This window comes from Streptomyces sp. NPDC005004 (genome assembly GCF_053600675.1).
Genome location: NZ_JBSGAH010000001.1, coordinates 226509 through 282430, shown reverse-complemented (window position 1 = coordinate 282430; position 55922 = coordinate 226509). Strand labels below are relative to the sequence as shown.

Genomic DNA, 55922 nt, shown 5'->3' with positions numbered 1-55922 from the left:
GCAGCGCGGACGCCGAGGAGGTGCAGCGGCGGCTGATGTCCGCGATGCGGGCGCCGGGGCGGCAGGTGCACGAGTTCGCGCTGGTCACCAAGGACGGGGGACGGGTGCTCGTCCGGACCCAGTCCGCCGCCGTGCGCGGTCCCGACGGCAGTCCGGCCGGGCTGTACTGCGCCTTCAGCGAGGTGCACGCGCAGATCGACCTGGAGCGGTCGATCGCGCTCAGCGAGGCGCTGTTCGAGGACGCGTCCTGGGGTGTCGTGCTGGTCGACGCCGATCTGCGGCCCGCCGTCGTCAACGCGCACGCGGCCCGCGCACTCGGGGTGGGCCGTACGTCCGCGCTCGGGCGCCCGTTCGGCGAGCTGCTGGCCCAGGGTGTCGAGGAGCTGGAGAGCGCGCTGACCCATGTGCTGGCCGAGGGCGCGCCGCCCGGCCCCGCCGAGATGTGGGTGAGTGTGCGGACCGCCGAGGGCGAGCGGCGGCGCTGCTGGCGCAGCGGCTTCGTACGGCTGTCCTCGCCGCTGGCCGAGGAGCCCGTACCGCTCGGGGTCGGCTGGCTCTTCCAGGACGTCACCGAGGCCCGGCAGGGCGAGCGTGAGGCGTCCCAGTTGCGCTTCCGCTCCAACCAGTTGCACCGCGCCGCCCGCGCCGCCGCCGAGTGCGAGGACCCGGCGGAGGCGGCCGTGGTCCACCTGGAGTTCGCCCTCGCGGGCTTCGCCGACCACGCCCTGCTGGACCGGGTCGGGCCGGTGCCGCCCGGCTCGGAGGAGGGATCTGTACGGCTCGTACGGCTCGCCGCCACCCCCGCCGGTACGCCCGGCCCCGACACCCCGCCCGGCACCTCCGGGCTGCCCGTGCGGTACGGCGCCGGGCACCCCGCGCTCCAGTGCGGCGAGCGGAACGGGACGGTGCGCGTGGACGCCGGCTCGGGCCCCGCCGAGCGGCCGCGCGAGTGGGCGCGGGCCCGGCTGTGGCCCGCCGACACCGCGCACGCGCTGTGCGCCGTCCTGCGCAGCCGGGGTCGCACGCTGGGCGTGCTCACCTTCCTGCGCGGGCCGGGGCGCGGGCGCTTCGACCGGTCCGACGTGGCGTACGCGGAGGAGGTGGCGGCGCGGATCGGGGCGGCGCTGGATCTGGCGGCGGCGGTGCGGGGCTAGGCCGTGTCCCCCCTGGGACCGGTGTCCGCGGCTAGTGCCGGTAGAAGATCCGGTCGCCGTACTTCTCCATGATCCGCGCGTTCCAGTCGTGGCCGCCGTCGACGTTGCCGGAGCGCAGCAGCGGGGGCTCGATGCCGCGCGCGGCCAGCTCGGCGGCGGCGGTGGCCATCACGGCCTGCATCAGCGCCGAGGTGACGACCGTGGAGGCGGGGGCGAACGGGGCGGGTACGGAGTCCAGGCTCAGCTCCGCGTCGCCGACCGCGATCTTGGAGTCGAGCACGACGTCGCAGTGGTCCTTGAGGAAGGTGCCGGAGGCGTGCCGCGAGGCGGTCCCGGTGGCGTAGGCGACGGAGGTGACGCCGATGACCTTGAGCCCGCGTTCCCGGGCGCCGCGCGCCATCTCGACGGGCAGGGAGTTGCGGCCCGACAGCGAGATGATCACCAGGGCGTCCCCGGCGCGGGCCGGTGAGCTGTCCAGTACGGCGGTCGCGAGCCCGTCGACCCGCTCCAGGGCGGAGCCGAGGGTGGCCGGGGTGACGTCCACGCCGACGACGCCGGGTACGGCGAGCAGGTTCATCAGGGCGAGGCCGCCGGCCCGGTAGACCACGTCCTGCGCGGCCAGCGAGGAGTGTCCGGCCCCGAACGCGAACAGCCGCCCCCCGTCCGTCACCGTGTCCGCCAGCAGGACCCCCGCCTCCGCGATGGCCCCACCCTCCTCCTCCCGCACCCGCCGCAACAGCTCCGCGGCGGCGTCGAAGAACAGTTCGGCAGGCGTGCCGTCGCTCATACGGGGCCCCTTCGCGCTCGGTGTCGCGGATCACGGTGCGGTCTGGACCATCACCCTGTCAATACGGGGCGCCTCCGGTGGCTCGGCGGCTGTCCTGTGCGGGAGTTGACCGCGGGACGAGAGGGCTCGGCGTGCGGGACCTGGCGGCGATTCCGTGTACGACACCCCCGCCGCGCCGATCCCCCCGCGCCGCCACCCCGGCGCACTCCGGTTTCGTAGGGGCGGCACGGTTGTCGGTGGTATCCGGCAGAATTGAGGTCTGGGCCAGCGCACGCGCCGGGCAGCGGTGAGCTTCCGGCAGAGGTAATCGAGGGGCACGTATGTCCGGACTGATCGACACCACGGAGATGTATCTCCGCACCATCCTCGAACTGGAAGAGGAAGGCGTCGTCCCCATGCGCGCCCGTATCGCGGAGCGGCTCGACCAGAGCGGGCCGACCGTGAGCCAGACGGTGGCGCGCATGGAGCGGGACGGGCTCGTGTCCGTGGCCAGCGACCGTCATCTGGAGCTGACCGACGAGGGCCGCCGGCTGGCCATCCGGGTGATGCGCAAGCACCGCCTCGCGGAGTGCCTGCTGGTGGACGTCATCGGCCTGGAGTGGGAGCAGGTGCACGCAGAGGCGTGTCGCTGGGAGCACGTGATGAGCGAGGCGGTCGAGCGCCGCGTGCTCGAACTGCTGCGCCACCCCACCGAGTCGCCGTACGGCAACCCCATCCCCGGCCTCGAAGAGCTGGGGGAGAAGGACGGCGCCGACCCGTTCCTGGACGAGGGCATGGTCTCGCTGGCCGACCTCGACCCGGGCCAGGACGGCAAGACGGTCGTCGTCCGCCGGATCGGGGAGCCGATCCAGACGGACGCGCAGCTCATGTACACGCTGCGGCGCGCGGGTGTGCAGCCCGGCTCCGTGGTGAGCGTGACCGAGTCGGCGGGTGGCGTCCTGGTCGGCAGCGGCGGCGAGGCCGCCGAGCTGGCCTCGGAGGTCGCCTCGCACGTCTTCGTCGCCAAGCGCTGAGACGACGCCGGGACGAAAGAGAACCCCGGCGCCGCCGCGGCGCCGGGGTCTCACCTCCCCGGACGGTGACCCGGAGCCCCGAGCTCCCAGGGTCACCCTCGGACCGTTTTTCCCCGAGCGGTCCGCCCCCCTCGCCAGAAAAGATCCCCTCGGCGGTGGCGATCATTCCTCTTCTGGTGTCACTCGAACGAGGGGTGTTCCTCGCACAGACCCGATGTTCGAATAACAGTTCGATAGTCTGCGACAGCAGCACCACGAACCACGGCAACAGGACGACGGCAGGGCAGTACACCGGTACGAGGCAGGCAACGCTGGGGGGTGCCAGGCGATGGCACGACGCATCGACGTGACAGGAGCGGGCGGCGTACGGCTGGCCGCCTGGGAGTTCGCGGACCCGCCCAAGGAAGGGGCCGACTCCGCCCTCCCCGGCGTGCTGCTGCTCCACGGGCTGATGGGCCGTGCCTCCCACTGGGCGGCCACCGCCCGCTGGCTCGCGGAGCGCTACCGCGCCGTGGCGCTCGACCAGCGCGGCCACGGCCGCAGCGAACACCCCCCGGCGGCCGCCTGCACCCGCGAGGACTACGTCGCGGACGCCGAGTCCGCCCTCGCACAGCTCGGTCTGGCCCCCGCCGTCCTCATCGGCCACGCCATGGGCGCCCTGACGGCCTGGCAGCTCGCCGCCCGCCGCCCCGACCTCGTGCGCGGACTCGTCATCTGCGACATGCGCGCCTCCGCGCTCGGCGCCGCCTCGCAGCGCGAGTGGGACGAGTGGTTCCGCTCCTGGCCGGTCCCCTTCGCCACGCTCGCGGACGTCCGCAAGTGGTTCGGCGAGGACGACCCCCGCCTGGAGCGCCCGAGCCCGACCCGCGGCGAGTTCTACGCCGAGGTGATGCACGAGTGCGCGGACGGCTGGCGCCCCGTCTTCGAGCCCGAGCGGATGCTCCGCACCCGCGAGACCTGGGTCCACGACGCCCACTGGGAGGAACTGGCCCAGGTCGCCTGCCCCACCCTCGTCGTCCGCGGCCTCGACGGCGAACTCGGCCGCGCCGAAGCCCAGGAAATGGTCCGCGTCCTCCCCCGGGGCGAGTACGCCGAGATCACCGATGCGGGCCACCTGATCCACTACGACCAGCCGGAGGCATGGCGCAGAGCGGTGGAGCCGTTCCTCAGCCACCTGGTCTGAGAGTGTTCGGCAGGGGCACCGGTGCCCTCAAGGGCGCGGGGACCTGCGCGACCAGCCCCGACGGCGCCGCACCCGAGCAGCGAGAGCCGCCACCCCTCACCCCCGACTGACCGCCACCAGAATCTCCGGCAACCGCCCCGCCGTCCGCGGCGCGGCCAACCGCAGCCCCGCCACGGTCAGCCCCGCCCCGTACACCACCCCGAGCGGCAGCAGCACCCACGTCCACCGCGACCCCCCGTCCACGACGTTCAGCCAGATCACCGCCGCGATCACCGGCGCACACAGCAGCGCCGCCGACACCATGCCCCCGAAGATCGCCGCGAAGGCGAGCCCCGCCTGCCCCGGCGCCACGTTCCGGTGCCCCTCCTGCGGGATCGAGTACGGGAACCGCGCCGACGTCCACGCCCCCGTCGCCAGCATCGCGCCGAGCAGCGCCAGGGACAGCCCCAGCACCTCGGGCAGCCGGTCCCAGTCACCGAGGAGCGCCGTCGTCACCACCGTGACCACCAGCGCGTACGGCAGGGTGATCAGCAGCAGCGCCAGCGCGCGTCCGCGCAGCTCGGCGTAGGCGTCGCGGGGCGAGGAGATGGTCATGGCGACCATCCAGAACGCGGAGGCGTCCTGCCCGAACTGGTTGTACATCTGCATCCCGAGCATCCCCGAGGCGAAGCACGCGAAGTAGACCGAACCGGTGCCCTGCACGGCGTTGAACACCGGCACGATGAGTCCGATCGCCAGCGAGGTCACCCACGCGGCCTTGGTCTTGGGGTCGCGCCAGATGTAGCGCAGGGTGCGTTCCATCACGGCGCCGGTGCGGCCGCCCGGCAGCACGCGGCCCAGCAGGCTCGCCGAGGCGTGGTCGGGCGCGTTCGTCTGGGCACCCTGGAGCGTGGAGCCGTCCGGCGCGGTCATCAGCCGGGTCAGACTGCGCGCCCAGGCGGCGATCAGCAGCACCAACGCAGCCACGGACAGAGCCAGCTGAGCCAGCGCCACACCGTACGACCCGGTGCCCGCCGTGTGCACCGCGGCCAGCGCCGAGGCGGGCGGCACCCAGGACAGCACGTCGGCCACCGCCCCGAGCTGTCCGAGCCCGGTGGACGAACCAAGGCGCTGCAGACCGAAGTTGAGCACCTGCGCCCCGATGGCGATCACCAGCCCGCTCAGTACCGCGAGGTCCCGGCCCCGGCGGCTGGTCAGCAGCCGTACGTTGGCCGCCGCGACCGTACGCGCCAGCGCCACGCACACCAGCAGCGCGAGCGGGAGGGCGACGACGGCGGTCACCCATCCGGCGGGGCCGTGCGCGAGCGCCACCGCGCAGCCGGTGAGGACCAGCAGCGTGTACAGCGGGCCGATGCCGACCAGGGAGGCGGCGAGCAGCGCGCGCACCAGCGGCCGGGGCCGCAGCGGGAGCATCACCAGCCGGGTCGGGTCGAGCGTCTCGTCGCCGCTCGGGAAGAACAGCGGCATCACGGTCCAGCCGAGCGCGAGCACGGCCGCGCCGATCACCGCGACGTTCTCGACGTGCGCGAATCCGCCGAGCGCGATCAGGCCCGTCATCTGGAGCAGGCCGATCAGCAGCGCGGCGATCGCCGAGCAGACGAACGCGGCCCGGCGGCCCGCCGACTGGCGCAGCCCGCCGCGCAGCAACGACAGCTTCAGCCGGACGAGGGTGGGGGTCAGGGCCGTCATCGCGGGGCACCGCCGCCCAGCCAGTCGAGGTCGGACCCGGCGGCGCGGTCGTGGGCGCCGACGAGTTCGAGGAAGGCGGCCTGGAGCGTGGGGTGTTCGCCGCGCACCTCGGCCAGCGGCCCGGTCGCGCGGATGCGTCCGGCGGCCAGCACGGCCACCCAGTCGCACAGGGACTCCACCAGCTCCATCACGTGCGAGGAGAAGACGACGGTGGCGCCGGAGGCGGTGTAGCGCTCCAGGACGCCCCGGATGGTCTGCGCGGACACCGGGTCGACGCCCTCGAACGGCTCGTCCAGGAAGAGCACTTCGGGGTTGTGCAGCAGGGCGGCGGCGAGGCCGATCTTCTTGCGCATACCGGTGGAGTAGTCGACGACCAGCTTGTGCTGGGCCCCGGCAAGGTCGAGCACGTCGAGCAACTGGGTGGCCCGCTTGTCGACCTCGGCGCCGGGCAGCCCGCGCATCCGCCCGGAGTAACCGAGCAGTTCCCGTCCCGACAGCCGTTCGAAGAGCCGCAGTCCCTCCGGCAGCACCCCGATGCGGGCCTTGACGGCCACCGGGTCGCGCCAGACGTCCTGCCCGGCGATCTCCACGCTGCCCTGGTCGGGCCGGAGCAGCCCGGTCACCATGGACAGGGTGGTGGTCTTGCCCGCCCCGTTGGGACCGACCAGTCCGATGAACTTCCCGGCGGGCAGATCGAGATCGATCCCCCCGACCGCGACATGCTGCCCGAACTGCTTCCAGAGTCCTCGTATCCGCACTGCCGCCTCGGTCATGGCGAAACCCTACGGGGACATCGGTGGTCCTGTTGAGGGCCCCGGGCCACTCGGTGATCAGCGGTCCCGCGCGCACGCGTACGCCAGCGCCGGGACCACCTCCTCCGCGTCCGGCAGCCAGCGGTTGGCCAGGGTCGGCGGGGAGGCCCACTGGGCGGCGCCCCGGGTGCCGACGCGGGAGGGCGGGGCGGCGACGTAGCGGCCCTCGCCGAGGAAGGCCAGGTCCAGGGAGGGCGGGTACCAGCCGAGCCGGCGCAGCAGGTCGGGCGTCTTGCCGCCGCCGCCGGGCAGGACGAAGAACTGGGTCCGGGCGTCGGCGGTGCGGATCACCGGACCCGGGATCAGCCCCATCCGCTTCATGCGGGCCAGCGCGAGCAGGCCCGCGCTCTCGGGGACGGACAGCGCGTCGAAGGTGCGTCCCGTCGGCAGCAGGATCGACGCGGTGGGCCGCCGCTGCCACATCGCGCGCACCGCCCGCACGCTGCGGGTGGCCAGGGACGCCCAGTCGGGCCGGGTCGGATGCGCCCCCGGCGCGGGGCACTCCTCGTCGCCGCACGAGCAGAACACCATGCCGTCGACCGTCTCCAGCCAGCTCCCCGCGACCACGTCCCAGCGCCGCTCGTCGGCGTAGCGTACGGCGGTCTCCAGCAGGGGCTCCGCGCGCTGGTGCGGGATCTGGGCGGCTGCGGGGCCCGCGCTCGTGTCGGTCACGCTCCACTCAACTCTCCCGCCGTACGTCGGTTACGGCCCGGCCGTGCGCGGGGGAGGAGCATTGGCCCGGCATTTGGGGCGCACGGGGGCATGTTCGGGGGCGCGCGGGAGGGCCGGGGGTGTGGCGCGGGTAGCCACCTCCGAGGGGGCCGGAAGCAGGCGCGGTGGGCGCCGCCGGACCGCCGGAGGGGCGAGGCCGCCGCCTTTACCCCGGCAAACCGCACATGTCACGCATTGACGTTATGTCGACTGGGCAGTGATCTGAATCGACCGGATCGTCCGGCCGGATCTTCACGCTCCAGGGTTTCGCAGGGGGTAGCGGATGGCCGCGAGGCCGCTAGTGGCGAGGCAGCCGAACGAAAGGCTGCAAGCACTGATCCAGGAAGCGGGGTGCTCGAACGCGGGGCTGGCCCGGCGCGTCAACATGTGCGGCGCCGAGCACGGTCTCGACCTGCGCTACGACAAGACGTCCGTGGCCCGCTGGCTGCGCGGCCAGCAGCCGCGCGGGCGCGCCCCGGCCGTCATCGCCGAGGCGCTCGGCCGCAAGCTCGGCCGCACGGTCACGATCGACGAGATCGGCATGGCCAACGGCAAGAACCTCGCCTCGGGCGTGGGTCTCCAGTTCTCGCCGACCGTCCTGGGGGCCATCGAGCAGGTCTGCGAGCTGTGGCGCAGCGACGTGGGCAGGCGGGACTTCCTGTCCGGCTCCTCCGTCGCCGCCTCCGCGCTCGTCGAGCCCAGCCGCGACTGGCTGATCTCCGCGCCGGACGCGGCGGTGGCCCGGCAGGCGGGCCCGCGCGTGGGCCGCTCCGACGTGGCGGCCGTGCGCTCCATGACCGAGGCGCTGGTGGGTCTGGACCACACCTACGGCAGCGGACATGTGCGCCCGGTCGTCGTGCACTACCTGAACAGCGTGGTCTCGGGGCTGCTCGCCGGCTCCTACCGGGAGGCGGTCGGGCGCGAACTCTTCTCCGCCGTCGCCCGGTTGACCGAGCTGGCCGGGTACATGGCCGTGGACACCGGCCAACCGGGCCTGGCCCAGCGGTACTACATCCAGTCGCTGCGCCTGGCGCAGGCGGCCGGTGACCGCGGCTACGGCGGCTATGTGCTCGCCGCCTCCATGAGCCATCTCGCCGCCCAGCTCGGAAACCCGCGCGAGATCGCCCAGTTGGCGCGCGCCGCGCAGGAGGGCGCCCGGGGCCGGGTGACCCCGCGCGCGGAGTCGATGTTCCACGCGGCCGAGGCGCGCGGGCACGCCCTGCTCGGCGACGCCCGCTCCGCCGAGGCCGCCTCCGGGAAGGCGATCGCGGCGCTGGAGCGCGCGGAGACGGCCGGCGGCGACGACCCGGCGTGGATCGCGCACTTCGACGAGGCGTATCTGGCCGACGAGTTGGCACACTGCCACCGCGACCTCGGCCAGCCGGAGGTGTCCGCCCGCTACGCCGAGCAGTCGCTCGCCGGACACCCGCCGTCGCGCGCCCGGCGCCGTGCCATCGGCTATGTCCTGCTCGCCACCGCCCAGGTGCAGCGCCGCGAGATCGAGCAGGCGTGCCAGACCGGCATGAAGGCGGTCGAACTCCTGGAGACCCTGCGCTCGGACCGGGGCGCCGAATACCTGACGGACCTTCAGCAACGTCTCGAACCGTTCGGGGAGGAGGCGGTCGTCAGGGAGTTCGGGGCGCGGCTCGACGTGCGCCAGGCGGCCTGAACGCGCGGGCATCCGGGTGTGAAGGGACGGTGAACGGCACCCGCGCCGCTCGCGGGTGCCGAATACAGCGTGGTGGGGGCGGGTTTTGTTACGGCTGTCACAGGGAAGCGGCTGGGGCCCTGAGCTGCGTGGCACCGGGCTCGACAGACCCGGTAGCGTGAGCCGACGATTCCGAAGGTCCCCCATTCACAGGAGTCCCGGTGACGCAGAGTGGACAGGGCGAGGAGCCCTCGGCGCGGCCCGCGCACGAAGGCATCGTGCTGCCCTCCGACGGAGGAGAGCCCCTGCTGCCGGGCACGACGGGCGCACCCGCGCCCTCCGCGCCGCCCGGCGGTCAGACCTGGGGCGGTGAGTGGGGCCCCGGGCAGGATGCTCCGCAGCCGGGCCAGGGCTGGCCCCCCGCGACGCAACAGTGGCCCCTCCCCGAGCAGCAGGCCGGTCCCGGCCCCATGCCGCCCGAGGGTGCCCCGGCACCGTCGTACGGCGGCGAGACGTACCCGCAGTACGCGGACAACGGCGGGTCGTACGCGGACAACGGCGGGTCGTACCCCGGCAACGGCGGTTCGTACCCCGGCAACGGCGGTTCGTACCCGGGCGACGGCGGCGGCCAGGGCTACCCGGCCGCCGGGGCGCCCATGCCCCCGATGCACGAGGCCGCCACCCAGTACATGCCCCCGGTACCCGGCGCGGGCCCCGAGGGCGCGACGCAGTACATACCCCCGGTCCCGGGCGGCGGCGCGGCCGAGGCGGCCACGCAGTACATACCCCCGGTGAGCGGCGGTGCGCTGCCGCCCGAGATGGGCGGACCGGCGCAGCAGCCCGGCCACGCGCACGCCGAGGCGGCCACCCAGTACATCCCGCCCTACCCGGGCGACGACGGCGAGCGGCAGCCGCCCGCCGAGTTCGACAACCTCTTCCGCGGCCCGCAGGCCGGCGAGGGTTCCACCCAGCAGATGCCGCGCGTCCCCTCGGCGCCCGTCGGCCAGGCCCCGGTGATCTCCGGGCAGCCCGCCTACCGGCCGCCGATGGACGAGGACGACGGCGGTCGCCGGGGCAGCGGCCGCACCGGCTCACGCGTGCCGGTGATCGCCGCCGTGGGCATCGGCATCGTGGTCCTCGGCATCGGCGCGGGTGCCCTCCTCAGCAGCGGCGGGGACGACAAGAAGCCGGACCCCGCCACGGCCGCCTCCAGCCCGGCCGCCACCGAGCCGTCCGCCTCCGCCGGGGCCGACCCGGCCAAGCAGCAGGCGGTCGCGCTGGACCAGGTGCTCGCCGACAGCGGCAACAGCCGCGCCCAGGTGATCCGCTCGGTGGAGAACGTCAAGGGCTGCCGCGACCTCGGCCAGGCCGGCACCGACCTGCGTGACGCCGCCCGGCAGCGCAACGAGCTGGTCACCCGGCTCGGCAAGCTGTCCCTGGACAAGCTGCCGGACAACGCCGCGCTGAAGGACGCGCTGACCAAGGCGTGGCAGGCGTCCGCCGCCGCCGACAACCACTACGCGGCCTGGGCGGGCCAGGTGGCCGGCAAGCACGGCTGCCACAAGGGCCGCGCGCGCCCCACCGGCCAGACCCAGCAGGGTGACCGGGCGAGCGGCACCGCCAGCTCCCAGAAGGCCCGCGCCGCCCAGTTGTGGAACGCCATCGCGGGCAAGTACGGCCTGACCACGCGCCAGCCGACCCAGCTCTGACGAAAGGCCCGGCGCCCGGGAATCGTCCCCGGGCGCCGGACCTTCGCACGGACCGCCGGACGGCTCAGTCCACGTCCGCCTTCTCCAGCGTGGCCGTCATGTCGGTGACCTCGGAGGACGCCGTCGCACCCCGCTTCGCCGCGACCAGCTTGCCGTCCCGGACCATCTGGACGGTCACGTCCGCGTTCACCAGGCGCGGGAAGCCGACCGCCGACAGCGGGCTCTCCTGCGGCCAGTGCAGGGTCGGGGTCAGACCGCCGGTGCCCACCTTCAGACCGTGGTCGAGGGTGTGCTGCACGGTGTCGGCGCTCACCTCGCCGTCCCCGAGCCGCTCCAGGACCGCCGTCAGCACGGTGTAGGCGAGGTAGGTGGTCTGCACGCCGACGTCCGCCGGGTCGATGCGGTTGTCCCCGAACGCCTCCGTGTCGATGATCTTCTTCATCGAGTCCCAGCGCGGGTCGGAGGCCACCGGGTACCAGCTCGTGACGTACGTCCCCTCGTACGGTCCGCTCGCGCCGCCCGTCGCGTTGATCAGCGACTGGTCGACGCTGCCCAGCACGGTGGCCGTGCGCACCGCGGGGAAGTCGGGGCGGGCCCGGCGGAAGGAGTCCATGAAGGTGTCGGTGCGGTCACCGAGCGCGGGGACCACGCAGCCCTTGCGCGCCGGGTCGGCGGTCGCCCCGTGCAGCGCCCGGTCGGAGGCGGTGCCGTACTCGGTGGCGTCGTCGGCGGCGAGCTGGTCGTTCGCCGCCGCGTGACCGCCCGCCTTCAGACCCGCGTCCAGCAGCGGGGGCATCTCGTCCCCGGCGATGCTGTCGGGCCGCACCAGCGCGACGGGGCCGCAGGTGCCCGCCAGCGCCTGGCCGAGCCCGGCGAGCAGGGCGGGCTGACCACCGTTGACCGGGTACGACACGGGGCTGGTGAACTCGTCGCTGGTCACGCCGTAGCCGCCGATGAAGGGGATGCCCGCGCCCTCCAGCGGGGCGAGGTAGGAGTCCCCGTACTGGCTGTACGAGCCGACGACCGCGACCGCGCCCTCGTCCGCCGCGCGCCGGGCGCACCGGGCCACGCCCACGCTGTCGTTGCGCTCGTTGCAGGTCAGCACCTGGAGCCTGCGGCCGCCGATGCCACCGCGCGAGTTGATCCACTTCGCGTACGCGACGGCCATGGCGGGCATACCGGGCTTGTTGGTGGCGCGGGTGTTCTCCGGCGCCCAGGTCATCACCTTCACGGTGCCCTCCCCGGAGTCCGAGCCGCCCACCACACCGCACCCCGCGGTGAGGGACGCACACACGGCCAGTGCCCCGGCGTACCGGGCGGCGGTGTGGGTGCGCCGGGTGAGGAACAAGGGGAAGAAGCTGCGGGGGAGTCGCCTGCCGGTCATGGACACGCACGATTCCCTCACGCACCCAACCCCGAGGTGACCCTCGGTCGACGACGGGTGACAGCGAGGTGAACAGCGGGGGCGAAGCGGACGCCCGGGACACGGAACGTACGATCGTTGACCGTGCAAGGTTCGGAGAACACTTCCCGTCGCGGCCGCCGCTCCACCACCATGGGCGTCATGCCACTCAACGACATGCCGTGGTGGCGCTGGCGCTGCACTGTGCGTTCCGCGCTGCACATGCTCTCCGACCCGGTGTTCCAGCGGGACGTCTGGCTGGCCGGCGTACCCGGGTACGGCGACGTCACCGACGCCGTCTACCGGCTGGTGGAGGACACCTGGCTGGACAACTGGTCGGCCGAGAAATACGTCGGCACGATATTCCGGGACTCGCAGGAGGCGGCGCTCGTCGACACCGCCGTTCTGCGGGTCCTGCGGATCATGCACCAGGTCGGCCCGGACGCGCCGGTCTCCGCCTACCTCGACCACGCCGGCTGGCCGGAGGCGGTACGGGCCGCGCGCGACGCCCACCTGCGGCTCGCCGCGAGCGACGGGGACGATCCGGAGGCGCCGCCGCGCAGCCTCGAGGTGCTCCAGATCATGACCAGGTCCGCGTAGGGGCCGCTGCCGGGGCGCGTGGGTCCGTCTGCCGGACACCCCGCCCGCCGGGGCGGTCCGGCGTGAGATCGTGTGACGCATGAACGAGCAGCCCAGCCGCGTTGCCGCCGGTGCGGCGGACCAGTACGTCCTGACTCTCTCGTGCCCGGACAAAAAGGGCATCGTGCACGCCGTGTCCAGCTATCTGTTCATGACCGGCTGCAACATCGAGGACAGCCAGCAGTTCGGCGACCACGGCACGGGTCTGTTCTTCATGCGGGTCCATTTCACGGCCGAGGAGCCGGTGACGGTGGACAAGCTGCGGGCCAGCTTCACGGCCATCGGTGACGCCTTCCACATGGACTGGCAGATCCACCGGGCCGACCAGAAGATGCGGATCGTCCTCATGGTCAGCAAGTTCGGGCACTGCCTGAACGACCTGCTGTTCCGGGCGCGCACCGGGGCGCTCCCCGTGGAGATCGCGGCCGTGGTGTCCAACCACACCGAGTTCGAGGAACTCGTGGGGTCGTACAACATCCCCTTCCATCACATCCCCGTCACCCGGGACACCAAGGCCGAGGCGGAGGCGCGGCTGCTGGAGCTGGTGCGCCAGGAGAAGGTCGAGCTGGTGGTGCTCGCCCGCTACATGCAGGTCCTCTCGGACGACCTGTGCAAGGCGCTGAGCGGGCGGATCATCAACATCCACCACTCGTTCCTGCCGAGCTTCAAGGGTGCGAAGCCGTACCACCAGGCGCACGAGCGCGGGGTGAAGCTGATCGGCGCGACTGCGCACTACGTGACCGCGGATCTCGACGAGGGGCCGATCATCGAGCAGGAGGTCGAACGGGTGGGGCATGAGGTCACCCCGGACCAGCTCGTCGCCGTGGGGCGGGACGTGGAGTGTCAGGCGCTCGCGCGAGCCGTCAAGTGGCACGCGGAGCGGAGGATTCTCCTGAACGGGCGGCGGACCGTGGTGTTCGCCTGAGGGTTCGTCGGCGGGTGCGGGTTCGTCGTGGCTTGCCGCGCCCACGCGGCGGCAGCCGCACCTCGACACGGTCCCGCGCCCCGGGGCGGGACACCTGAAGGGTCTCTCACATCCGGCTCAGGCTCGCCGTTGCCGTCAGGACCGTCCTGATCGCCTCTCTGTCGCCCTTCTGGCCCGCCGCTGCCTCCTCCGGGGAGACGTGGCCCGCTGCCAGACGGCAGAACTCGACGCCGTCCAGGGCCACTTGGGCCACCTGGTCGGCGTCGGGGGCGCGGGGGTCCAGGGGGATGACGTACTTGTTCCCGTAGGTGCTGCCCTCGATCTCCAGGAGGACGGTGCCGGGCGGGGCCGGGGGACCGGCGGCCAGGACGGCGGGGAGCATACGGATCGCGAGGTCGATCAGTTTGCCCAGGTGGCGGGGTGCGGGCGGGTCGTAGGGGTAGTCGACCGCCTTCGCGATGTCCTCGGCGTGGACCCAGCACTCGAAGGCGCGGTCCAGCATCGCGTCGTGCAGGGGGAGCGCGAAGTCGCCGTAGGACACCTCGAAGCCGCGAGCGCGGCCGCCGGTGAAGGACGCGGTGCGTACGAGGCGGTGGCTCTGGTCGCGCCAGGGTTCGCGGACGTGGCGGGTCTGCGGGTAGTGCGAGGCACGCCAGAACGCCTCGGTCCGCTCGGCGGGTCCGGTGGTCCCGTGCGCCTGTTCGGCGAGGGCCTCGGCCAGCGGGTCCTCCAGACCGAGCGCGGTGGCCACCAGGCCGTCCACCGAGAGCAGATGCGCGATGACCCCGGCCACGGTCGTACGACGGCCGGCTCCGCCCTCGGCGCCGAACCAGCGCAGCCGCACGGGCGCGTGCCACTCGGCGTCGCCGAAGTCCTGGAGGAGGGCGTCCAGACGGGCGGTCTCGGCGTCGTAGGCGTCGGCCCAGTCGGGCACCGGGATGAGCGGCGGACGGCGCGTGAGACACGTCTCCAGCACACGGGTACGCAACGTGGGGTCGAGGTCCAGCGGCTCGGGCCGGTGCAACAGCCCGACCGCCTCCCGCAGCCGCCGAGCCTCGTCCGCACAGCCCCCGCATTCCCCCAGATGCTCCTCGACGGCCTCCGTCTCCGCCGCCGAACAGGCGGCCAGCGCCCAGGCCCCGAGCAAGGACCGCAACACGTCGTGCGACAACGCCGCGCCGCTCTCCGCCCCCTCTCCGCCCGCCCGGGGCGACGGCACGCGCTCGGCCCGCGCCCGGATGCCGTCCGCCGCGGCGCGATCACCGGCATACCGGGCTCCGGCGGTCTCCGCGCCGGGGAGTTCCCCGCCGGGCTGGTCCCAGGTGCTCTCCGTGCCGTCGGAGCCGTCGGCGCCGTGCGCGTGGAGCTCGTGAGGGTTCGGGGGTGTCATCGGGTTCCCCCGTCCGGCGGTGGGGTGTCGTGGGCTGTGGAGAGGAGCTGGAGGCCGAGGCGGAGGCGACGGCGTGCCTCGTCCTCGGTGACGTCCAGGTCGGCGGCGGTGCTGCGGTAGTCGCGGCGTTGGAAGTACGCCAATTCCAGTGCGGCGCGCAGGGGCTGGGGCATCGAATGGACGATGTAGTCGGCGCGGGCGGCGACCGCCGCGCGGTGGACCTTGCGCTCCAGTTCCTCCGGCGAGGCGCCGTCGCCGCCGAGCGCCGCCGTCTCGTTGTCCCGCAGCCGGCGTACCGCGAGGCGGCGGGTGACCGCGGCGATCCAGGTGCGCAGCGGCTCCTGGCGGGGGTCGTAGGTCTCGGGGTGCTGCCACAGGTGGGCGAAGACCTCGCGGGTCAGGGCGTCGGCGGCGCTCTCCTCGCCGAGCACGCGGTGGGCGAGGGCGTGCACCAGCGAGGCGTACCGGTCGTACAGCTCACCGAGGGCCGCCGCCTCCCCGCGCGCCAGCCGTTGCTGCATCACGCGGTCCCAGCGGTGCGGTACGTCCTGCTGCGCCATGCCGTTCCTCCCCTCGCCCGGTGCGGGCCCGGGCCGGTGTCCCGGTGACCTTCCCTCGAATGTAGTCGGCACGTCTGACAGCGCACGCTCCTTTGTGTCAATGTGCGCCCCCCGTTGCGTCGCAGGTGATAGGGCCTCCTTCACACCGCCTTCACTCTTGCATGGTCCAACTCCGATCGAACAGGATTGATAGTGACCGAAACAAGACCTTTGCCGATCCTCCGCGGTTTGCCAATTCGTGTTTCAGGGAAACGCCCGCTGGGCAGCCGCGCGGAAAGAAACGTAGGGACTGCTTCCATTTCCGGGCGGTTCCGCGAGATCCGCCGAGCGGAGGGGTGTGGCCGTGGCATTCGAAGTGACCGGCGCCGAGCGGGGCGCGTGGGCCGTGCTCCGAGTCTGCGGTGAACTGGATCTGGTGACCTCGCCGGTGTTGCGCCAGCGGGTGCACGACGCGGTGGCGGAGGGGCACCACAGTCTCGTCCTCGACCTTTCCGAGGTCTTCTTCTGCGATTCCAGCGGGGTCGGCGTGCTCATCGCGTCCCGTCGGCTCATCCGCTCCTGTCAGGGCCGGCTGCGGCTGATCCTGCCGGACCGGGGCGCGGAGGACGGCTCGCACGTGAACCGGGTCCTCGGCGCGCTGGGTGTCCGGCGCCTCTTCGACGTACGCGCGGACGTGGCCTCGGCCACCGCCGACGAGCCGGACTCGCTCACCGCCTGAACGGCCGGAACGGCCTGGACCGGGGCCGTGAGGAAGTATCCCGGAAGACGATCTTCCGGTAATTCGACGCCATGCGGCGCGAAATTCATGGCCACGGATGTCGCGGATCGTGGCGAACTCACATCACTGAGCGTCGATATCGGGTTGTGTCCGATCCGCGACTCGTCACGGCCCGGAGTCGGCGGCCCGCTCGGGTACCTTGGGTGAGATGCGAGTGGCTGCGAGCACCGGTGGTGCCGGAGATGCCCCTGGGGCGTTCCCGGACTCGGTGTCGCGCGCCGCTGTTCACGGGGTGACGGTGGAATACCGACCCGATTGTTCGACTCCACGACATGGGCGTCGCACAGTATGCCGCACGGGTACTCCTTCGCGCGGGAATATGCCCGAAGCGCTTGTTGGGGTGACTGTACGTCAACCATGCTGTCTCGTAAGGGAATCACGTTCCGTGACCCTTGCTCTGGCCGTTGTTCTGGCCATGCAGAAAATGGCTACGATCGTGGCCTTCGCCGTACCGCACGTCGCGGATCGTGTCGCGAACGACGGGTGGCGTGGGGTCATGTGTCCGCCGGTTCGGATGGTGTGAGCGGTGCAGGTGCTTCAAGTACTGGAGATCCGGCCCGACCCCGAGGAGGTGAGGCGGGCGCGCTCGTGGGCCCGCTCCCGGCTCGCCGGGCTCGGGATAGCGGCCGACGAACCGTTGGCCGAGACGCTGATCCTGCTCGTCTCCGAGCTGGTGACCAACGCGGTGGTGCACACGGGGCGCCCGGCCCTGCTCCGGCTTTCGCTGCCGGGCGGTACGGCCGGCCGTACGGAGTCCGGGGACGGCGACCCGGAGGCCGCGCGGGGACCGGGGAAGACGCGTACGGCCGTCGTCTCCGCCACCGTGCGCCTGGAGGTGGCCGACGCCAGCTCCCGTGCCCCCGTGCCGCGTTGCGCGGGCGACGACGCCACCGGCGGCCGGGGTCTGGCCCTCGTGGACTGTCTCGCCGACCGCTGGGGCTGGCAGGCCGAGGGCGCGGGCAAGAGCATCTGGTGCGAACTGGACCGCTGTTCGCCACCCCGGGAGGGCGCGGCGATGGCGTACGGGGGCGGCACGGCCGCGTACGAGGGCTTCACCTTCGAGGCCGTCTGACCCGTTTCCCGGCGGTGCGCCGGGCGTGCTCCCGTGCGCGGTCGCCGCGAAGTGCGCGGAAGTACCCGCCGCCCGTACGGTGTTGACGCGTCGAGTGTGTGTGAACACGCTGGTGTGCGTCGATTCGCCGCGAGGGGACGGCGAGGACCGGGGTGACGGAGTCCTCGCCGAGTGTGGGTCGCACCGGCCGGTGGCGCCGGGCGTGCACAGGGGGACACGCCCGGGGGATGCGCCACCGCCCGGTCCGCGCGGGGCGGGAGCCCAGCCGAAGACGGCGACGCTCCCGCCCCGTCCAGCAAGCCCGGCAAGGCGCGTCCGAAGGGTCGGGCAGAGTGGTCGGGGCCTGGCCCCGCACCGGCCCCCGCTCCTGCTCCCGCCGACCCCCGCCCCGCTCCCGCCGGCGCTCGCGCCCCCGTTCCGCGCGCCGCTTCCGGCCACGTCGGCGAGGCGCCGCTCCTTACACTGCCCCCATGGCTTGTCGTATCAGCGAGTTGGTCCTCGACGCCGCCGATCCCGGGCGGCTCGCCGTCTTCTGGGCCGAAGTCCTCGGGTACGTGGAGCTCGGCCGCGAGGAGGACGGCAGCATCGAGATCGGGCCACCCGGAACCGGGTTCGGCGGGGCGCAGCCCACCCTGATCCTCAGCCCGAGCACCGATCCGCGCCCGGCGAAGCTGCGGCTGCACATCGATGTCAGCGCCACCGACCGCGACCAGGACGCCGAACTGGAGCGGCTGCTCGCCCTCGGGGCCAGGCGGGTCGACGTCGGGCAGACCGGGGAGGAGAGCTGGCATGTGCTGGCCGACCCGGAGGGGAACGAGTTCTGTCTGCTCAGGGCCCGGGTCGGGGCCGTCTAGGGCGTGTCGTCCGGATCGTGTCGAGGCCGCGCCGTCGGCCCGGGACGGCCTGATCCGGAAGACGCCTCTTACGCGCGGGCGGTGGCGCGGAAGGTGCGGCGGTAGGCCGTCGGGGTCACCCCCAGGTTCTGCTGGAGGTGCTGCCGCATCGACTGGGCCGTGCCGAAGCCGCAGTCGCGGGCCACGTGGTCGATGGGGAGGTCCGTGGATTCCAGGAGGCCGCGGGCGAGTTCGACGCGTTGCTGGGTGAGCCACTGGCCGGGGCTGACGCCGACCTCCTCGCGGAAGCGGCGGGTGAAGGTCCGCACGGACATCGCCTCCCGGGCGGCCAGGTCGCGGAGTTGGATCGGCTCGTGGAGGCGGGCGAGGGCCCAGGCGCGGGCGGCCTTCGTGGTGGCGAGCTGGGGGTCGGGGACCGGGCGGTGGATGTACTGCGCCTGGCCGCCGTCGCGGTACGGGGGGACGACCGTGCGCCGGGCGACCTCGTTGGCGACCGCCGCGCCGTGGTCGCGGCGGACGATGTGCAGGCAGAGGTCGAGCCCGGCGGCGACTCCCGCGGAGGTCAGCAGGTCGCCGTCGTCGATGAACAGCACGTCCGGGTCCACCCGGATCGCCGGGAACATCCGCTGGAAGCGGTCCGCCTCGGCCCAGTGCGTGGTCGCCGGGCGGCCGTCGAGGAATCCGGCGGCGGCGAGGACGTAGACCCCGGTGCAGATGGAGGCGATCCGCGTGCCGGGGCGGATGCGGCCGAGCGCGGCGGCCAGTTCGTCCGTGAGCCTGCCCTCCTCGTACACCGGGCCGAGCTCGTACGACGCCGGGACGATCACCGTGTCCGCCGTGGCCAGCGCCTCGGGGCCGTGCGGCACGTGCACGCTGAAGTCGGCGTCGGTCTCGACCGGGCCCGGCGGCCGCGCCGAGCAGGTCACGACCTCGTACAGCGCCCGGCCGCACTCGTCACGGGGGCGCGAGAAGATCCGGTGGGGGATGCCCAGTTCGAAGGGGAGCAGGCCGTCAAGGGCCAGGACGGCGACGCGGTGCGGACGGAACTCCTCGGGCACGGTCATGGCCCGATCCTAGCGAACACTGTCCTTCGGGCCACTCGATGCGCGCGCAAGGACACCCGACCCTGGACCTTGTGACTCAGACAAGCGAAGCCACCGTCGCTCCCCGGACCCCGGCCGGACGACGCCGGGTGCACCGCGCCTGGTTCGTCGCCGCCGTCACCTTCGTGACGATCATCGGCGCGGCGGCCTTCCGTTCTCTCCCCGGACTCCTCATCGACCCGCTCCACGCGGAGTTCGGCTGGTCGCGCGGCACGATCGGCGCGGCCGTCTCCGTGAACCTCGCGCTCTACGGTCTGACCGCGCCGTTCGCGGCCGCGCTGATGGACCGCTTCGGCATCCGCCGGGTGGTGGCGGTCGCGCTGACCGTCGTCGCACTGGGCTCCGGGCTCACCGTGTGGATGACCAAGCCCTGGCAACTGATCCTGTGCTGGGGTCTGTTGGTGGGTCTCGGCTCCGGCTCGATGGCGCTGGCCTTCGCCGCCACCGTCACCGGGCGCTGGTTCACCGCCCGGCGCGGTCTGGTCAGCGGCATCCTGACGGCCGCCTCCGCCTCCGGCCAGCTCGTCTTCCTGCCGCTGCTGTCCTGGATGATCGAGAGCGGCCACGACTGGCGCCCGGCCGCCGTCACGGTCGCCCTCGCCGCCCTCGTGGTCGTCCCGTTCGTATGGCTGCTGCTGCGCGACCACCCGGCCGACGTGGGTCTCGCGCCGTACGGGTCGAGCGAGTTCGTGCCCAAGCCGCCGCCCCTGACGGGAGCCGCCCGGCGGACGCTCGGCGTGCTCGCGCGGGCCGCGCGGACCGGGCCGTTCTGGCTGCTCGCCGGCAGCTTCGCGATCTGCGGTGCCTCCACCAACGGGCTGATCCAGACCCACTTCGTGCCCGCCGCCCACGACCACGGGATGCCGGTCACGGCGGCGGCCTCGCTGCTCGCGGTCATCGGCGTCTTCGACGTGGTCGGCACGATCGCCTCCGGCTGGTTCACCGACCGCTTCGAGCCGCGCCGCCTGCTCGCCGTGTACTACGCGCTGCGCGGGACCTCGCTGCTCTTCCTGCCGGTGCTGCTCAACCTCGGCCCCGAGGTGAAGCCGCCGATGGTCTTCTTCATCGTCTTCTACGGCCTGGACTGGGTCGCCACCGTCCCGCCCACCCTGGCCCTGTGCCGGGACCGGTACGGCGACGACTCCGCGATCGTGTTCGGCTGGGTGCTCGCCTCGCACCAGATCGGCGCGGCCCTGGTGGCCTGGCTCGGCGGGGTCGCCCGCGACGTGTTCGGCTCCTACGACATGGTCTGGTACGCCTCCGGCGCCCTGTGCGCGGCGGCGACCCTGATGGTGCTGGTGATCCGGCGCAGCCCGGCGCCGCTCACCGTGCCCGCGTAGTCTCGCGTGCCAGCCGTCTGGCGACGGTGCGGGCGATCTTCTCGGCGTCCAGGGCGAGTTCGCGGAACATGCCGCTGATCGGGTTGGTGAACCCGGTGAAGTACAGACCCGGCGCCTCCTTCGGGGTGCGGGCGCCGTGCACCACCGGGCGCCCCCGGTCGTCCAGCACCCCGAGGTGCCCGACCAGGGAGTCCAGGCCGCGGGTGTAGCCGGTGGCCGCGATCACCGCGTCCGGCGCCACCCGGGTGCCGTCGGCGAGCGTCACCTTGCCGTCCTCGAACCCCTCTACGGCGGCCACGATCTCGACCTTGCCCCGGCGCACCGCGTCGATCAGGCCCACGTCCTGCACCGGGATCGCGCCCTCGCGCACCCGGCTGTAGAGGCCGGACTCCGGCCGGGGCAGGCCGTGTCCGGAGAGGTCGGGGGTGCTGAGACGGGCCATCGGCCGGGCGAGCCTGTCCACGAGCCGTACCGGCAGCCGCCGTACCAGGATGCCGGTGTACTGGGCGGACCAGCCCGCCGTCGAGCGGCGCACGATGTGCGGGACGGTGCGCACGGCGAGGCGGACCCGCGCCGCGCCACCCTCGACCAGGTCCACGGCGATCTCGGCGCCGGTGTTGCCCACGCCGACCACGAGCACGTCCCGGTCGGCGAAGGGGCGGGCGTTCCGGTAGGCGCTCGCGTGCAGGAACTCCCCGTCCCAGTCGTCGAGTCCGGGCCAGTCGGGCAGGCGCGGGGTGTGGTTGAAGCCGGTGGCGACGACCACCGCGCTGCCGGTCAGCTCCCGGCCGCCGGAGGCGTGCAGCAGCCAGCCCGCGCCGTCCGGGGCGGGCTCCACCCGGAACACCTCGACCCCGGTGACGATCTCCAGCTCGTGGTGCTCGGCGTACTTCTCCAGATAGCGCACCACGTCGTCGCGGGACACCCAGCGGCCGAACGCGCGGGGTATCGGCAGACCCGGCAGCGCGGAGAGGCGCCGGGTGGTGTGCAGCCGGAGCCGGTCGTAGTGGCGCCGCCAGGACGCGCCGACCCGGTCGGCCTTCTCCAGGATCACCGCCCGCACCCCGCGTGCCCTGAGGGCGTGCGCGACGGCGAGTCCGCCGGGACCGGCGCCGATGACGTAGACGGGACGGTCGGCGGGGGTCGCGGTCAGGTGCGCGAACGAGGGACGCGAGTCGGCCATGAGCGCGAGCGTAATCACAGCCCCGGTTGATGGGTATCGGTCAAGACCGGAATTGGTTGCGGATTGACAACGATGACGTGTGCGGAGTGCGAAACGTGTGAAAACGCTTCACGGCCACAGCAGTTGGCGTTCCCATCCGAACTCGGTGCGCCGGTACTCCAGCCGCACGTGACGGCGGTCCGGGTCGCCCTGGAAGAACTCCACCACCTCGGGGCGCAGGTGGTAGAGGGTCCACCCGGGGACCGGTTCCGCGGGGTTCTCACGTGCCTGCCGCCAGGCTTCCTCGGACGCCTCACGCAGCTCGCCCAGGGAGTCCAGCTCCTCGCTCTGCCGGCCGGTGAGCGCGGCCGCGAGGGCGCCGGTGGAGCGGGCGTGCAGATCGGCCTGGCTCTCCTCGCCCGGGGCGGTGGTGACCGGGCCGCGCACCCGCACCTGGCGGCCGAGCGCGGGCCAGTAGAAGGCGAGGGCGGCGTACGGGTGGGCGGCCAGGGCGCGGCCCTTGCGGCTCGTGGCGTGGGAGGCGAAGGACCAGCCGGCGGCGTCGGCGCCGTGCAGCATCACGATCCGCACGTCCGGGGTGCCGTCCTCGTCGGTCGTCGCCAGCGACATGGTGTGCGGCTCGGGCTGCCCCGCCCGCACGGCGTCCGCGAACCAGGCGGTGAACAGCGGCAGCGGGGAGGGCGGCGCGGTGGCCGGGTCGAAGGGGCGCAGCTCGGTCGCCCCGGGTGGCCACACCCGCAGGGAGAGCAGCAGGGCGTGCAGATTCGGGTGGGCCGGGGTCTCCTCGTGTGCCATGGACCGAGTATCGCCGTAAGGCTCCCGCGGGCCCCGGACGCGGGACGGGCGGTGGTCCACCCGAGTGGACCACCGCCCGTCAGACAGGACTTGGGGGGCGCGCTACCGGGTGGGCTTCTTCCCGGTCACGCCGAGGTACGTCAACAGCGAGAGCGTCGGCTTGAGTTCGGCCTGCTTCACGCCCCAGGCGGAGAAGCCCTTCTGGTGCGCGGCGACCGAGGAGAGCATGGTGACGAGGGAACCGGCGATCGCCGAGGGGTTTATGTCCTTGTCCACCCGTCCCTTCGCCTGGAGTTCGGCGACGGCCTCGGTGAGCGGGCCGTGGACCGCGTTCAGGATCTTCATGCGGAGCTTGTTGAAGCGCTTGTCGCCCTCGGCGGCGGCGAGGTCGACCACGCGCAGGATCGCGTCGTTGCGGCGCCAGAAGTCCATGAAGCCGTCCACGAGTTCCTGCGCGGTCTGCCAGCCCGCCTTGCCCGCCCAGCTGCGCCCGGCGAGCAGTTCGGCCAGCTCGGCGCTCTCGGCGGCGGTCTGGTCCGCGATCTCCAGGACGGCTCCCTCGACGTCCGGGAAGTACTGGTAGAAGGTCGCGGGCGACGTGCCCGCCCTCCGGGCGACATCGATGACCTTGACGTCCCGGTAGGGGGAGGAGCTGAGCATCTCGCTGAGGCAGTCGAGCAGCTTCTGCCGGGTCGCCTGCCCACGCCGGCCGGCCACGCGGCCGTCGACGGTACGCACTTGTCCTGTCATGCCGTCAGCTTACCGACGGGGGGCAGGAGCGCTATTCGGCCGACTGCAAATGGGGTGCCCGGCCATCGCGGGGCGATTTCCCTGGTCTGCGGGGTGCGCGCGGGGCGGTTACTTTGACGACATGGCCGAAAACAGTGCACCGGCGTACGGCGAGGGCGTGCCCTGCTGGGTCGACGCGCAACTGCCCGACGTCGAGGCCGGCAAGCGGTTCTACGGTGAACTTTTCGGGTGGACCTTCGAGCCCGCCGAGGAGGTGCCCGGCGGCTCGGTGTGGGCCCGTCTGGACGGCGAACCCGTCGCCGCGCTCGCCCCGAAGACCGACGGCCGGATGCCCACCGTCTGGACGGTCTACTTCGCCACCCCGGACGCCCGCGCGCTCGGCCGCCGGATCACCGAGGCGGGCGGAACGCTGATCTCCGGCCCCTTCCCCGTGGACGGCCTGGGCGCCGCCGCCCTCGTGGCCGACCCCGAGGGCGCCGTCTTCGGCCTGTGGCAGCCCGGCTCGTTCCCCGGCTTCGGGCGTCGCCGCGAGCCGGGCACGTTCGTCTGGGCCCAGCTCTACACCCGCGACACCGCCGCCGCGAACACCTTCTACGGTGCCCTCTTCCACGAGGCGCTGTTCGGCTCGGGCACCGAGCCCGACTTCGGCCGCGCGGACGTGACCGACGTGTTCCCCGCCGAGATGCCCCCGCACTTCGTCGTCCACTTCCGCGTCGCGGACCTGGACGCCGCCCTCGCGGCCGTACGGCGGCTCGGCGGGCGGATTCAGGTGCCGCCCTTCGACGCCTCGTACGGACGTGTGGCCGTCGTCACCGACAATCAGGGGGCGTCGTTCGCGCTGCTGCACCGGTGACGGAGCACCGCGCGGCGGCGAAATGACGGGATTGGGCACGAGACACCCCGATTCGCCACCGGGTTCGCAACCGGCCGCCCGGCCAGGAAGAATCGGGGTGCGTGCCGCCAGGGCGGTGCGGTGGTGAGACGCTGCACTACGGCCGCGTCCGCAGGTGGGCGACGCGGCTCGTACGGGGAGGTGGCAGGCAAGTGGTGGATCAGCTCACACAGCACGACCCGCGGCGGATCGGGCCGTTCGAGGTGCTGGGCCGGCTGGGGGCCGGCGGCATGGGGCTGGTCTATCTGGCGCGCTCGGCGTCCGGCCGGCGGGTGGCCATCAAGACCGTCCGCACGGAGCTGGCCGAGGACCAGCTCTTCCGGGTCCGCTTCACCCGCGAGGTGGAGGCGGCCCGCGCCGTCTCCGGCTTCTACACGGCCGCCGTCGTCGACGCCGACCCGCGCGCGGCGGTGCCCTGGCTGGCGACCGCCTACGTCCCGGCGCCCTCGCTGGAAGAGATAGTGAACGAGTGCGGCCCGCTCCCGGCACAGGCGGTGCGCTGGCTCGCGGCGGGCGTCGCCGAGGCCCTCCAGTCCATCCACGGCGCGGGTCTGGTCCACCGCGACCTCAAGCCGTCCAACGTGCTCGTGGTCGAGGACGGCCCCCGGGTCATCGACTTCGGCATCGCCTCGGGGGTGTCCAACACCCGGCTGACGATGACGAACGTCGCCGTCGGCACCCCCGCCTACATGTCGCCCGAGCAGGCCAAGGACTCCCGCAGCGTCACCGGCGCCAGCGACGTGTTCTCGCTCGGCTCCACCCTGGTCTTCGCCGCCACCGGACACCCGCCCTTCCACGGCGCCAACCCGGTCGAGACGGTGTTCATGCTGCTGCGCGAGGGCCCGGACGTCACCGGGCTCCCGGACGAGCTGCGCCCGCTGATCGACGCCTGCATGCAGATGGAGGCCCCCGGCAGGCCCAGCCCCGCCGACCTCCAGTCCCAGCTGGCCCCGCATCTGTTCGGCTCCGGCTCCGACGACTCCGGCACCGCCTCCGCGTGGCTGCCCGAGAAGGCCGTCGCGCTCATCGAGGCCCGCCGGGGCGGCCGTCCGCCCGCCAAGCCCGCCCCGCTGCCGCCGGGACCGCGCAGCGGCGTCCGCGCCGCCGTGCCCCCGCCGCCGTCGTACGACCCCGTGGTGCCGTCCCCGGCGCCGGTCCCGCTCGGCGGGCCCGACACCGGTCCGGTGCGGCTCGCCGGGGTCGAGGTGCCCATCGGGCCGGGACCGCGCGTGGCCGACGCCCGCGCCGCCGCCGTCAAGGCGCCGCCGCCGGAGACAGGGCTCGTCGCGAGCTGGTCCCGGCCGCGCCCCGGCGTGCTCGGTGCCGACCCCGCCGTACCGCCCGTACCGGCACTCCAGCCGGAGACCTCGGCGGGCTGGCGGCCCTGGCGGTTCCGCATGTCCAACGACGTGTGGGGCACCCCCTCGGTCGACGGCGACCTCGTCTACGTCACCTCCTTCGAGGTGCACGCCCTCGACGTGGCCACCGGCCGCCGCCGCTTCAAGACGCGCGACGTCGCCTGGTCCATGACCATCGCCGACGGCCGTATCCACGCCTCCGACGGGCCCACCCTGTTCGCCCTGGACGCCCGCGAGGGCACCGACCTGTGGCGGCTGTCCACGGACGCCTGGGTGTACTCGCTCAAGGCCGACCGGGGCACCGTCGTCACCGGCACCCGGGGCGGCGGCGCCCAGGCGTGGGACGCGGCAGGCGGACAGAAGCTGTGGGAGATCAGCGGCTGCCAGACGGACTTCGAGTCCCCGGAGGCCGGACCCGTCGTCCACGACGGCACGGTCTACGTCTGGCAGGACGCCCGGCTGCGCGCCCTGGACGCCCGCACCGGCGACGAGCGCTGGTCCTACCCCGTCGGCGACGCGGCCTCCTGCGGCGGTGTCCCGGTCCGGCTCACCCCGGCCGACGACGGCCACGTCTACCTGTGCGCGGGCAGCCGTGTCCTCGCCGTGGAGGCGGCCACCGGGCGCGTGCGCTGGCACTTCGAGGCCCCGGCGGTCTTCCTCGCCCCGCCCGCCTTCGTCCCCGGCCCGGCGGTCACCGGCGGCGGCGTCTACCTCGCGGACTACCTCGGCACCGTCTACGCCCTCGACGCCGCCGACGGCCGCGACCGCTGGCGCATCGCCACCGAGTCCCGCGCCTCGGTCGAACCGGTGCTGGTCGCGGCCGGCCACGTCCACGTGGGCAGCGGCAAGGGTCTCTACACGCTGGACGCGGTGACGGGCACCCCCAAGTGGCGCTTCCAGGCGGGCGGCGACGTGGTCGGCGCCCCCTCCGTCGCCGAGGGCCGCATCCACTTCGGCTCCACCGACGCCCTCATCTACACCCTCAAGGCCGACGACGGCCGCCTGCGCTGGAAACTCGCCACCGGCGGCGAGATCACCGGCTCCCTGGTCGTCAAGGACGGCGTGGTCTACGCCTGCAGCAAGGACCGCTGCGTGTACGCCCTGGACGCGGAGAAGGGCACCGGCACGGCACGGACGGTGTGACGGCGAAGGGGGGCCTGGCCGGCCTCCCTGTCCGCCGTTAGGGTGAACCGCATGAGACTACGGGGGCGCGGACTCAGGCTGACGGCTGTGCTGGCACTGACGGTGCTGGCGCTCACGGGATTCTCCCGGGGACACGGGCACGGCAGACACGGCTCGGGCGGGGGCGGCTGCAGCAGCTCCAGCCAGGACCACGACAGCACGTCGTCGTCGAGCGGGGGCCTTACCGGCTCCGGGGGCGGGTCGACGTACGACCCGGACGACTCGTACGGCGGCACGGACGACGATTCCTACGGTGACACCGACGACTCCTCCGGGAGCAGCACGGGCGGCTACCGCAGCCCCCGCACGCACCGGCCCACCTCCACCGCGACCGGCAGCGGGCGTGCCCGTACGGTCGAGGACGGGACGGTCGAGCTGCTGAGCTGTGCGACGGCCACGACGCCGTACGCGACCGTGGAGGTGACCAACCCCAACAAGCGCGAGGTGCGCTACACGGCCGTCGTCCACTTCCTGGACGGCTCCGGCGCCGAACTCCGCGTCGGGCGGGCCGAGGTGGACGTTCCCGCGCGGGGCACCGCGAAGACACGGGTGCAGATCGGCGCGGCGGGCGTGGGCACGGGCCACTGCAAGGCGGAGCCGACGGCCGAGCGGGCGGACTGACGCGCCGGGCACCGTCAGCTCGCGGGCAGCTCCACGGAGACGCGCAGCCCTCCGTCCGCGCGCGGAGCGAGGGTCAGCGTCCCGTCGTGCGCCTCGGTGATGGTGCGGACGATGGCCAGGCCGAGCCCGACCCCCGCGTGATCGGTGTGGACGCGCTCGGTCCCGCGCCGGAAGGGCTCGGTGAGCGTCGAGACCAGTTCCGGCGAGAGCGGCTCGCCGGTGTTCTCGACCGTGAGTACGGCGGTGCCGGTGCCGGTGCCGGTCGTCACCCGCACCGTGCCGCCGGAGGGCAGGTTGTGGACGATCGCGTTGTGCACCAGGTTCGTCGTCAACTGGAGGAGCAGCGCGGGTGATCCGAGCGTGGGCGTGATCCCGCCCGAGGTCTCCAGCGTGACCCCGTGCCGCTCCGCGAGGGGGAGCAGCGTCTCGGTGGCCTCCTCCGCGAGGAGGGACAGGTCGACGCTTTCCCGGGTGAAGGACCGCTGCTCGGCACGGCTGACCAGGAGCAGCGCCTCGGTGAGGTCGATCGCCCGGGTGTTGACCGCGCCGAGCCGGGCGAGGAGGGCGTCGGTGTCGCGGCCGGGATCGGTGCGGGCGACGTCGAGGAGCGCCTTCGTGATCGCCAGCGGGGTGCGCAGCTCGTGCGAGGCGTTGGCGGCGAAGCGGCGCTGCTCGGCCATGTGCGCGTCGAGCCGCGCGAGCATCGTGTCGAAGGCGTCGGCCAGCTCCCGGAACTCGTCGCCGCGGCCCGGCAGTCCGACCCGATGCGAGAGCGATCCGGTCGCGGCCCTGCGGGCGGCCTCCGTGAGGCGTCCCAGGGGCGCGAGCATCCGTCCCGCCAGGAACCACCCGCCCACGAGCCCGAACACCAGCAGGAACGCCAGCACCGCGAACGCCCTCGGCGCGAACACGCGCAGCAGGTTGGAGCGGACCGGGAAGACCCCGCCCGTCGTCGGATCGCCGGTGGAGCCGGGGACGATGAGCGCGCGGTCCGGGACGTACCGCAGCAGGAACCACCACACGGCCGCGAGCAGCAGCGCACCGGCGACCATGAGGAACCCCGCATAGCTGAGCGTGAGTTTGAGACGGACGCTCACCCCGGGCGCCCTATCCACGCGCGCCTCCCGTGTCCGAGTCCGCGTCCGTGTCGATGCGGTATCCGACCCCCGCCACCGTCGCGATGACCCACGGCTCCCCGAGCCGCTTGCGCAGCGCCGAGACGGTGATGCGCACGGCGTTGGTGAACGGGTCCGCGTTCGCGTCCCACGCCCGCTCCAGCAGCTCCTCGGCGCCGACCACCCCGCCCTCGGCGGCGACCAGCACCTCCAGCACCGCGAACTGCTTGCGGGTGAGCGCGACATGGCGGCCGTCGCGGTGGACCTCCCGGCGGAACGGGTCCAGGCGCAGCCCCGCGATCTCCCGCACGGGCGGCCGGTGATGGGCCCGCCGGCGGTCCAGCGCCCGGAGCCGGAGCACGAGTTCCCTCAGCTCGAAGGGCTTCGTGAGGTAGTCGTCGGCGCCGAGCCCGAACCCGGACGCCTTGTCGTCGAGCCGGTCGGCCGCCGTGAGCATGAGGATCGGCAGCCCGCTGCCCGAGGCGACGATGCGCCGGGCCACCTCGTCCCCGGAAGGGCCCGGGATGTCCCGGTCCAGGACGGCGATGTCGTAGGCGTTGACGTCCAGCAGCTCGAGGGCGGTGTCGCCGTCCCCGGCGATGTCGGCCGCGATCGCCTCGAGCCGCAGTCCGTCGCGGATGGCCTCGGCCAGATAGGGCTCGTCCTCGACGATCAGCACACGCATGGGAGAAAGGCTACGAGTCGTCGCATATCGGCGGCGTATCGAAAAGCGCATACGCCCCGGCAACATCCCGCTCCCTTGACTGGCGGCATGAACGCGACTGGCGGCATGACACGCAACACCCCCGGACCGAGCCGCGCCCCCCGACGGCGTGCGGTCCTCCACCGGGCGCTCCACGCCGCCTTTCGGCCGGACCCCTGGAAGCGCGGCCCGGTCCTCACAGCCCTGTCCCTGCTGCTCGGCCTGCTGATGCGGCTGCACGCGAGCGTCCCGGACCCCGGGGGCCTGGCCGGTCTGCTGGAGAACGTCCTGCCGTGGCTCGGCCTGTTCGTCCCGGTGCTGCTGGCCGGGGCGCTGTGGCGGCGGTCCGCCTCGGCGGTGGTCGCGCTGGTGCTGCCGGTCGCGGTGTGGCTGAGCCTCTTCGGCGAGGTGCTCACCGACAAGTCCCGGCCGGGCGGCGACCTCACCGTCGTCTCCCACAACGTCGGCGCGGACAATCCCGACCTGGCCGCCACCGCCCGCGCCCTGGCCGCATCCGGCGCGGACGTGCTGGCCCTGGAGGAGCTGACCCCGCGGGCGACACCGCGGTACGAGAAGGGGCTCGCGACGGCGTATCCGCACCACGTGGTGCGCGGCACGGTCGGGCTGTGGAGCAGGCTGCCGATCTCGGGCACGCGGATGATCGACATCATGGACTTCGGCCCGCTGGCGGCCACCAAGCCGGCCGCCGACAGGCTGCCCGGCAATCGCGCGCTGCGTACCACGGTGACCACCGGGCACGGCCCGCTGACGGTGTACGTCGCCCACCTGGGGTCCGTACGGCTCATGCCCGGGAAGGGCTTCTGGACGGACAGCCGGGACATCGGCGCGCGCGCCCTCGGCAAGGCGCTGGCGGACGACCCGAGCAGGCGCGTGGTGCTGCTCGGGGACCTCAACGGCACCCTGGACGACCGGGCGTTCGCGGGGATCACCGCGCGGCTGCGCTCCGCCCAGGACGTCGCCGGGGACGGCTTCGGCTTCACCTGGCCCGCGGCGTTCCCGGCGGTGCGGATCGACCAGGTCCTGGTCAGGGGCGTGACGCCGGACGGCTCATGGACGCTGCCTGCCACCGGGAGCGATCATCTGCCGGTGGCGGCCCGTATCGGCTGGTGAACGCGCGAAGGCCGCGGCGGCGTCCCCCCTCCGCGCCGCCGCGGCCTCACGTCCCCCGTGTTCCCCCGTGCCCCCGTGTTCCCCCGTGCTCCCCCCTGTGGAGCAGTCTCAGCGCGGGTCGCCGGTGGTGATGTGGCTCTCCAGGGTGGTGACGTCGTCCAGCTCCTCGGCGTTCTCACCGCCGGTGATGTGGCTCTCCTGCGGGGTCACCTCGGCGGCGTCCGCCGTCTCCCCACCGGTGATGTGGCTCTCCTGAGGAGTGACCTTGTCGGACTTCTTGGCGTCGCTCATCCTGAACTCCGTTGCTGTGAAGGTGTGCTGGGACGGCAGGCCCGTCCGGCCGCTCCCCCGAGGACTTCCGGACGGGCCGGGGCCCAGCCGGCCCGTACGTCCCCCGTGAACGACGAGCCGACTGCCTAGAGAGTGCTCGGGCACGATAAACGAATGATGAACGCGGCGCTCCGTGGCCCCCGTTGTCAGCCCGTCGCCGCCGGTGTGAGCAGTCTCCGCAGGTCGGCGGCCTCGGGGGAGTCCAGCCGCTCGAAGACGGCCAGCGCGTCCGTCCAGCAGGCCCGCGCCCGGTCCGACTCCCCGAGCGCGTCCAGCGCCTTGCCGAGCACGGTCAGCACACCCGCCCGGCGCCAGTCGCCGCCGACGTGCAGCAGCACGGAAAGGGACTGCTCGGCCTGTGCCGCGGCGGCGGCGGGCCACCCGGCCGCGAGTCGCACCCCGGCGAGCCGGAAGAGCGTCATCCCCTCCCACAGCCGCTGCCTGCTGTCGCGGAAGATGGTCAGCGCCTCGGCGAGGCGCGCCTCCGCCTCCTCCTGCCGCCCCGACTCCGCGAGCGCCAGCCCGAGGGCGTAACTCCCGTTCGCCAGGCGCACGGAGAGACCCAGGTCGCGGTAGACGGCGACCCCCGCCTCCGCCAGCTCCACCGCGCTCTCCACCTGCCCCATCGCGAGCCGCACCCGGGACAGGTTGCACAGGGCGCTGGCCTCCCCCGGCAGGTTGCCGTCGGCGCGATAGGCGTCCAGGGTGCGCTGGAGGTAGGTCTCCGCCTCCTCGTTGCGCTGGTGGTAGGCGGCGACGATCCCGCGCTCGCTCGGGGCGTTGCAGTCGATCCACGGGTCGCGGGCGGCGTCCGCCAGCTCCACCGCCCGCTGCGCCTCCGCCTCTGCCTCGTCGAAGCGCCCCGCCGCCATGTGCACCTGGGCCAGCGTGGTGCGCGCCCGGCCCTCCGTGCGCGCGTCCCCCGCGGCCCGCGCCGCGTCCCGTACGGCGGTCGCCGCCGCCCCGAACTGATGGGCGTTCGCGCCGGATTCGGCCAGGTCCTTGGAGACGAGGAGCAGGTCCACCGCCCGCCGCAGGGTCGCCCCCGACGCCGACTGCCGTACGCACGCGAGCAGTGGGTCCGCCTCCGCGTACAGCCAGTCGAGCGCGTCGCGGTGCCCGGCGAAGGCCAGTCCCTCGTGCGCGGCCGGGTCGAGGTGCTCCACCGTGCGGTCGCCGGGGCGCTCGATGGCGTACACCCGGGCGGCCGTGGCGAGGTAGAAGTCCAGCAGCCGGGAGAGCGCGGCCGCGCACTCGCCGGGCGCCGCCTCGTCGCGCTCGGCGCAGGAGCGGGCGTAGAGGCGGACCAGGTCGTGGAAGCGGTAGCGGCCGGGCGCGGCGGACTCCAGGAGCGAGGTGTCCACCAGGGACTCCAGCAGGTCCTCGGTGTCCTCCTGCGGCCGGTCCAGTACGGCAGCGGCGGCGGCCAGCGACAGATCGGGGCCCTCGGCGAGACCGAGCAGCCGGAACGCGCGCGCCTGCGCGGGCTCCAACTGGCCGTAGCCCAGCTCGAAGGTGGCCTTCACCGCGAGATCCCCGGCCTGGAGTTCGTCCAGCCTGCGGCGCTCGTCGGCGAGCTTCGCGGCGAGCACCGAGACCGTCCAGGTGCGGCGGGCCGCGAGCCGGGAGGCGGCGATCCGGATCGCCAGCGGCAGGAAGCCGCACGCGGCCACCACGTCGAGGGCGGCCTCGCGCTCGGCGGCGACCCGCTCCGCGCCGACGATCCGCGTGAAGAGGGCCAGCGCCTCCTCCGGGGACATCACGTCCAGGTCCACCAGATGGGCGCCCGCGAGCCCGGTCATCCGCACCCGTGCGGTCACCAGCGCCGCGCAGCCCGCGGTGCCCGGCAGCAGCGGGCGCACCTGGGCGGCGTCCTTGGCGTTGTCCAGCAGGACGAGGACCCGGCGGCCGTCGAGCACCGAGCGGTAGAGCGCCGCGCGCTCCTCCGGGGAGTCCGGGATCGAGCGGTCGGGGGTGCCGAGGGCGCGCAGGAAGGAGCCGAGCACCGTCTCCGGTTCGGCAGGGCGGGGGCCCGCGCCCTGGAGGTCGACGTAGAGCTGCCCGTCGGGGAAGGCGGCACGGGCGCGGTGGGCGACGTGCACGGCGAGCGTGGTCTTGCCGACGCCGCCGATCCCGGCCAGCGCGGAGACCGCCATCACCCGGCCCTCCGCCTCCGATGCCGAGGCGAGCACCTCGCTCAGCTCGGTCACGAACGCGTCGCGTCCCGTGAAGTCCGGCACGGACGCGGGCAGTTGGGCGGGCTTGACCGCCACCATCGCGGGCTCGGCGGGCGGCGGGGTGGGTCCGGCGAGGGCGGGGTCGGCGCGCAGGATGCGCTGCTGGAGTTCGCTCAGCCCCGGGCGCGGGTCCACGCCCAGCTCCTCGGCGAGCAGCCGCCGGGTGTCCGCGTAGACGGCCAGTGCCTCCGCCTGGCGGCCGCTGCGGTACAGCGCCACCATCAGCAGCTCGCGGAACCGCTCGCGCAGCGGATGCGCCGCCGTGAGGGCGGTCAGCTCCGAGACGGCCTCGGCGTGATTGCCCCGCTCCAGGTCCATGTCCAGCCGGGACTCCAGGAGTTGGAGCCGCCACTCCTCAAGCCGGACCCGCTGCGTCTCGGCGTACGGCCCCGGTACTCCCGCCAATGGCTCCCCGTCCCACAGTGCGAGCGCCAGCCGCAGCAGCCTCCCCGCCTCGGGCAGGTCCCCTTCGCCGCGCGCCTTCTCGGCCCGCGCGGCCAGTTCCTGCGCCGAGGTGATGTCGAGCGAGCCCTCGCCGAGCCCCCGCACGGCGTACCCGCCGGACTCGCTGACCAGCACGCCCGGGCCCAGCGCCTTGCGCAGCCGCGAGGCGTACGTACGCACCGCCGCCAGCGCCCGGGGCGGCGGCTCGCTGCCCCACAGCGCGTCGATCAGCTCGGCCGCCGTCGCCGTACGCCCCTCGCGCAGCAACAGAGCGGCCAGCAGCGCGCGTTGCTGCGGCGACCCGGTGCTCACCGGCTCGTCCCCGCGCCACGCCCGCACCGGCCCGAGCACCCCGAACCGCAACCCGGCGAAGCCGCTGACCCGCTGCTCAGGCACCCGCGGCCCACCGTCCATGCGCTCGCCCCCTAGCCATCCCTCGTGCAAGGCCAGTTTGCCTTCTTGGGCCCACTTCCGTCAGCCGTGCGAGACGCCGATCACAAGGCGGCGCGGGGGGCTCCACAATCCCTCCACAAGGCGGGCGGGGGCACGGCGCCGGCTTGGCGGGTGAGTGGACGGCGTCGAAGCGGTCACCCCTGAGCGCGGGCGACCGGCACCCCGGACGACTGCCCCGCCCGCTACGTGTACACGGTCACGATCCGCTGAGCAGGCCGGCCACCGATGCGACCCGCGGCCGGGAAGGCCCCCTGGCACCCCGTGCCGCCGAACGTATGCTCACACAATGACGACTTCCGCGACCCCCGGAACCGGCCCCACCGAGAACTCCATGCGTCGCGCCCTGAAACGAGCGCGGGACGGTGTCGCGCTCGACGTCGCCGAGGCGGCGGTGCTGCTGCAGGCGCGCGGGGAGGCGCTGACCGACCTCGCCGCGTCGGCCGCGCGCGTGCGGGACGCGGGTCTCGAGCAGGCGGGCAGGTCCGGTGTCATCACGTACTCCAAGAGTGTGTTCGTCCCGCTGACGCGGCTGTGCCGGGACAAGTGCCACTACTGCACGTTCGTCACCGTCCCCGGCAAGCTGCGCCGCGAGGGACACGGAATGTTCATGTCCCCGGACGAGGTGCTGGACGTCGCCCGCAAGGGCGCCGCGCTCGGCTGCAAGGAAGCGCTCATCACCCTCGGGGACAAGCCGGAGGACCGCTGGCCCGAGGCGCGGGAGTGGCTGGACGCGCACGGCTACGACGACACGATCGCGTACGTCCGCGCCATCTCCATCCGCATCCTGGAGGAGACCGGGCTGCTGCCCCACCTCAACCCGGGCGTCATGAGCTGGACGGACTTCCAGCGGCTGAAGCCGGTCGCGCCGAGCATGGGCATGATGCTGGAGACGACGGCGACCCGGCTGTGGTCCGAGCCCGGCGGCCCGCACCACGGCTCCCCGGACAAGGAACCGGCCGTACGGCTGCGGGTGCTGGAGGACGCGGGACGCTCCTCCGTGCCCTTCACCTCCGGTCTGCTGATCGGCATCGGCGAGACCTACGAGGAGCGCGCGGAGTCCCTGTTCGCCCTGCGCAAGGTCGCCCGCGCCTACCACGGCGTCCAGGAGCTGATCATCCAGAACTTCCGCGCCAAGCCGGACACCGCCATGCGCGGGATGCCCGACGCCGAGCTGGACGAGCTGATCGCCACGGTCGCCGTCGCCCGGCACATCATGGGCCCCGCCGCCTGCCTCCAGGCCCCGCCGAACCTGGTCGACGGCGAGTACGAGCGGCTGATCGGCGCCGGCATCGACGACTGGGGCGGGGTCTCCCCGCTCACCATCGACCACGTCAACCCCGAGCGCCCCTGGCCGCAGATCGAGCAGCTCACCGAGCGCTCCCGGAAGGCCGGGTTCGAGCTGCGCGAACGGCTGTGCGTGTACCCGGAGTTCGTCCGCAGGGGCGAGCCCTGGCTGGACCCGCGCCTGCGTCCCCACGTCGCCGCCCTGGCCGACCCGGAGACCGGCCTCGCCCGCCCGGACGTGCTCCCCGAGGGGCTGCCCTGGCAGGAGCCCGAGGAGGTCTTCACCGCGAGCGGCCGCACCGACCTGCACACCACCATCGACACCGCGGGGCGCACCTCCGACCGCCGCGACGACTTCGACGAGGTCTACGGCGACTGGGCCGAGCTGCGCGAGGCGGCGGCCCCCGGTATGGCCCCCGAGCGCATCGACACGGACGTGCGCCAGGCCCTGCGCACTGCCGCGGACGACCCGACGAAGCTGACCGACGACGAGGCGCTCGCCCTCCTCCACGCCGACGGCCCGGCGCTGGACGCGCTGTGCCGGATCGCGGACGACGTACGCAGGTCCGTGGTGGGCGACGACGTCACGTACATCGTCACCCGCAACATCAACTTCACCAACGTCTGTTACACCGGCTGCCGTTTCTGCGCCTTCGCCCAGCGCCGCACCGACGCCGACGCCTACACCCTCTCCCTGAGCCAGGTCGCGGACCGCGCCCAGCAGGCGTGGGACGTGGGCGCGGTGGAGGTCTGCATGCAGGGCGGCATCCACCCCGACCTGCCCGGCACGGCGTACTTCGACATCGCGAAGGCGGTCAAGGAGCGCGTCCCCGGGATGCACGTCCACGCCTTCTCCCCGATGGAGGTCGTGAACGGCGCGACCCGGACGGGTCTGTCGATCCGCGAGTGGCTGACGGCGGCCAAGGAGGCGGGGCTGGACTCCGTCCCCGGTACGGCCGCCGAGATCCTGGACGACGAGGTCCGCTGGGTGCTCACCAAGGGCAAGCTGCCCACGGCCACCTGGATCGAGGTCATCACGACCGCCCACGAGCTGGGCATCCGCTCGTCGTCCACGATGATGTACGGCCATGTGGACCAGCCCCGCCACTGGCTCGGCCATCTGCGTGCCCTGGCCGGCATCCAGCAGCGCACCGGCGGCTTCACCGAGTTCGTGACGCTGCCGTTCATCCACACCAACGCGCCCGTCTACCTCGCCGGCATCGCACGCCCGGGCCCGACCATGCGGGACAACCGCGCGGTCACGGCGATGGCCCGCCTGCTCCTGCACCCGCACATCCCGAACATCCAGACGAGCTGGGTCAAGCTCGGCACCGAGGGCGCGGCCGAGATGCTGCGCTCCGGCGCGAACGACCTGGGCGGCACGCTGATGGAGGAGACGATCTCCCGGATGGCGGGTTCGTCGTACGGCTCGTACAAGTCCGTACGGGACCTGGAGGCGGTCGCGGAGGCGGCCGGGCGCCCGTCGAAGCCCCGTACGACGCTCTACGGCGAGGTGTCCGAGGAGCGTCGGAAGGCGGCCCGTACCTCGGACGGGCACCTGCCGGATCTGCTGCCGGTCCTGGACTGAGTACGATGATCCGACCCCGGATGTAGAAGGGGGACTCACAGCGGAGGAGATGCGTACCCGTGGCTGCCCGACTGCCCTCGTGGGCCTGGGTCTCCGGACTGACGGTGGGCGCGACCGCCGCCGTCATCGCCCTCGCGATACAGGCCGAGCACGGCCCGCATCCCACGGCGGCGGTGGCGAAACCGCGCCCCTCGGCGACGGCCTCCGCCACCGCGAGCCCGACCGCCGACGCCCCCAAGCCCTCAGGCCCGCCCGCACTCCCCGACGCCTCCGGGGAGGGCCGCCGGATCGTCTACGCGGTCGGTGAGAAGCGGGTCTGGCTGGTGGACGCCACCGGCAAGGCCGTCCGCACGTTCACGGTGTGGCCGGGCACGGTCAGCCCGCAGCCCGGCCGCTACACCGTCCTGGGCCGTCTGCCGGCCGCCACCGGCTCCGACGGGGTCGCCATCGAGCACATCCTGTACTTCACCCACACCCCGGCCGGCGACGCCGCCTTCTCCAACGCCATCGACGGCTCCTCGCCCCCGCCCGCGGGCGGCAAGCAGACCACCGGCATCCGCCTCCACAAGGCGGACGGCGCCGCGCTGTGGGCCTTCGGCGACCGGGGCACGCGCGTGGCGGTCGTCAAGTAACGTCCGCCGCCCCCGGCGCCAGCTCCGCCCACAGGGTCTTCGCCCCTGCCGGGGCCTCCCTCACCCCCCAGCGCTGCGCGTACGCGGCGACGACCTGCAACCCCCGCCCGCCCTCGGCCAGTTCGGCCGAGGGTTCCGGCGGTCGCGGCAGCCGGTCCCCGCGCGCGTCGGTCACCTCGATCAGCAGTGTGCCGTCGTCGTGGCGCCGCAACTCCAGCCGGAAGTCCCGCCCGCTCACCCGGCCGTGCAGCACCGCGTTCGCCGCGAACTCGGCCACCACCTGCGTGGCCGCCTCGAACGGCATACCCCACTCGTCCAGTTGACGCTCGGTGAGCAGCCGCGCCAGGCGCGCGCCTCTGCGGGTGGCGGACAACTGGATCCGCACCTCGGATTTCTGATTCACATCACCCAGCGTGGCCGCCTGTCCCTACCCTGAACAGCGACGACCACCGTACGCAGCGTGACTGTACGGGTGGCCCGGGTGACGGTACGGCTGGTACGCGGAAGAGGGGTGCCGGGTGGAGGACGAGGAGGCCGAGGCCGTACTGCGTGCGGTCGGACGGCAGATCAGGGCGTGGCGGGAAGCGGCGGGGCTCACCCAGCCGGAGCTGGGTGCGGCGATCGGGTACAGCGGGGAGATGGTGGCGTCCGTGGAGCGGGGACGGCGCGTGCCGAAGCCGGACTTCTTGGACCGGGCTGATGAAGTGGTGCGCGCCGGTGGCAAGTTGGCGGCGATGAAGGCGGACGTGGAGAGGGCGAGGTACCCGAAGAACGTACGGGACCTGAAGAAGCTGGAGGACGAGTCCACGGAGATGGGGGCGTACATGGCTCTGCACATCGACGGCCTCCTGCAGACGCCCGCGTACGCGAAGGCCCTTTACGAGATGCGTCGCCCCGCGTACACCGAGGAGGAGATCGACCGCTTCGTAGCGGCACGCATGGCGCGAAAGTCGGTCTTCGAGCGGGTGCCACGTCCTCTCCTCACTTTCGTGCTGGAGGAGGTGACGCTTCGGCGTCCGGTCGGAGGCAGGGCAGTTCTACGGGAGCAACTTGAACACCTGTTGGAGATGAGCCAGTTGCGGCACGTGTCAATTCAGGTGATGCCCACGGCCTGCGAGGACCACGCGGGCATGAATGGTCAGTTCCGGGTGTTGAAGCTCCGCAGCGGCAAGTCGCTCGGGCAGACCACCGGCCAGCTCTACGACCGAGTGATCAGCGATCCCCATGAGGTCCAAACCCTGGACATGCGCTATGGCATGATCCGAGCCCAAGCCCTCACGCCCCCGGAGTCACTGACCTTCATCGCAAAGGTGCTGGAAGAAGAGACATGGATTCAACCCTGAAGTGGGTCAAGAGCAGTTACAGCGGAAACGACGACTCGGCCTGCGTCGAAGTCGCCCTCGCCCCCGCCACCATCCACATCCGCGACTCGAAGAACAAGCACGGCGCCCACCTCGCCGTCCCCGCCACCGCCTGGACCGACTTCCTCCGCTTCGCCGCCCGCTCTGCCTAGGGGCGGACGACCGGGGGCCGGTGAAATGCCCACGACGGACGCCCCGTCGGGCTGACATGATGTCGGTCATGGGCGGAGGAGTGAGGACGGCGAAGGAACAGCTCGCCTCCTGTCGCAGGTACGAGGCTCTGCGCGGGGAGCGTTTCGACGGTGAGGACCTCGCCTCGGTGTCCCTGCGGGAGCTGCGGTTCACGCGGTGCTCGTTCCGCGGGGCCGACCTGCGGCACGCCACGCTGGACGGGTGCGGCTTCAAGCTGTGCGACTTGCGCGGGGCGGACCTGAGCGGCGCCTCTCTGCGCGGGGTCTCCTTCGCGGGGTGCGATCTGACCGGCGCCGACCTGCGGGCGGCGGACCTGACCGGGGCGCACTTCGGCCGGGTCCTCACCGGCACCCCGTCCCACGGCCTGACCGACATCACCGGCACCAGACTGGACCGAGCCGTCCTGCGCGACCTCCGGCTCGACCAGGTCGTCGGCCGGCCCCTCACCGACTGACCGGAACCTCATCCAGGAGGGCGAACGTGACCCCAGCCCGGCCCCAGGCCACCCGCGCCGTGGTGGAAGAGCTGCTGCGCCGCATCGGCGAGGGCGACCCGGACCGCGTCGCCGAGCTGTACGCCGAGCAGGTCGACTGGAGACTGAACTGGCCGGAGTCCGAACACGGCCGCACCGCCACCCCCTGGATCCGCCCCCGTCACACCCGCGCCGACGCCGCCGCCCACGTCCGCGAACTCACCGAACACCACGTGCCGGGCGCGGCCGCCACCGAGATCGGGCGCGTCCTCGTCGACGGCGACGACGCGGTCGTACTCGGCGAGATCCGCCAGACGGCGCGCGCCACGGGGCGTCCCTACCGGGCCCGCTTCGCCCTGCACCTCACGGTCGAGAACGGGCTCGTCACCCGGCACCATGTCTACGAGGACAGCCTTGCCGTGGCCCAGGCGTTCGGGGAGAAGAAGTGAAGGCGGGAGCCGCCCGCCAAGCCGTGGCAGGGTGGCGCGCGTGGTGATCTCCATGGCGGCGGCCGGCGGAATGGCCCTGGTCGAGCTGGGCATGGCACTGACGCCGGGACCGAACATGATGTACCTGGTGTCCCGGAGCGTCGGTCAGGGCCGCGTGGCCGGGTTGGTCTCGCTGATCGGGACCGCGGTGGGCTTCCTCGTGTACATGACCCTGGCCAACGTGGGCCTTGCGGTGGTCTTCGTCGCCGTCCCGTGGCTGTACATCGGCTTCAAGGCGGTAGGCGCCGCCTACCTCGCTTTTCTGGCCTGGCAGGCGCTCAGGCAGGGAGGTCACGGGCTGTTCGAGCCACGCGGCCTCCAGCGCGACTCGTACGGGAAGCTGGTGCGGATGGGGCTGGTCACCAACCTGCTCAACCCGAAGGTCGCCGTCCTGTACCTCGCGCTGATCCCGCAGTTCATCGATCCCGCTCGCGGCCACACCACGGCCCAGGGGTTCGCTCTCGGCACCGTACAGATCGTGGTGGGCCTCACCGTGCACGCGCTGATCGTGCTCGCGGCCGGATCCGTCGCCGCCCTGCTCAAGAGCCGCCCGACCTGGGCCAAGTTGCAACGCCGGATCACCGGAACGCTCCTCGCCGGCGTCGCGATCGCCCTCGCCCGCGAGGTGCCCGCCCGCGCACGGGCCTGACCGCTCAGCGGAACTCGTGGACCACCTGGATCTCGCCGACGATATGGGCGTTGAAGTCGTCCAACTCCTCGGCGGGAACCCAGAGTTCTAGGATCGTCTCCCCGCCGGCCCGCTGGACGGGATACCGGCTCACGAAGTCCGACTCGACCTCGAAACGCGTGACGAAGCCGGCGCCGTCGTGCTTCACGTTCCAGTCCCGCGCGATCCGCACCGCGTAGTCCTCGTTGAGGACCGGGTAGAAGATCGGCTGCTCCGGCAGCCGGGGCGGCCAGGCACGCCAGTCCGACTCCCGTACCAACTCCAGCTCTTCGGGGCCGGTGGGGCGCCACAGGGTCGTCGTCGGCCGGCTGGTCATCGGTGTCGCACTCCGGGTACGGGCCGCGTGGGCGGCGGGGGCGGGAGCCCGGACGATACCGACCTCGCGCCCCCGGCAGCCACACGGTTTCCGTGCGCGGCACTCGCCGCCCGGCCCCTGGCGGAAGGCCACGGGAAGAGGAAAAACGCAATATCGACAGGGCCCGCGCAGGCCGCTACCTTCACCGGGTCTTCGGCGATCTCCCACGGTCGCCCCCGGCCAAGGGAGAGCCGCATGACCCGTCTCGCGCTGTACACCTTCGGCGTCCTGAAGTCCCCTCTCGCCGACCCCACACCCCTCACGCGCGAGTTCTACGGCGTCGGCGCGGCCGTCTACCCGCAGATCAGCGGACACCCCGGCTACCTCGGGCACGCGGAGGCGGCGGACGGTGCCCAGGGCGTGCTCTTCGGGGCGGACTGGGGTGCGTGGGGTGAGTTCGCCGTACCTGTCTGGTACGACAAGGGCCGTACGCCGGACACCACCGCCCTGGCCGCGACCCTCTCCCTCTGGACCGGCCCGCGCCCCGCCTTCGACGCCGTCTACACCGGCCTGCACCGCGAGGCGCTGCGCAGGCGTTACGACTGGTTCGAGCGGACGGGCCACCCGACCCACGTGCTCTGGTGGGTCCCCGACGCCGCGACCCCCATCTGGCAGGACGGCGTCTCCCGCCTGGAACACCTCCACACCCACGGCCCCACCCCGCACGCCTTCACCTTCCAGGACGTCCGGTGACCGGACCGGAGGTCAGGCGTCCAGTGCCGCCAGCTCCGCGTTGGCGCGCTCGGTGACCAGGGCGAGGACGCGGCCGGCGGTGGCCAGGTCCTCGGCGGGGATGCCGCCCCAGACGCGGGCGGAGACGGGCGCGGTCTCCGCGCCGACGGCGGCGAGCAGTTCGCGCCCCTCGTCCGTGGGGCGCAGGCGCGTACCGTCCTCGGCCAGCAGCCGCTCGGCCAGCAGATCGTCGACGGTCGCGCGAATGTCCGCCGGATCGGCCTTGAGGAGCCCCTGGACCTGGGCGACGAGTTCGTCCGGCGTCTGCGGCACCTCGGCGGTGATCGCGGTGCGCAGGACGACCTGCTGCTGGAACGTGACGCCATGCCGCGCCAGGACGTGCTCCAGGACGCCTCGGGCGGCGTAGTGCGCGAGGGCGAGAACGCGGGCGTCGGCGAGAGGTGCGGTGGTGGCCATGATGTTCTCCTCTAGGTGCTCTGGTCGTGCGGGACGGGGGGAGCGAGAGGTGCGTCGAGCAGGGTCGTCAGCTCGTCGGTGAACGCGCGGGTGCGCGGGGCGCCGGGTCCGCCGAGGGGTTCCAGCAACTGCTGGTGCAGTTCCTGGACCACCGCGATGGCCCGCCGTGTGACCTCCTGGCCCCGCTCGGTGAGGGCGAGCTGGACGGCGCGCGGGTCGCGGGGATCGCGAGTCCGCTCGATCAGCCCCGCCGACTCCAGGGCGCGCGCCAGCTTCGAGACGTACAGCGCCTCCAGACCGGTGTGGTCCGCGAGCCGGCGCTGACTGGGCCGCTCGCCGGTGCGCTGCATCCCGTGGAGCGACGCGACCAGGGAGTACTGCGCGTGGGTGAGCCCCAGCGGAGCCACCGCGCGATCGACCGCGACCCGCCACTTGTTGGCGAGCCGCCATACCAGGAATCCGGGCGTGGGGCCCGGCGGTGAACCCTTGCTCATGCGAGATACGGTACATGGCTACTATGTCCATGGCTACTGTTTTCCGGGCGTGACCCTGCCTCCGCCCCCGCATTCTGGCGCGATGCGTGCGGCATAACTCCCTTCATTCCAGGGAGAATTCAGCCATGACCACCACTCCCACCGACATCAGCGCCCCCACCCCGACCACGCCCCGCACCGGTCTCTCCCTGGCCGCGGGCGTGTTCACGGGCGTGCTCGCGCTGTACATCGCCCTCGTCGCCCTCGGGAACATCACCGACTTCGGGTCGAACCAGCAGTACGTCCGGCATGTGCTGGCGATGGACACGACGTTCAAGGACGACGCCCTGATGTGGCGGGCGATCACCAGCACCGCGCTTCAGGACACCGCGTACGTGGCGATCATCGCGTGGGAGACGGTCGCGGCCGTCGTGCTGGTCCGGGGCACCTGGCTGTGGGCGCGGCGGGACGCCGAGCGGGCCCGCCGGGTCTCCACCTACGGCCTGCTGATGCTGATACTCCTCTTCGGCGCCGGGTTCATCGCCATCGGCGGGGAGTGGTTCGCCATGTGGCAGTCGAAGGCGTGGAACGGTCTGGACGCCGCGACCCGGATCGTCCTGGTGAGCGGAGTCGCGCTGGTCGTCAACCAGTTGCCGGAGCGGCGGTCGCCTCAGGCGTGAGCCGGGGCCGCCTCGGACTCGGCCGGCACCTCCGCCGTACGGCGGGGCAGCAGCAGCGGCGTCGCCAGCAGAAGCAGCCCCGCCAGCCCGATGGCCGTACGCGGTCCGAGCAGCGTGCCCAGGACGCCCCACACGGCCGTCAGCAGGGCCGTCGTGGCCTTCGTCGTCACCGTCCAGGCGGACAGCACACGGGTGACCCGGTCCGCGCGGGTCCGCTCCAGGCGGCAGGCCGCGCTCACCGGGTTGAAGACCCCGCAGCAGAAGATGAGCCCCAGCTCGACCCCCATCACCAGCAGCAGCCCGCCCGTGCCGGGGCCCACGAAGGCGAGGCCGAGGGGCCACACCGCCCGCAGGGTCCCCGTCGCGCGCAGAACCCGGTCCTGTCCGTACCGCGCCACCAGCGGGCGGGCCAGCCGTGAGCCCAGCAGTCCGCCCAGCGACGGCGCCGCGAAGGCCAGGCCGTACTGCCACGGCGCGAACCCGAGACGCCCGAGCATCAGGACCGCGAGCAGCGGTTCGGTCGCCATCAACAGGCCGTTGAACAAGGATGCGTTGAGGAACAGCGGGCGCAGGGTGGGGTCCGCCAGGATGTACCGCCAGCCGGCCGCCAGGTCACCGGGGCGCAGCCGCGCGCTCACCTGGCGACCGGGGGCGGGCCGCGCCTCCCCGCCCCCGATCGCGCGCAGCCCCAGCGCCGAGAGCAGGTAGCTCACCGCGTCCGCCACCACCGTCGCCACCGGTCCCAGCAGCCCGATCGCCGCGCCGCCCAGCGGCGGCCCGACGATCGTCGTCGTCCAGGCCGTCGACTCGAAGCGGGCGTTGGCGGCGAGCAGGTCCCCGGGCGGCAGCAGCGTCTTGAGGTACGCCCCGGAAGCCGCCCGGAAGGTGATGTCCGCCGCCGCGACCACCACCGAGACCAGCAGCAACTGGACGAAGGTCAGCGCGCCGAGCGCGTACGCGGCCGGGATCGTCAGCAGCGCCGCGCACCGCACCAGGTCCATCGCGATCAGCACCGGCCGCTTGTGCCGGAACTCCACCCACGGCCCGAGCGGCACCGCCACCGCCGCGCCCACCGCCGCCCCCGCCGAGGACAGCGCGGCCACCTCCGCCGGGCCCGCGTGCAGCACCTGGACGGCGATCAGCGGGAACGCGCCGAAGGCGAGCCAGGTGCCGAGCGCGCTCGTCCCGTACGCCCCCCAGAGCCACCCGAAGGCCCGCCCGAGCCCGCGCCCGCTCCTCATGCCCGTCACCCGCCTCCACAACCGATCCGCGACCACAGGCATCAAAGCGGCCCCGCCGGCCTGGGATCAAACAACCGCGGAGCCGCCCGGCACAACCAGCGGTTGTCGTCCTAACCTGGCCGTATGGACCTCGACACCGTGCGCACCTTCGTCGCCGTCGCCGACGCCGGGCGGTTCCGGGATGCCGCCGCCGAACTCGCGGTCACCCAGCAGGCCGTGTCCAAGAGGATCGCCGCGCTGGAACGCGTCCTGGGGGTAAGGCTGTTCACCCGCACCCCGCGCGGCGCCGAGCTGACCATCGACGGCCAAGCGTTCCTGCCGCACGCGCGCGAGCTGCTGCGCGTGGCCGGGCGGGCGGTGGCCTCCGTGCACCGGGGGAGCCGTCCGCTGCGCGTCGACGTGCTCACCTCGCGCAGCGCGCAGTCGGGCCTGATGCGCGGTTTCCACCGCGCACACCCCGAGATCGACCTCGACGTGATGACGCTGTTCGACATCGAGACGGCCGTCGCCGCCATCCGCTCCGGCGCGATCGACGCGTCCTTCCGCGCCGTCGCCGCGCCCGGCCGGCCCCTGCCGGAGGACATCGCGTCCGTCCGCGTGCTCGACGAGCCGCTCCAGCTCCTCACCGGCCCTGCCCACGCACTGGCGGGCGCCCGGTCCGTCACCCTCGCCCAGCTCGTCGGGCACCGGATCTGGATGCCCGGCATCGCCCCCGGCACCGAGTGGGCCGCCTACTACGACGACCTCGTCGCCGAGTTCGGCCTCACCATCGAGGTCACCGGCCCCAACTTCGGCTCCGACGCCCTCCTCGACACCATCGCCGACACCCCCGCCCTGGCCACCTTCATGGGCGAGCCCACCCGCCTCGTCTGGCCCGCCGCCCACGGTCTGCGCCGCATCCCGGTCACCGACCCGACCCCCGTCTACCCGCACTCCCTCCTCTGGCACCGGGACAACCCGCACCCGGCCCTGACCGCCCTGCGCGCCTACCTCGCGGGAGCGACGCCCGGCCACGACGCGCCCGGCACCTGGGTGCCCGACTGGGCGCGCCCCCGTTGACCGCACCCCGATCGAGTTCACACATCTGAACGCCAGTCACCCAGGCGAACGATTTTACCTGCCTGTGACTCGACGCCTCCCCGCCTCAACCCCCATGGTCGTAGCCGGAGTTCACATCCCAGACTGCCGAACACGGCTGCGGACGCTGGAGGGTGAGACATGAACGGTCTCGACTGGGCCGTGCTGATCGGCTACTTCGGCGTGATGGTCGCCATCGGCGTCTGGTCGCACCGCCGCGTGGACGACGTGGGCGACTTCTTCACCGCCGGCGGCCGGATGCCCTGGTGGCTGTCCGGCATCTCGCACCACATGTCGGGCTACAGCGCGGTGATGTTCACCGGGTACGCGGGTATCGCCTACGTCTACGGCGTCACCTCCTACGTCACCTGGGCGCTGCCCATCGCGCTCGGCATCGCCATCGGCTCCCGGCTCTTCGCGCCCCGCGTCAACCGCCTGCGCTCCCGGCTGCGTGTGGCATCCCCGCTGGAGTACCTGAAGAACCGCTACGACCTGCGCACCCAGCAGGCGCTGGCCTGGTCCGGGATGCTGCTGAAGATCGTGGACGTGGGCGCCAAGTGGGCCGCCATCGCCACCCTGCTCTCGGTGTTCACCGGCCTCTCCCTGAACCAGGGCATCCTCATCACGGGCGCGATCACCGCCGTCTACTGCACCATCGGCGGCCTGTGGGCGGACGCGCTCACCGAACTCGGCCAGTTCGTCATCCAGTTGCTCGCCGGGATCGCGATGCTCGTCGCCGTCGCGGTGAAGCTGGGAGACCGGCACATCGGTCTGCTCGACGCCTGGGACCGGCCCGCCCTGCACGGCCACACCCAGCCGCTCGCGGGCCCCTACGGCACCGTCTTCCTGCTGGCGTTCCTGTTCATCAAGCTCTTCGAGTACAACGGCGGCATGCTCAACCAGGCCCAGCGCTACATGGCCACCGCCTCCGCCCGCGAGGCCGAGCGCTCGGCCCGGCTCTCCGCGCTGCTGTGGCTGGTGTGGCCCCTGGTGCTGTTCCTGCCGATGTGGCTCGCCCCGCTCCTGGTGACGGCCCAGAAGCCCGACGGCTCCGACTCCTACGCCCTGATGACCGAACAGCTCCTGCCCCACGGTCTGCTGGGGCTCGTGGTCGTCGGCTTCTTCTCGCACACCATGGCCATGTGCTCCTCCGACGCCAACGCCGTCGCCGCCGTGTTCACCCGCGACGTGGTGCCCGTGCTGTGGCGGCGGGCGCGGGACTGGGGCGAGCGGGTGGGACTCCTCGCGGCCCGGGTGACCACCGTCGTCTTCCTCGGCCTGTCGATGGCGGTCGCGACCCAGGTGGACTCGCCCGCCCTGAAAGACATCATCACGGTCGTCATCAAGTGGGTCGCCGGGCTCATGGGCCCCATCGCCATCCCCATGATGCTGGGCCTGCTGCGCCCGTTCCGCCGCTCGGGCCCGACCGCCGCGCTCACCAGCTGGGCCGCCGGACTGCTCGCCTTCTGGCTGGTCAACTACCCGATCAGTTGGCACGTCCAGGGCGGCGTCCCGCTCCAGTACCAGGTCTCGGTGCCGCTCGCCGTCTCCCTGGTGCTCTACGTCGTCATCGGTCTGATCAAGCCCGAGGACACCCCCGAGCGGGTCGCGGTCATCGAGCGGATCAACACCGACGGCGACGGCACGGAGGCGACCGTACCCGCCCCGGCGGCTCAGGCGCGCGGATAGCCGGGCGCGGACGGTCAGGCGCGCGGATAGCGCGCCAGCCACCCCGGCGCCGAACCCGCGGGGCTGTGCAGGGCCGGACCCTGGGTCATCTCCATGGCGAAGTCGTCGGCCAGTTCCAGGATCGTGGGGCGGCCCTCCAGCTCGGCGAGCCACGCCGGGGGCAGGGCCGTCTCGCCGTGCAGGGCGCCGAGCAGGCCCCCGGTGAGGGCCCCGGCGGCGGCGGAGGGACCGGACTGGTTCACCGCCAGGCACAGGCCGAGGCGTACGTCGTCAGCGGCCAGCGCGCAGTAGACCGCCGCCGCGAGCAGGCCGTCCGCGGTGCCGTCGCCCGCCAGCTCCTCCACCCGGACGGGGTTCGGCGGACCCAGCCGCACCGCGTTCACGGCGTGCTGGAGCGCCTCCACGACCGGCTGGTGGCCCGGCCGCGCCGACAGCAGCGCCACCGCGCTCCACACGGCCGCGTCCAGATCCTCACCGCGCGCGAGGGCGTGCACGATCACCGCGTACGCCCCCGCCGCCAGACACGCGACGGGGTGCCCGTGGGTCTGCGCCGCGCACTCGACGGACAACTGCGCCACCAACTGCGGCTCCCAGCCCACCAGGAGCCCGAAGGGACCCGAGCGCGCCACCGCCTCGGGCCCCAGCTCACCGGGGTTCTTCGGCCGCTCCAGGGTGCCCATCACCTCGTCGCCGAGCCCGCTCAGCAGCGACCTCGGCGGCTCCCGGCGGGCGTACAGCCACTCCTCGCGCGCCAGCCAGCCGTCCTCCTTGCGCCGCTCGTCGGGCCCCCAGTCCCGCTGGGTCGCCCGCCAGCGCAGGTACGCCCGGTGCAGATCGGTCGGCGGATGCCAGGCGCCGGTGTCCCGGCGGACCTGTGCCCGGATCAGGCCGTCCACCGTGAACAGGGTGAGCTGGGTGTGGTGGGTGACCGCGCCGCGCCGCCCGTGTGCGAAGCCCAGGTCGAGCACGCCCTCGGCGCCGTACGCCGACCGGATCTCGTCAAGCCCGAGCACGTCCACGGGCGCGCCGAGAGTGTCCCCGAGCGCGATGCCCAGCAGGGTGCCGCGCACCCGGCTGCGGAAGTCCTGCTGTTCGGTGCGACCCCAGACGGCGCCGCTCGTCGCACCCATGCAGACCCCCTCACGGCACCTCGCGTCCGGCCGACGGGCAGCACTGTAATGGACCGTGAACGGTCCGATCAGCCGCGCAAACCGGCCTCGCGAGACCAATCCCGGTCAGGTGTGAACGCTTTGCTCACGCGTTCACAGGTGTGAGCCGATGTGAGCCGAGGTACGGCCGGAACTCACCCCTTGGCGTCCTTCAGCTCCTGCGGACACGGCGTCCCGCGCGGCAACTGGTACGGCGCCGCCAGGTGGTACGTCCCCGCCCTCGGCGCCAGCAGCACCGTCCACGCGTCGCCCTCCGCGTCCTGCGGGGTCTCCGCCAGACAGCCGCTGACGTTGACGTACGTCTTCGGCACGCCGTCCGCCCGCTTCCTGGACGCCTCCGTCTCCTGCGGGGGCTTGAGCGGCTTGCCGTGCTCGTCCACCACGCTCAGCCACGGCGAGTACGGAATGCGGATCAGGACGCGGCCCGCCCGGCTCACCCGCAGGGTCATCTCGCCCTGCTCGGCGCGCAGCACCACCGCGTTCGGCTCGGCCAGCGGCACCGGGTCCGTGACCCGGAACAACTGCCAGTCCGCGTTCCCCCACACCTGCTTCAGATACGGCATCCCGCGCAGCACCAGCTCCCGCTCGCGCTCCCCGCCGTCGCCGTCCGGGTCGTCCGCCTTGGGCAGCACCACGTAGTGCACGGCCCAGCGCTGCAGCCACTCGTGGTAGTTGGCCGAGTTGAGGGTGTCGTCGTAGAAGAGCGGGTTGCGCTCCATGTCGGCCTGACGGTTCCAGCCGCGCGCCAGGTTCACGTACGGCGCCAGCGCGGACGCCTCGCGGTGCGAGCGGGCCGGGACGACCTCCACCCGGCCCTTCTCCGCGCCCACCTGCTGGAGTTCGTTCACCAGCGGGGCCAGCTCACGTGCCCAGGACGCCGCCGGGGTCGTGTGGATCACGTCGTCCACCGACTTGAAGCCGATCCAGCCCACGAACCCGGCGACGGCCAGCACCAGCGCGTACCACTTGCGCGAGCGCGGCACCGCGAACGGCAGCGCGGCCACCAGCGCCGTGCCCGCGAACAGCATCGGCAGACGCGAGATGTTCGTGCCGATCTGCGAGCTGATCAGCCACACCAGCACCACGGCCACGCTGTAGACCCCGGCCGTCAGCCGCACCGTCACCCACGCGCGCGGCACCAGCGCCAGACACAGCAGCCCGTACAGCAGCGGCATGATCACCGAACCGAACGTCATCGGCTGGGTGCCGGAGAACGGGAACAGCCACGCCGACAGCGCCACCACGGCCGCCGGGGCGAGACCCAGCGCCCACGCGCCCGGGCGCCGCTTCTGGAGGAACAGGGCGACCGCCACCAGCCCCACGAACAGCCCCGCCACCGGCGAGGACATCGTGGCGAGCGCCGCCAGCGGGGCGGCGGCCAGCGCCTTCGCCCAGCGCTTGTAGCGCCCCTCGTAGGGCCAGTAGAGCAGCACCGCGACCGCGCCGATCCCGAACAGCGCTGCAAGGCCGTACGCCACCCAGCCCGACACCGCCCCGGCAAGCAGCGCGAACACCCCGGCGAGCAGCGCCAGCGGGGCCGCCGCCAGCGCCTTCGCCCAGCTCGCGTACCGGCCCTGGTACGGCCAGCAGAACACCGCCGCAACGGCGCCGAGTGCGAACATCGTGCCGAGCCCGAACGTCACCCGGCCCGAGGCGGCGTTGCCCATCAGCGCGAACACCCCGGCCAGCGCGGGCCACAGCGGCTCGCGCACCGCCCGGCCGCGCACCAGGATCAGCGTCAGCAGCCCGGCGGAGAACGTCCCCGCGATCATCATCGTCGTCCGCACGCCGAGCACGGACATCAGATACGGCGACAGCACGCTGTACGACACCGGGTGCATCCCGCCGTACCAGGCGAGGTTGTACGCCGAGTCCGGGTGCCGGCCGACGAACTCCGCCCAGGCGTCCTGCGCCGCGAGGTCGCCGCCGCTGTTGGCGGAGGTGAAGAACCAGATCACGTGCAGCACCGCGGCGAGCGCGGTGATGAACAGGACGGGGTGCTCGCGGGGCCAACGGCGCCAGGCGGCAGGGGCGGTGGCGTCCTGACGGGCGGGGACCGGCGTCCGCCCGGCGGTACCCGTGACGTCCGTACCGGGCTCAGGGCTCATGCGACCTCCGCCCTCGGTGTGGTCGGCGCGTGTCGGCTCGGCTGTGGCCACCTGAAGGCACTCCCCGTGTCCCGTCTGCTGTTCCCGGCCACCTGTCCCGTACGTGCTCCCGGCCGGTCCTCGTCCCGCTGCGGCCTTGTCCCGTGACCGGTGACCTGCCCCGTTTCGTGACGCTAGCACGCACCCCGCCGCACGGCTCCCGGGCGGGAACACATGCGGCGGGGACGCGGCGTGGGGGCGGTGCGCTGCGGCTGCGGGGCTAGCCCAGGCGCGTCAGCTTGCTGCCGAGGCCGGGCTCCGCGAGGTCGTCACGCAGCGCGACGGGGACCTTGACGGCGCCAGTCGAGCCGTCACCGACGGTCAGGGAACCGACCTTCGTGCCGGCCTTCGCCGTGTGCGGGACGGGGCCGCCGGTGAAGGAGAGCTTCACCTTCAGACCCGCCCAGCCGGTCGCCTTCACGTCCTCGGTCACCTCGACGGGCGTCCGGCCGCCGAGACCGTCGTCCACGTATCCGACGACCGTGCCCTTCTTCAGGACCGTCGCCGACCTCAGGGCGCCCTGCGCGGCCCGGATCAGCTTGTCGCTGTGGTCCAGGGCGGCGCTCAGGATGGTGTTCTCCGGGCCGCCCGCCGGCTGCCGCATCACCGCGCCGATGATCATCCGGGTCTCGCCGTCGACGTCCCGCTTCGCGGCGAACACCAGGTTGCCGAGGGCGGAGGTGGTGGTGCCGGTCTTGATGCCGACGACGTTGTTGTGCCCGACGAGCTGGTTCCAGTTCGAGTGGTACGTGCCCTTGTAGTCGGTGTACGACATCATCGCCGCGACCTCGCGGAACGCGGGGTACGTCATCGCGGCCTTCGCCAGCTTCACCTGGTCCCGCGCGGTGCTGACCGTGGAGTCGGTCAGGCCGGAGGGGTCGGTGTACTTGGTGTTGCTCATGCCGAGCCGCTTGGCGGTCGTGTTCATCTTGGCGACGAACGCGTCCACGGAACCGGCGTCCCAGCGGGCGAGCAGACGGGCGATGTTGTTCGCGGACGCCAGCAGGATGTCCTGAAGCGCCTCGCGCTGGGTGATCCGGTCACCGGCGGTGACGTCCACCGTCGACTCCTGGCCCGCCTTCGACTGCGACTCGGCCGTCTTGTCGATCTCGATCTTCGGACCGGCGGCGCCGCTCTTGAGCGGGTGGTCGTGCAGGATCAGATACGCGGTCATCACCTTGGCGACACTGGCGGTCGGCACGGGCTTGTCCGAGCCGGAGGAGCCGAACGTGCCGACGCCCTGGACGTCCAGCGCGGCCTGACCCTCCGTGGGCCACGGCACGTCGACCTTCCCGCCCTCGAAGGTGTAGCTGTCCTTCGCGGTCAGGTCCAGCGTGGGCGCGGGCAGCGGGCGCAGCGCCTGCGCGACGCCCAGGATCACCACCAGCAGCAGCACCAGCGGCGTCCAGATCTTGACCCTGCGCACCAGCGTCCGCACCGGGGTCTCCGGCGGGGGCGGCGTGTTCGTCAGCTCCGCCAGCAGGTCCAGCGGCGGCTTCGGCGGCAACGGCTGCTGCGTCGTCCGCTCCGGCCCCACCTGCGGCACGGTCCGCGTCTCCTCCGCCGGGGCGGTCCTTATGTCCCCCTTGAGCGCGACGAACCGACTGGTCTTCTCGGCCTCCTTCTCGTCGCCCTTCTCCTTCCCCCCGACCTTCAGCATCGTGGTCGGCTGATCAACGCCCTTCGGCGCCCGCAGCGTGGTGGTCGGCTGGTCCTTGGGCGGCTGCGGTTGCTTGGGGGAGCGGAGGGTGGTGGTGGGCTGATCGGTGGGGGTCGCCTTGTCGGCGGGGGCGGAGGTGGGAGCGGGGATGAGCTTGCCGCCGGGCTTGTCGGCGGGGGCGGACTTGCCGCCGGGCTTGTCCGCGGAGCCGGGCTTGGCGCCGGACTTGTCGTCGGCCTTGTCGGCCGGGCCGGCCTTGGAGGTGGAGCCGGACTTGCCGTCGCCCTTGTCCGAGGGGGCGGACGTGTCCTCGGTCTCGTCGGCCGGTCCCTGCTCGGAGGCGGGGGTGGCCTTGCGGTCGGCGCTGTCGGCGGAGCCGGACTCGTCGTCGGCCTTGTCCGCGGGGGCGGCGTCGCCTTCGGCCCGGTCGGCGGGGGCGGACTTACCGGCGGACTTACCGGCGGGCTTGGCGGCGGAGCCGGGCTTGGTGCTGGACGTGTCGTCGGACTTACCGGCGGGCTTGGCGGCGGAGCCGGGCTTGGTGCTGGACGTGTCGTCGGACTTGTCGGCCCGTCCCTGCCCGGAGGCGGCGGCGGACTCGCGGTCGGAGGTGTCGGCGGAGCTCGCCTCGGAGCCGGGAGCGCCCTTGTCGTCGGAGGCGCTCTTCCCTTCCGGGGCCGACTCGGCGTCGAGCTTGGTGCTGGGAGCCGATTCGCCCGTGCCCTTCCGCCCGGCGGAGCCGGGGGTGGACTTCTCGGCGGGGCCGGTGCCGTCACCGGGCTTCTGTCCGGCGTCGCCGGACCCGGCGTCGGACTCCGGCGCCGACGTGGCGCCCGGGGTCTTGTCGCCGGACCCCGACTCGGCGGCAGCGGCGGACGTGTCCTCGGCGGAGCCGGACTCGGCGTCAGGCGTCCCCCCAGGCTTGTCGCCCTTCTCGGCGACACCGGCGGCATCCGAAGCGGAACCGTCGCCCGCGCCGGGGGAGTCCTTGGCCGCGCGAGAGGCGTCCGCTGCGGGACTCTTGGGGGCGTCGGCGACCCCGGAGGGGGAGCCGTTGCGCTTGGCGGCGCCGGAGGGCTCCTTGTCGTCGCTCTCGCCCGTGCCGGCGGCATCGTGACCGCCCTCGGGAGAGCCGGCCACGGACGGCTCGGAGGCGTCATCGGCGCGCGAAGCGGAACCGCTCTCGGCCGCGTCCGCGAAGTCCGCGGAAACGTTGTCTCCACCGCTCCCGGAGCCGCCGGAGGCGAGCCCCTCCGAGGTCGTCGCGGCGGCAGCCTTCTCGGCGGATTCACCGTCCCTCGCAACGGAGTTGGCGCCCCCCTTCGCCCCCGCCCCCGCGGACCTCTCCTCGGACTCGGCCGAATCCACCCCCTCCGCCGAACCGACGGAGTTTCCCTGCTTCGACCTGTCGGGGGACTCGCCCGCCACCGATGCCTCCTCCATGCGCCGCACGCTCGCCGCGCGCCCTGTCCGAACCATGTACCAGTGTCCTGTGTGGGGGCTTGCCCAGGGCGGTAGACGAGAACGACATACCTACCGGTTCCCCCACGAACCGGGCACGCGCCCTCGACAGATGAATGTGAGAGGCGTCACCCTGTCATTCATCCACGCGGGGAGGCATGGATGGGCAGGAGCCGCAGAACACTTCCGGAAGAGCTTCTGCTGCTCGCACTGGACCCGGCCACGGGTACCACTGCGCAGCCGCAGTCGCTCGACCTCGGTCTGGCCGGTGCACAGCTAGTGGAGCTGGCGCTGGCCGGACGGATAGCCCCAGACGGGGATCGTATCGCCGTGGTGGTGCCACGGCCGACAGGAGATCCGACTCTGGACAGCGCGTTGGAGCTGCTGCGCAGGCGCGGCGCTCCGGTGCGTGCCGTCCATTGGATCGGCGGCCCACGACTGGGCCTGCGCCAGACCTACCTTTCCCACCTCGAACGGTGCGGAATGGTCGCCGCGGTGCCGGGCCAGATGTGCGGGGTGCTGCCGACGACGCGGTACCAGGCGACGGACACGGCGATCAGCCGGGAGATCCGTTCCCGCCTGGACGCCGCGATCCGCACCGGCGTACCACCGGACCCGCGGACCGCCGCGCTCGCCGCGCTGGCGCACGCCGTCGGCCTCGGCAAGCACCTCTACCCGGGCAACGAGGGCCGCTCGTCCCGGTCCCGGCTGCGCGACCTCATCCGGCACGACCCGATGGGCGGGCTCGTCGCCCACGCCGTCATGGACGTGCAGAACGGTGCCGTCGCGCAGCCGCGCCGGGGTCCGGCCGGGCCGTCCCGGCCGAACGGTCCCGCACGGGCCGAACCGGCGCGCGGGGTGCCGATGCAGCCGCATCACGGCTCCATGGCACGGGCCGCCGCGCACTGATCCACGCACGCGGCCGACGACAGGCGGTGGGGCGAACGTCGCCCCGCCGCCTCGGCGTTCACCCGAATCATGTCCGAACTGACGCGTACGCGCCGCATATCCGATGTTTTCCAGCGCTGGAAAGCACCTTGGTGGCAGTCTGCTGAACAGCAGATACACAAAGTGTCAGGAACAGGCAGGCAGCCGGAGGTGCGCTAACCGTGGCGTCCAATGTCAATCCCACCGTCAGGCGGCGCCGTCTCGGCCAGGAGCTGCGCAGACTCCGTGAGCAGAAGGGCATGACCGCCGAAGAGGTGGCCGACCGCCTGCTCGTGTCGCAGTCGAAGATCAGCAGGCTGGAGAACGGCCGCCGCAGCATCAGCCAGCGCGACGTGCGCGACCTGTGCGGGGTCTACGAGGTCGAGGACCAGCGGGTCGTCGACTCGCTGATGGAGATGGCCCGCGACTCCCGCCAGCAGGGCTGGTGGCACACCTTCGGGGACATCCCGTACAGCGTGTACATCGGTCTGGAGACGGACGCGCAGTCGCTGCGCGTGTACGAACCCCAGTTGGTGACGGGTCTGTTGCAGACCCGCGCGTACGCCGAGGCGCTGGTGCGCGGCGCGCTGCCGGAGACCTCGACCGCCGAGATCGACAAGCGGGTCAACGTCCGTATGCGCAGGCAGGAGCGGGTCACCGCGGAGGGCAACCCGCTGCGGCTCTGGGTCGTCCTGGACGAGGCGGCGCTGCACCGGGTGGTGGGCAGCAGGCTGGTGATGCGCGAGCAGTTGGAGCACCTCATCGAGATGTGCCAGTTGCCCCATGTCACCGTGCAGGTCCTGCCGTTCGAGGCGGGCGCGCACCCGGGGCTCAACGGGCAGTACGCCATCCTGGAGTTCGCCGACGCGGCCGACTCCAGCGTGGTCTACCTGGAAGGCGTCACCAGCGACCTGTATCTGGAGAAGGCGCCCGACGTGCAGAAGTACGCCGTGATGTACGAGCATTTGCGGGCACAGTCCCTCAGTGTGGAACTTTCCCGGGAGTTCATCGCGAAGGCGGCCAAAAACTTCGCGGACTGAGGTCTCCGGACAGGCGGCGAGGGATCGTACACCGTCGGGCCGTCCGAGCGGAGGCGCGTTTGGAATATGCCATCCGCTCGGGTGAACGGCCCATCCGCAGAAGCCTGTTGCCGGGTAGCGTCGATCACGCCAATCGATCGACAGGGTTGGCGTGAACCGCACCACCGCAACTCGCAACAGGAGTGG

The 55922-nt window shown here is 73.0% G+C and carries 51 protein-coding genes (1 of these 51 only partly in view); 28 read left to right on the top strand and 23 right to left on the bottom strand.

Annotated elements, in window-relative coordinates; translation table 11 throughout:
* On the top strand, positions 1-1154 hold the 3' portion of the coding sequence (locus ACWEEU_RS01285) for a PAS domain-containing protein (RefSeq protein WP_451727208.1). 220 nt of this gene lie to the left of the window's left edge; 1154 of the gene's 1374 nt are visible here — the last part of the coding sequence; its start codon lies beyond the left edge, outside the window; it ends in the stop codon at positions 1152-1154.
* 31 nt (positions 1155-1185) lie between these two features.
* On the opposite strand, the gene ACWEEU_RS01280 is transcribed toward ACWEEU_RS01285, so the two are convergent.
* Entirely contained in the window at positions 1186-1941 is a 756-nt protein-coding gene (locus ACWEEU_RS01280; protein ID WP_451727205.1) for an SIS domain-containing protein, read from the bottom strand.
* Between the two features lie 320 nt (positions 1942-2261).
* Here ACWEEU_RS01280 and ACWEEU_RS01275 point away from each other — a divergent pair, with 320 nt between their 5' ends.
* Together ACWEEU_RS01275 and ACWEEU_RS01270 are read left to right on the top strand one after the other, a co-directional pair.
* Positions 2262-2954: a metal-dependent transcriptional regulator gene (locus ACWEEU_RS01275; protein ID WP_385747360.1), complete on the top strand. Its 693-nt coding sequence runs from the start codon at positions 2262-2264 to the stop codon at positions 2952-2954.
* Positions 2955-3282: 328 nt separating this feature from the next.
* Complete coding sequence (locus ACWEEU_RS01270) at positions 3283-4137, top strand: alpha/beta fold hydrolase (RefSeq protein ID WP_385747358.1); 855 nt, start codon at positions 3283-3285, stop codon at positions 4135-4137.
* A 96-nt stretch (positions 4138-4233) separates the two neighbouring features.
* On the opposite strand, the gene ACWEEU_RS01265 is transcribed toward ACWEEU_RS01270, so the two are convergent.
* From ACWEEU_RS01265 to ACWEEU_RS01255, 3 genes are read right to left on the bottom strand one after another with little or no spacing between them, the layout of a single operon-like run.
* Positions 4234-5826: a transporter gene (locus tag ACWEEU_RS01265; RefSeq protein ID WP_451727200.1), complete on the bottom strand. Its 1593-nt coding sequence runs from the start codon at positions 5824-5826 to the stop codon at positions 4234-4236.
* Positions 5823-6599, bottom strand: a complete 777-nt coding sequence (locus ACWEEU_RS01260; RefSeq protein ID WP_199587483.1) for an ABC transporter ATP-binding protein — start codon at positions 6597-6599, stop codon at positions 5823-5825. The genes ACWEEU_RS01265 and ACWEEU_RS01260 overlap by 4 nt, the downstream gene beginning before the upstream one ends.
* A gap of 57 nt (positions 6600-6656) precedes the next feature.
* Positions 6657-7310 (bottom strand): bifunctional DNA primase/polymerase, encoded by a 654-nt coding sequence (locus ACWEEU_RS01255; RefSeq protein WP_451727196.1) that lies wholly within the window; start codon positions 7308-7310, stop codon positions 6657-6659.
* A gap of 322 nt (positions 7311-7632) precedes the next feature.
* Here ACWEEU_RS01255 and ACWEEU_RS01250 point away from each other — a divergent pair, with 322 nt between their 5' ends.
* Both ACWEEU_RS01250 and ACWEEU_RS01245 read left to right on the top strand, forming a co-directional pair.
* Complete coding sequence (locus ACWEEU_RS01250; RefSeq protein WP_385747352.1) at positions 7633-9018, top strand: tetratricopeptide repeat protein; 1386 nt, start codon at positions 7633-7635, stop codon at positions 9016-9018.
* Positions 9019-9218: 200 nt separating this feature from the next.
* A complete protein-coding gene (locus ACWEEU_RS01245) occupies positions 9219-10706 on the top strand; it encodes a hypothetical protein (RefSeq protein ID WP_451727193.1) in 1488 nt (495 codons plus the stop codon).
* Between the two features lie 64 nt (positions 10707-10770).
* Here the strand turns inward: ACWEEU_RS01245 and ACWEEU_RS01240 are convergent, their stop codons facing one another.
* Complete coding sequence (locus ACWEEU_RS01240; RefSeq protein WP_451727190.1) at positions 10771-12090, bottom strand: ABC transporter substrate-binding protein; 1320 nt, start codon at positions 12088-12090, stop codon at positions 10771-10773.
* 117 nt (positions 12091-12207) lie between these two features.
* Here ACWEEU_RS01240 and ACWEEU_RS01235 point away from each other — a divergent pair, with 117 nt between their 5' ends.
* Positions 12208-12708, top strand: a complete 501-nt coding sequence (locus tag ACWEEU_RS01235) for an SCO4402 family protein (protein ID WP_385751070.1) — start codon at positions 12208-12210, stop codon at positions 12706-12708.
* Between the two features lie 79 nt (positions 12709-12787).
* On the top strand, positions 12788-13672 hold the full coding sequence (gene purU / locus ACWEEU_RS01230; protein ID WP_385751067.1) for a formyltetrahydrofolate deformylase: 885 nt from the start codon (positions 12788-12790) through the stop codon (positions 13670-13672).
* Positions 13673-13778: 106 nt separating this feature from the next.
* Here purU and ACWEEU_RS01225 read toward each other — a convergent pair whose 3' ends face one another.
* Positions 13779-15062: a zf-HC2 domain-containing protein gene (locus tag ACWEEU_RS01225; RefSeq protein WP_451727185.1), complete on the bottom strand. Its 1284-nt coding sequence runs from the start codon at positions 15060-15062 to the stop codon at positions 13779-13781.
* Positions 15059-15622 (bottom strand): sigma-70 family RNA polymerase sigma factor, encoded by a 564-nt coding sequence (locus ACWEEU_RS01220; protein WP_385751061.1) that lies wholly within the window; start codon positions 15620-15622, stop codon positions 15059-15061. The genes ACWEEU_RS01225 and ACWEEU_RS01220 overlap by 4 nt, the downstream gene beginning before the upstream one ends.
* A 337-nt stretch (positions 15623-15959) precedes the next feature.
* On the opposite strand from ACWEEU_RS01220, the gene ACWEEU_RS01215 reads away from it, so the two are divergent.
* The 3 genes from ACWEEU_RS01215 (at position 15960) to ACWEEU_RS01205 (ending at position 18326) form a co-directional block, all read left to right on the top strand.
* Positions 15960-16340: an STAS domain-containing protein gene (locus ACWEEU_RS01215; RefSeq protein ID WP_199587492.1), complete on the top strand. Its 381-nt coding sequence runs from the start codon at positions 15960-15962 to the stop codon at positions 16338-16340.
* A gap of 586 nt (positions 16341-16926) precedes the next feature.
* The gene (locus ACWEEU_RS01210; protein WP_385751057.1) at positions 16927-17472 is read left to right on the top strand and encodes an ATP-binding protein; all 546 of its coding nucleotides are present in this window, start codon (positions 16927-16929) and stop codon (positions 17470-17472) included.
* Positions 17473-17942: 470 nt separating this feature from the next.
* Entirely contained in the window at positions 17943-18326 is a 384-nt protein-coding gene (locus ACWEEU_RS01205) for a VOC family protein (protein ID WP_385751054.1), read from the top strand.
* Between the two features lie 68 nt (positions 18327-18394).
* Here ACWEEU_RS01205 and ACWEEU_RS01200 read toward each other — a convergent pair whose 3' ends face one another.
* Positions 18395-19390, bottom strand: a complete 996-nt coding sequence (locus ACWEEU_RS01200; RefSeq protein WP_451727178.1) for a GlxA family transcriptional regulator — start codon at positions 19388-19390, stop codon at positions 18395-18397.
* A gap of 38 nt (positions 19391-19428) precedes the next feature.
* On the opposite strand from ACWEEU_RS01200, the gene ACWEEU_RS01195 reads away from it, so the two are divergent.
* Positions 19429-20769, top strand: coding sequence for an MFS transporter (locus ACWEEU_RS01195; RefSeq protein WP_385745803.1), 1341 nt, complete (start codon positions 19429-19431; stop codon positions 20767-20769).
* Here the strand turns inward: ACWEEU_RS01195 and ACWEEU_RS01190 are convergent.
* The 3 genes from ACWEEU_RS01190 to ACWEEU_RS01180 all read right to left on the bottom strand — a co-directional run bounded on the left by ACWEEU_RS01190 (position 20753) and on the right by ACWEEU_RS01180 (position 23485).
* The gene (locus ACWEEU_RS01190) at positions 20753-21952 is read right to left on the bottom strand and encodes a flavin-containing monooxygenase (RefSeq protein ID WP_385745805.1); all 1200 of its coding nucleotides are present in this window, start codon (positions 21950-21952) and stop codon (positions 20753-20755) included. The two genes, ACWEEU_RS01195 and ACWEEU_RS01190, sit on opposite strands and share 17 nt — an antisense overlap.
* A gap of 108 nt (positions 21953-22060) precedes the next feature.
* Positions 22061-22747, bottom strand: a complete 687-nt coding sequence (locus ACWEEU_RS01185; RefSeq protein ID WP_451727173.1) for a pyridoxine/pyridoxamine 5'-phosphate oxidase — start codon at positions 22745-22747, stop codon at positions 22061-22063.
* A 102-nt stretch (positions 22748-22849) separates the two neighbouring features.
* Positions 22850-23485, bottom strand: a complete 636-nt coding sequence (locus tag ACWEEU_RS01180) for a TetR family transcriptional regulator (RefSeq protein ID WP_385745875.1) — start codon at positions 23483-23485, stop codon at positions 22850-22852.
* A 133-nt stretch (positions 23486-23618) separates the two neighbouring features.
* On the opposite strand from ACWEEU_RS01180, the gene ACWEEU_RS01175 reads away from it, so the two are divergent.
* From ACWEEU_RS01175 to ACWEEU_RS01165, 3 genes are all read left to right on the top strand, one after another.
* Complete coding sequence (locus tag ACWEEU_RS01175; protein WP_451727170.1) at positions 23619-24350, top strand: VOC family protein; 732 nt, start codon at positions 23619-23621, stop codon at positions 24348-24350.
* A gap of 191 nt (positions 24351-24541) precedes the next feature.
* The gene (locus ACWEEU_RS01170) at positions 24542-26890 is read left to right on the top strand and encodes an outer membrane protein assembly factor BamB family protein (RefSeq protein ID WP_385745811.1); all 2349 of its coding nucleotides are present in this window, start codon (positions 24542-24544) and stop codon (positions 26888-26890) included.
* 51 nt (positions 26891-26941) lie between these two features.
* Positions 26942-27550 (top strand): hypothetical protein, encoded by a 609-nt coding sequence (locus ACWEEU_RS01165; RefSeq protein ID WP_385745814.1) that lies wholly within the window; start codon positions 26942-26944, stop codon positions 27548-27550.
* A gap of 14 nt (positions 27551-27564) precedes the next feature.
* Here ACWEEU_RS01165 and ACWEEU_RS01160 read toward each other — a convergent pair whose 3' ends face one another.
* Together ACWEEU_RS01160 and ACWEEU_RS01155 are read right to left on the bottom strand one after the other, a co-directional pair.
* Entirely contained in the window at positions 27565-28647 is a 1083-nt protein-coding gene (locus tag ACWEEU_RS01160) for a sensor histidine kinase (protein ID WP_451727165.1), read from the bottom strand.
* 10 nt (positions 28648-28657) lie between these two features.
* The gene (locus ACWEEU_RS01155) at positions 28658-29350 is read right to left on the bottom strand and encodes a response regulator transcription factor (protein ID WP_385745818.1); all 693 of its coding nucleotides are present in this window, start codon (positions 29348-29350) and stop codon (positions 28658-28660) included.
* Between the two features lie 105 nt (positions 29351-29455).
* On the opposite strand from ACWEEU_RS01155, the gene ACWEEU_RS01150 reads away from it, so the two are divergent.
* Positions 29456-30499, top strand: a complete 1044-nt coding sequence (locus ACWEEU_RS01150; RefSeq protein WP_451727582.1) for an endonuclease/exonuclease/phosphatase family protein — start codon at positions 29456-29458, stop codon at positions 30497-30499.
* A 108-nt stretch (positions 30500-30607) separates the two neighbouring features.
* Here the strand turns inward: ACWEEU_RS01150 and ACWEEU_RS01145 are convergent, their stop codons facing one another.
* Both ACWEEU_RS01145 and ACWEEU_RS01140 read right to left on the bottom strand, forming a co-directional pair.
* Positions 30608-30790: a hypothetical protein gene (locus ACWEEU_RS01145; RefSeq protein WP_356099310.1), complete on the bottom strand. Its 183-nt coding sequence runs from the start codon at positions 30788-30790 to the stop codon at positions 30608-30610.
* Positions 30791-30975: 185 nt separating this feature from the next.
* Positions 30976-33924 carry a BTAD domain-containing putative transcriptional regulator gene (locus ACWEEU_RS01140; RefSeq protein WP_451727161.1) on the bottom strand — a complete coding sequence of 983 codons (2949 nt, stop codon included), beginning with the start codon at positions 33922-33924 and terminating at the stop codon, positions 30976-30978.
* A 325-nt stretch (positions 33925-34249) separates the two neighbouring features.
* On the opposite strand from ACWEEU_RS01140, the gene ACWEEU_RS01135 reads away from it, so the two are divergent.
* Together ACWEEU_RS01135 and ACWEEU_RS01130 are read left to right on the top strand one after the other, a co-directional pair.
* Entirely contained in the window at positions 34250-36835 is a 2586-nt protein-coding gene (locus ACWEEU_RS01135) for a bifunctional FO biosynthesis protein CofGH (RefSeq protein WP_451727158.1), read from the top strand.
* Between the two features lie 59 nt (positions 36836-36894).
* Positions 36895-37467 carry a hypothetical protein gene (locus tag ACWEEU_RS01130; protein WP_385745829.1) on the top strand — a complete coding sequence of 191 codons (573 nt, stop codon included), beginning with the start codon at positions 36895-36897 and terminating at the stop codon, positions 37465-37467.
* On the opposite strand, the gene ACWEEU_RS01125 is transcribed toward ACWEEU_RS01130, so the two are convergent.
* On the bottom strand, positions 37460-37870 hold the full coding sequence (locus ACWEEU_RS01125; protein WP_451727154.1) for an ATP-binding protein: 411 nt from the start codon (positions 37868-37870) through the stop codon (positions 37460-37462). The two genes, ACWEEU_RS01130 and ACWEEU_RS01125, sit on opposite strands and share 8 nt — an antisense overlap.
* A 115-nt stretch (positions 37871-37985) precedes the next feature.
* On the opposite strand from ACWEEU_RS01125, the gene ACWEEU_RS01120 reads away from it, so the two are divergent.
* The 5 genes from ACWEEU_RS01120 to ACWEEU_RS01100 all read left to right on the top strand — a co-directional run bounded on the left by ACWEEU_RS01120 (position 37986) and on the right by ACWEEU_RS01100 (position 40629).
* On the top strand, positions 37986-38810 hold the full coding sequence (locus ACWEEU_RS01120) for a helix-turn-helix domain-containing protein (RefSeq protein ID WP_451727151.1): 825 nt from the start codon (positions 37986-37988) through the stop codon (positions 38808-38810).
* A complete protein-coding gene (locus ACWEEU_RS01115; RefSeq protein ID WP_451727148.1) occupies positions 38795-38980 on the top strand; it encodes a DUF397 domain-containing protein in 186 nt (61 codons plus the stop codon). Before ACWEEU_RS01120 ends, ACWEEU_RS01115 begins: the two co-directional genes overlap by 16 nt.
* Positions 38981-39048: 68 nt before the next feature.
* Complete coding sequence (locus ACWEEU_RS01110) at positions 39049-39474, top strand: pentapeptide repeat-containing protein (RefSeq protein ID WP_451727145.1); 426 nt, start codon at positions 39049-39051, stop codon at positions 39472-39474.
* Between the two features lie 26 nt (positions 39475-39500).
* Positions 39501-39941 (top strand): nuclear transport factor 2 family protein, encoded by a 441-nt coding sequence (locus ACWEEU_RS01105; RefSeq protein WP_385745837.1) that lies wholly within the window; start codon positions 39501-39503, stop codon positions 39939-39941.
* A gap of 43 nt (positions 39942-39984) precedes the next feature.
* Positions 39985-40629, top strand: coding sequence for a LysE family translocator (locus ACWEEU_RS01100; protein ID WP_451727579.1), 645 nt, complete (start codon positions 39985-39987; stop codon positions 40627-40629).
* 4 nt (positions 40630-40633) lie between these two features.
* Here ACWEEU_RS01100 and ACWEEU_RS01095 read toward each other — a convergent pair whose 3' ends face one another.
* Entirely contained in the window at positions 40634-40984 is a 351-nt protein-coding gene (locus ACWEEU_RS01095; protein ID WP_451727142.1) for a hypothetical protein, read from the bottom strand.
* A 234-nt stretch (positions 40985-41218) separates the two neighbouring features.
* Here ACWEEU_RS01095 and ACWEEU_RS01090 point away from each other — a divergent pair, with 234 nt between their 5' ends.
* Positions 41219-41716 carry a DUF3291 domain-containing protein gene (locus ACWEEU_RS01090; RefSeq protein ID WP_451727139.1) on the top strand — a complete coding sequence of 166 codons (498 nt, stop codon included), beginning with the start codon at positions 41219-41221 and terminating at the stop codon, positions 41714-41716.
* A 12-nt stretch (positions 41717-41728) separates the two neighbouring features.
* On the opposite strand, the gene ACWEEU_RS01085 is transcribed toward ACWEEU_RS01090, so the two are convergent.
* Together ACWEEU_RS01085 and ACWEEU_RS01080 are read right to left on the bottom strand one after the other, a co-directional pair.
* Entirely contained in the window at positions 41729-42172 is a 444-nt protein-coding gene (locus ACWEEU_RS01085) for a MarR family transcriptional regulator (RefSeq protein ID WP_385745842.1), read from the bottom strand.
* An 11-nt stretch (positions 42173-42183) separates the two neighbouring features.
* Positions 42184-42666, bottom strand: a complete 483-nt coding sequence (locus ACWEEU_RS01080) for a MarR family winged helix-turn-helix transcriptional regulator (RefSeq protein ID WP_385745844.1) — start codon at positions 42664-42666, stop codon at positions 42184-42186.
* A gap of 125 nt (positions 42667-42791) precedes the next feature.
* Between ACWEEU_RS01080 and ACWEEU_RS01075 the strand changes: the two genes are divergently transcribed.
* On the top strand, positions 42792-43325 hold the full coding sequence (locus ACWEEU_RS01075) for a DUF2165 domain-containing protein (RefSeq protein ID WP_385745846.1): 534 nt from the start codon (positions 42792-42794) through the stop codon (positions 43323-43325).
* Here the strand turns inward: ACWEEU_RS01075 and ACWEEU_RS01070 are convergent.
* Positions 43316-44566 (bottom strand): MFS transporter, encoded by a 1251-nt coding sequence (locus ACWEEU_RS01070; RefSeq protein WP_451727134.1) that lies wholly within the window; start codon positions 44564-44566, stop codon positions 43316-43318. The genes ACWEEU_RS01075 and ACWEEU_RS01070 overlap by 10 nt on opposite strands.
* 123 nt (positions 44567-44689) lie before the next feature.
* Between ACWEEU_RS01070 and ACWEEU_RS01065 the strand changes: the two genes are divergently transcribed.
* A complete protein-coding gene (locus tag ACWEEU_RS01065; RefSeq protein WP_451727131.1) occupies positions 44690-45625 on the top strand; it encodes a LysR family transcriptional regulator in 936 nt (311 codons plus the stop codon).
* A 159-nt stretch (positions 45626-45784) separates the two neighbouring features.
* A complete protein-coding gene (locus ACWEEU_RS01060) occupies positions 45785-47332 on the top strand; it encodes a sodium:solute symporter family protein (protein WP_385745852.1) in 1548 nt (515 codons plus the stop codon).
* Between the two features lie 14 nt (positions 47333-47346).
* Here ACWEEU_RS01060 and ACWEEU_RS01055 read toward each other — a convergent pair whose 3' ends face one another.
* The 3 genes from ACWEEU_RS01055 to ACWEEU_RS01045 all read right to left on the bottom strand — a co-directional run bounded on the left by ACWEEU_RS01055 (position 47347) and on the right by ACWEEU_RS01045 (position 53751).
* Positions 47347-48462 carry an ADP-ribosylglycohydrolase family protein gene (locus ACWEEU_RS01055; protein ID WP_361111603.1) on the bottom strand — a complete coding sequence of 372 codons (1116 nt, stop codon included), beginning with the start codon at positions 48460-48462 and terminating at the stop codon, positions 47347-47349.
* A gap of 173 nt (positions 48463-48635) precedes the next feature.
* Entirely contained in the window at positions 48636-50609 is a 1974-nt protein-coding gene (locus ACWEEU_RS01050; protein WP_451727126.1) for an MFS transporter, read from the bottom strand.
* A gap of 259 nt (positions 50610-50868) precedes the next feature.
* The gene (locus ACWEEU_RS01045; RefSeq protein ID WP_451727123.1) at positions 50869-53751 is read right to left on the bottom strand and encodes a D-alanyl-D-alanine carboxypeptidase; all 2883 of its coding nucleotides are present in this window, start codon (positions 53749-53751) and stop codon (positions 50869-50871) included.
* A gap of 180 nt (positions 53752-53931) precedes the next feature.
* Here ACWEEU_RS01045 and ACWEEU_RS01040 point away from each other — a divergent pair, with 180 nt between their 5' ends.
* A complete protein-coding gene (locus ACWEEU_RS01040) occupies positions 53932-54678 on the top strand; it encodes a GOLPH3/VPS74 family protein (RefSeq protein WP_385745858.1) in 747 nt (248 codons plus the stop codon).
* Between the two features lie 200 nt (positions 54679-54878).
* A complete protein-coding gene (locus ACWEEU_RS01035) occupies positions 54879-55736 on the top strand; it encodes a helix-turn-helix domain-containing protein (RefSeq protein ID WP_385745860.1) in 858 nt (285 codons plus the stop codon).
* The last annotated feature ends 186 nt before the right edge of the window (positions 55737-55922 follow it).

Bases quoted from the DNA above. Each gene is read 5' to 3' on its own strand.
- ACWEEU_RS01190 (WP_385745805.1), bottom strand. From the start codon at position 21,952: ATGGCCGACTCGCGTCCCTCGTTCGCGCACCTGACCGCGACCCCCGCC.
- ACWEEU_RS01080 (WP_385745844.1), bottom strand. From the start codon at position 42,666: ATGAGCAAGGGTTCACCGCCGGGCCCCACGCCCGGATTCCTGGTATGG.
- ACWEEU_RS01045 (WP_451727123.1), bottom strand. From the start codon at position 53,751: ATGGAGGAGGCATCGGTGGCGGGCGAGTCCCCCGACAGGTCGAAGCAG.
- ACWEEU_RS01265 (WP_451727200.1), bottom strand. From the start codon at position 5,826: ATGACGGCCCTGACCCCCACCCTCGTCCGGCTGAAGCTGTCGTTGCTG.
- ACWEEU_RS01040 (WP_385745858.1), top strand. From the start codon at position 53,932: ATGGGCAGGAGCCGCAGAACACTTCCGGAAGAGCTTCTGCTGCTCGCA.
- ACWEEU_RS01070 (WP_451727134.1), bottom strand. From the start codon at position 44,566: ATGAGGAGCGGGCGCGGGCTCGGGCGGGCCTTCGGGTGGCTCTGGGGG.
- ACWEEU_RS01185 (WP_451727173.1), bottom strand. From the start codon at position 22,747: ATGGCACACGAGGAGACCCCGGCCCACCCGAATCTGCACGCCCTGCTG.
- ACWEEU_RS01135 (WP_451727158.1), top strand. From the start codon at position 34,250: ATGACGACTTCCGCGACCCCCGGAACCGGCCCCACCGAGAACTCCATG.
- ACWEEU_RS01270 (WP_385747358.1), top strand. From the start codon at position 3,283: ATGGCACGACGCATCGACGTGACAGGAGCGGGCGGCGTACGGCTGGCC.
- ACWEEU_RS01050 (WP_451727126.1), bottom strand. From the start codon at position 50,609: ATGAGCCCTGAGCCCGGTACGGACGTCACGGGTACCGCCGGGCGGACG.
- ACWEEU_RS01065 (WP_451727131.1), top strand. From the start codon at position 44,690: ATGGACCTCGACACCGTGCGCACCTTCGTCGCCGTCGCCGACGCCGGG.
- ACWEEU_RS01220 (WP_385751061.1), bottom strand. From the start codon at position 15,622: ATGGCGCAGCAGGACGTACCGCACCGCTGGGACCGCGTGATGCAGCAA.
- ACWEEU_RS01060 (WP_385745852.1), top strand. From the start codon at position 45,785: ATGAACGGTCTCGACTGGGCCGTGCTGATCGGCTACTTCGGCGTGATG.
- ACWEEU_RS01205 (WP_385751054.1), top strand. From the start codon at position 17,943: ATGGCTTGTCGTATCAGCGAGTTGGTCCTCGACGCCGCCGATCCCGGG.
- ACWEEU_RS01110 (WP_451727145.1), top strand. From the start codon at position 39,049: ATGGGCGGAGGAGTGAGGACGGCGAAGGAACAGCTCGCCTCCTGTCGC.
- ACWEEU_RS01240 (WP_451727190.1), bottom strand. From the start codon at position 12,090: ATGACCGGCAGGCGACTCCCCCGCAGCTTCTTCCCCTTGTTCCTCACC.
- ACWEEU_RS01145 (WP_356099310.1), bottom strand. From the start codon at position 30,790: ATGAGCGACGCCAAGAAGTCCGACAAGGTCACTCCTCAGGAGAGCCAC.
- ACWEEU_RS01250 (WP_385747352.1), top strand. From the start codon at position 7,633: ATGGCCGCGAGGCCGCTAGTGGCGAGGCAGCCGAACGAAAGGCTGCAA.
- ACWEEU_RS01225 (WP_451727185.1), bottom strand. From the start codon at position 15,062: ATGACACCCCCGAACCCTCACGAGCTCCACGCGCACGGCGCCGACGGC.
- ACWEEU_RS01275 (WP_385747360.1), top strand. From the start codon at position 2,262: ATGTCCGGACTGATCGACACCACGGAGATGTATCTCCGCACCATCCTC.
- ACWEEU_RS01260 (WP_199587483.1), bottom strand. From the start codon at position 6,599: ATGACCGAGGCGGCAGTGCGGATACGAGGACTCTGGAAGCAGTTCGGG.
- ACWEEU_RS01155 (WP_385745818.1), bottom strand. From the start codon at position 29,350: ATGCGTGTGCTGATCGTCGAGGACGAGCCCTATCTGGCCGAGGCCATC.
- ACWEEU_RS01195 (WP_385745803.1), top strand. From the start codon at position 19,429: ATGCGCGCGCAAGGACACCCGACCCTGGACCTTGTGACTCAGACAAGC.
- ACWEEU_RS01095 (WP_451727142.1), bottom strand. From the start codon at position 40,984: ATGACCAGCCGGCCGACGACGACCCTGTGGCGCCCCACCGGCCCCGAA.
- ACWEEU_RS01055 (WP_361111603.1), bottom strand. From the start codon at position 48,462: ATGGGTGCGACGAGCGGCGCCGTCTGGGGTCGCACCGAACAGCAGGAC.
- ACWEEU_RS01150 (WP_451727582.1), top strand. From the start codon at position 29,456: ATGACACGCAACACCCCCGGACCGAGCCGCGCCCCCCGACGGCGTGCG.
- ACWEEU_RS01085 (WP_385745842.1), bottom strand. From the start codon at position 42,172: ATGGCCACCACCGCACCTCTCGCCGACGCCCGCGTTCTCGCCCTCGCG.
- ACWEEU_RS01165 (WP_385745814.1), top strand. From the start codon at position 26,942: ATGAGACTACGGGGGCGCGGACTCAGGCTGACGGCTGTGCTGGCACTG.
- purU (WP_385751067.1), top strand. From the start codon at position 12,788: ATGAACGAGCAGCCCAGCCGCGTTGCCGCCGGTGCGGCGGACCAGTAC.
- ACWEEU_RS01175 (WP_451727170.1), top strand. From the start codon at position 23,619: ATGGCCGAAAACAGTGCACCGGCGTACGGCGAGGGCGTGCCCTGCTGG.
- ACWEEU_RS01115 (WP_451727148.1), top strand. From the start codon at position 38,795: ATGGATTCAACCCTGAAGTGGGTCAAGAGCAGTTACAGCGGAAACGAC.
- ACWEEU_RS01075 (WP_385745846.1), top strand. From the start codon at position 42,792: ATGACCACCACTCCCACCGACATCAGCGCCCCCACCCCGACCACGCCC.
- ACWEEU_RS01090 (WP_451727139.1), top strand. From the start codon at position 41,219: ATGACCCGTCTCGCGCTGTACACCTTCGGCGTCCTGAAGTCCCCTCTC.
- ACWEEU_RS01280 (WP_451727205.1), bottom strand. From the start codon at position 1,941: ATGAGCGACGGCACGCCTGCCGAACTGTTCTTCGACGCCGCCGCGGAG.
- ACWEEU_RS01200 (WP_451727178.1), bottom strand. From the start codon at position 19,390: ATGACCGTGCCCGAGGAGTTCCGTCCGCACCGCGTCGCCGTCCTGGCC.
- ACWEEU_RS01140 (WP_451727161.1), bottom strand. From the start codon at position 33,924: ATGGACGGTGGGCCGCGGGTGCCTGAGCAGCGGGTCAGCGGCTTCGCC.